This is a genomic window from Devosia sp. (assembly GCF_036563435.1).
GTDB lineage: Bacteria > Pseudomonadota > Alphaproteobacteria > Rhizobiales > Devosiaceae > Devosia.
The window spans coordinates 55,333-112,024 of sequence record NZ_DATCMJ010000019.1 but is presented as its reverse complement, the minus strand read 5'-3'; the positions used below and the strand labels follow the sequence as shown (position 1 = coordinate 112,024).

At 63.9% G+C, this 56,692-nt stretch carries 49 protein-coding genes and 2 pseudogenes (2 of these 51 running past the window's edge); 18 read left to right on the top strand and 33 right to left on the bottom strand.

Annotated features, from left to right (window positions below):
- The 6 genes from VIL88_RS17075 to VIL88_RS17050 form a co-directional block, all read right to left on the bottom strand.
- Positions 1 to 806 carry the 5' portion of a sugar ABC transporter ATP-binding protein gene (locus tag VIL88_RS17075; RefSeq protein ID WP_331990818.1) on the bottom strand. 694 nt of this gene lie to the left of the window's left edge, so only the first 806 of its 1,500 coding nucleotides appear in the window; its start codon is at positions 804 to 806; the stop codon falls past the left edge of the window.
- A 102-nt stretch (positions 807 to 908) separates the two neighbouring features.
- Entirely contained in the window at positions 909 to 1,931 is a 1,023-nt protein-coding gene (locus VIL88_RS17070; protein WP_331990817.1) for a substrate-binding domain-containing protein, read from the bottom strand.
- Positions 1,932 to 2,072: 141 nt separating this feature from the next.
- Positions 2,073 to 4,415, bottom strand: a complete 2,343-nt coding sequence (locus tag VIL88_RS17065; protein WP_331990816.1) for a bifunctional diguanylate cyclase/phosphodiesterase — start codon at positions 4,413 to 4,415, stop codon at positions 2,073 to 2,075.
- 117 nt (positions 4,416 to 4,532) lie between these two features.
- On the bottom strand, positions 4,533 to 5,771 hold the full coding sequence (locus VIL88_RS17060) for an RNA polymerase sigma factor (protein WP_331990815.1): 1,239 nt from the start codon (positions 5,769 to 5,771) through the stop codon (positions 4,533 to 4,535).
- A 2-nt stretch (positions 5,772 to 5,773) separates the two neighbouring features.
- Positions 5,774 to 6,112, bottom strand: a complete 339-nt coding sequence (locus VIL88_RS17055; RefSeq protein ID WP_331990814.1) for a YciI family protein — start codon at positions 6,110 to 6,112, stop codon at positions 5,774 to 5,776.
- A gap of 5 nt (positions 6,113 to 6,117) precedes the next feature.
- Positions 6,118 to 6,480: a YciI family protein gene (locus VIL88_RS17050; protein WP_331990813.1), complete on the bottom strand. Its 363-nt coding sequence runs from the start codon at positions 6,478 to 6,480 to the stop codon at positions 6,118 to 6,120.
- A gap of 138 nt (positions 6,481 to 6,618) precedes the next feature.
- Between VIL88_RS17050 and VIL88_RS17045 the strand changes: the two genes are divergently transcribed.
- Both VIL88_RS17045 and VIL88_RS17040 read left to right on the top strand, forming a co-directional pair.
- On the top strand, positions 6,619 to 6,816 hold the full coding sequence (locus tag VIL88_RS17045; protein ID WP_331990812.1) for a hypothetical protein: 198 nt from the start codon (positions 6,619 to 6,621) through the stop codon (positions 6,814 to 6,816).
- 63 nt (positions 6,817 to 6,879) lie between these two features.
- Positions 6,880 to 8,940, top strand: a complete 2,061-nt coding sequence (locus tag VIL88_RS17040; protein ID WP_331990811.1) for an ATP-dependent helicase — start codon at positions 6,880 to 6,882, stop codon at positions 8,938 to 8,940.
- A 326-nt stretch (positions 8,941 to 9,266) separates the two neighbouring features.
- On the opposite strand, the gene VIL88_RS17035 is transcribed toward VIL88_RS17040, so the two are convergent.
- The 4 genes from VIL88_RS17035 to VIL88_RS17020 all read right to left on the bottom strand — a co-directional run bounded on the left by VIL88_RS17035 (position 9,267) and on the right by VIL88_RS17020 (position 12,766).
- A complete protein-coding gene (locus VIL88_RS17035; protein WP_331990810.1) occupies positions 9,267 to 9,779 on the bottom strand; it encodes a flavin reductase family protein in 513 nt (170 codons plus the stop codon).
- Entirely contained in the window at positions 9,776 to 10,990 is a 1,215-nt protein-coding gene (locus VIL88_RS17030) for a styrene monooxygenase/indole monooxygenase family protein (protein WP_331990809.1), read from the bottom strand. Before VIL88_RS17030 ends, VIL88_RS17035 begins: the two co-directional genes overlap by 4 nt.
- A 111-nt stretch (positions 10,991 to 11,101) precedes the next feature.
- On the bottom strand, positions 11,102 to 12,073 hold the full coding sequence (locus tag VIL88_RS17025) for an AraC family transcriptional regulator (protein ID WP_331990808.1): 972 nt from the start codon (positions 12,071 to 12,073) through the stop codon (positions 11,102 to 11,104).
- Between the two features lie 165 nt (positions 12,074 to 12,238).
- Positions 12,239 to 12,766: a hypothetical protein gene (locus tag VIL88_RS17020; protein ID WP_331990807.1), complete on the bottom strand. Its 528-nt coding sequence runs from the start codon at positions 12,764 to 12,766 to the stop codon at positions 12,239 to 12,241.
- A gap of 379 nt (positions 12,767 to 13,145) precedes the next feature.
- On the opposite strand from VIL88_RS17020, the pseudogene VIL88_RS17015 reads away from it, so the two are divergent.
- Together VIL88_RS17015 and VIL88_RS17010 are read left to right on the top strand one after the other, a co-directional pair.
- Positions 13,146 to 13,699, top strand: a pseudogene (locus tag VIL88_RS17015) (transglycosylase SLT domain-containing protein); the annotation flags it as partial.
- 24 nt (positions 13,700 to 13,723) lie between these two features.
- Positions 13,724 to 14,308: a LuxR C-terminal-related transcriptional regulator gene (locus tag VIL88_RS17010; RefSeq protein WP_414650163.1), complete on the top strand. Its 585-nt coding sequence runs from the start codon at positions 13,724 to 13,726 to the stop codon at positions 14,306 to 14,308.
- Here VIL88_RS17010 and VIL88_RS17005 read toward each other — a convergent pair.
- Together VIL88_RS17005 and VIL88_RS17000 are read right to left on the bottom strand one after the other, a co-directional pair.
- Positions 14,305 to 16,656: a hybrid sensor histidine kinase/response regulator gene (locus VIL88_RS17005; protein WP_331990806.1), complete on the bottom strand. Its 2,352-nt coding sequence runs from the start codon at positions 16,654 to 16,656 to the stop codon at positions 14,305 to 14,307. The genes VIL88_RS17010 and VIL88_RS17005 overlap by 4 nt on opposite strands.
- A complete protein-coding gene (locus VIL88_RS17000) occupies positions 16,653 to 18,185 on the bottom strand; it encodes an ATPase domain-containing protein (RefSeq protein WP_331990805.1) in 1,533 nt (510 codons plus the stop codon). Before VIL88_RS17000 ends, VIL88_RS17005 begins: the two co-directional genes overlap by 4 nt.
- Before the next feature lie 150 nt (positions 18,186 to 18,335).
- On the opposite strand from VIL88_RS17000, the gene polA reads away from it, so the two are divergent.
- A complete protein-coding gene (polA, locus tag VIL88_RS16995; RefSeq protein WP_331990804.1) occupies positions 18,336 to 21,251 on the top strand; it encodes a DNA polymerase I in 2,916 nt (971 codons plus the stop codon).
- Positions 21,252 to 21,612: 361 nt separating this feature from the next.
- Here the strand turns inward: polA and VIL88_RS16990 are convergent.
- Positions 21,613 to 21,898, bottom strand: a pseudogene (locus tag VIL88_RS16990) (GIY-YIG nuclease family protein).
- 172 nt (positions 21,899 to 22,070) lie between these two features.
- Between VIL88_RS16990 and VIL88_RS16985 the strand changes: the two are divergent.
- The gene (locus tag VIL88_RS16985) at positions 22,071 to 22,865 is read left to right on the top strand and encodes an aminoglycoside phosphotransferase family protein (protein ID WP_331990803.1); all 795 of its coding nucleotides are present in this window, start codon (positions 22,071 to 22,073) and stop codon (positions 22,863 to 22,865) included.
- A 139-nt stretch (positions 22,866 to 23,004) separates the two neighbouring features.
- The gene (locus VIL88_RS16980) at positions 23,005 to 24,654 is read left to right on the top strand and encodes a P-loop ATPase, Sll1717 family (protein ID WP_331990802.1); all 1,650 of its coding nucleotides are present in this window, start codon (positions 23,005 to 23,007) and stop codon (positions 24,652 to 24,654) included.
- Between the two features lie 68 nt (positions 24,655 to 24,722).
- On the opposite strand, the gene VIL88_RS16975 is transcribed toward VIL88_RS16980, so the two are convergent.
- Both VIL88_RS16975 and VIL88_RS16970 read right to left on the bottom strand, forming a co-directional pair.
- Positions 24,723 to 25,052, bottom strand: coding sequence for a hypothetical protein (locus VIL88_RS16975; protein ID WP_331990801.1), 330 nt, complete (start codon positions 25,050 to 25,052; stop codon positions 24,723 to 24,725).
- Between the two features lie 71 nt (positions 25,053 to 25,123).
- Complete coding sequence (locus tag VIL88_RS16970) at positions 25,124 to 25,405, bottom strand: hypothetical protein (protein ID WP_331990800.1); 282 nt, start codon at positions 25,403 to 25,405, stop codon at positions 25,124 to 25,126.
- Positions 25,406 to 26,056: 651 nt separating this feature from the next.
- Here VIL88_RS16970 and VIL88_RS16965 point away from each other — a divergent pair.
- Positions 26,057 to 26,878: a DUF1206 domain-containing protein gene (locus tag VIL88_RS16965; protein WP_331990799.1), complete on the top strand. Its 822-nt coding sequence runs from the start codon at positions 26,057 to 26,059 to the stop codon at positions 26,876 to 26,878.
- A gap of 35 nt (positions 26,879 to 26,913) precedes the next feature.
- Here the strand turns inward: VIL88_RS16965 and VIL88_RS16960 are convergent, their stop codons facing one another.
- Entirely contained in the window at positions 26,914 to 27,111 is a 198-nt protein-coding gene (locus tag VIL88_RS16960; protein WP_331990798.1) for a hypothetical protein, read from the bottom strand.
- A gap of 120 nt (positions 27,112 to 27,231) precedes the next feature.
- On the opposite strand from VIL88_RS16960, the gene VIL88_RS16955 reads away from it, so the two are divergent.
- Complete coding sequence (locus VIL88_RS16955; RefSeq protein ID WP_331990797.1) at positions 27,232 to 27,693, top strand: DUF1810 domain-containing protein; 462 nt, start codon at positions 27,232 to 27,234, stop codon at positions 27,691 to 27,693.
- Here VIL88_RS16955 and tsaE read toward each other — a convergent pair.
- From tsaE to VIL88_RS16910, 9 genes are all read right to left on the bottom strand, one after another.
- Positions 27,664 to 28,089, bottom strand: coding sequence for a tRNA (adenosine(37)-N6)-threonylcarbamoyltransferase complex ATPase subunit type 1 TsaE (gene tsaE, locus VIL88_RS16950; RefSeq protein ID WP_331990796.1), 426 nt, complete (start codon positions 28,087 to 28,089; stop codon positions 27,664 to 27,666). The genes VIL88_RS16955 and tsaE overlap by 30 nt on opposite strands.
- Positions 28,089 to 30,548 carry a sensor histidine kinase gene (locus tag VIL88_RS16945; RefSeq protein WP_331990795.1) on the bottom strand — a complete coding sequence of 820 codons (2,460 nt, stop codon included), beginning with the start codon at positions 30,546 to 30,548 and terminating at the stop codon, positions 28,089 to 28,091. Before VIL88_RS16945 ends, tsaE begins: the two co-directional genes overlap by 1 nt.
- Positions 30,549 to 30,946: 398 nt before the next feature.
- Positions 30,947 to 32,347 carry an adenosylhomocysteinase gene (gene ahcY / locus VIL88_RS16940; RefSeq protein ID WP_331990794.1) on the bottom strand — a complete coding sequence of 467 codons (1,401 nt, stop codon included), beginning with the start codon at positions 32,345 to 32,347 and terminating at the stop codon, positions 30,947 to 30,949.
- An 88-nt stretch (positions 32,348 to 32,435) separates the two neighbouring features.
- A complete protein-coding gene (locus tag VIL88_RS16935) occupies positions 32,436 to 32,951 on the bottom strand; it encodes a DUF2937 family protein (RefSeq protein WP_331990793.1) in 516 nt (171 codons plus the stop codon).
- A 57-nt stretch (positions 32,952 to 33,008) separates the two neighbouring features.
- Complete coding sequence (locus VIL88_RS16930; protein WP_331990792.1) at positions 33,009 to 33,320, bottom strand: HPr family phosphocarrier protein; 312 nt, start codon at positions 33,318 to 33,320, stop codon at positions 33,009 to 33,011.
- Positions 33,320 to 33,721, bottom strand: a complete 402-nt coding sequence (locus VIL88_RS16925; protein ID WP_331990791.1) for a PTS sugar transporter subunit IIA — start codon at positions 33,719 to 33,721, stop codon at positions 33,320 to 33,322. Before VIL88_RS16925 ends, VIL88_RS16930 begins: the two co-directional genes overlap by 1 nt.
- Before the next feature lie 145 nt (positions 33,722 to 33,866).
- On the bottom strand, positions 33,867 to 34,346 hold the full coding sequence (locus VIL88_RS16920) for an HPr kinase/phosphatase C-terminal domain-containing protein (RefSeq protein WP_331990790.1): 480 nt from the start codon (positions 34,344 to 34,346) through the stop codon (positions 33,867 to 33,869).
- A gap of 6 nt (positions 34,347 to 34,352) precedes the next feature.
- On the bottom strand, positions 34,353 to 36,158 hold the full coding sequence (locus tag VIL88_RS16915; protein WP_414650162.1) for a stimulus-sensing domain-containing protein: 1,806 nt from the start codon (positions 36,156 to 36,158) through the stop codon (positions 34,353 to 34,355).
- 14 nt (positions 36,159 to 36,172) lie between these two features.
- The gene (locus tag VIL88_RS16910; protein ID WP_331990788.1) at positions 36,173 to 36,889 is read right to left on the bottom strand and encodes a response regulator transcription factor; all 717 of its coding nucleotides are present in this window, start codon (positions 36,887 to 36,889) and stop codon (positions 36,173 to 36,175) included.
- Between the two features lie 236 nt (positions 36,890 to 37,125).
- Here VIL88_RS16910 and pckA point away from each other — a divergent pair, with 236 nt between their 5' ends.
- Positions 37,126 to 38,718: a phosphoenolpyruvate carboxykinase (ATP) gene (pckA, locus tag VIL88_RS16905; protein WP_331990787.1), complete on the top strand. Its 1,593-nt coding sequence runs from the start codon at positions 37,126 to 37,128 to the stop codon at positions 38,716 to 38,718.
- 986 nt (positions 38,719 to 39,704) lie between these two features.
- On the opposite strand, the gene VIL88_RS16900 is transcribed toward pckA, so the two are convergent.
- Together VIL88_RS16900 and VIL88_RS16895 are read right to left on the bottom strand one after the other, a co-directional pair.
- On the bottom strand, positions 39,705 to 40,550 hold the full coding sequence (locus VIL88_RS16900) for a cell wall hydrolase (RefSeq protein WP_331990786.1): 846 nt from the start codon (positions 40,548 to 40,550) through the stop codon (positions 39,705 to 39,707).
- A 403-nt stretch (positions 40,551 to 40,953) separates the two neighbouring features.
- Entirely contained in the window at positions 40,954 to 41,637 is a 684-nt protein-coding gene (locus VIL88_RS16895; protein ID WP_331990785.1) for an HAD family phosphatase, read from the bottom strand.
- Between the two features lie 96 nt (positions 41,638 to 41,733).
- On the opposite strand from VIL88_RS16895, the gene VIL88_RS16890 reads away from it, so the two are divergent.
- From VIL88_RS16890 to VIL88_RS16870, 5 genes are all read left to right on the top strand, one after another.
- Positions 41,734 to 43,143: a protein adenylyltransferase SelO gene (locus VIL88_RS16890; RefSeq protein WP_331990784.1), complete on the top strand. Its 1,410-nt coding sequence runs from the start codon at positions 41,734 to 41,736 to the stop codon at positions 43,141 to 43,143.
- Between the two features lie 10 nt (positions 43,144 to 43,153).
- The gene (locus VIL88_RS16885; protein ID WP_331990783.1) at positions 43,154 to 43,708 is read left to right on the top strand and encodes a gamma carbonic anhydrase family protein; all 555 of its coding nucleotides are present in this window, start codon (positions 43,154 to 43,156) and stop codon (positions 43,706 to 43,708) included.
- Entirely contained in the window at positions 43,705 to 44,484 is a 780-nt protein-coding gene (locus tag VIL88_RS16880; RefSeq protein ID WP_414650159.1) for a DeoR/GlpR family DNA-binding transcription regulator, read from the top strand. The genes VIL88_RS16885 and VIL88_RS16880 overlap by 4 nt, the downstream gene beginning before the upstream one ends.
- Before the next feature lie 106 nt (positions 44,485 to 44,590).
- Positions 44,591 to 47,257, top strand: coding sequence for a bifunctional diguanylate cyclase/phosphodiesterase (locus VIL88_RS16875; protein WP_331990782.1), 2,667 nt, complete (start codon positions 44,591 to 44,593; stop codon positions 47,255 to 47,257).
- 60 nt (positions 47,258 to 47,317) lie between these two features.
- Complete coding sequence (locus VIL88_RS16870) at positions 47,318 to 48,352, top strand: Gfo/Idh/MocA family oxidoreductase (RefSeq protein WP_331990781.1); 1,035 nt, start codon at positions 47,318 to 47,320, stop codon at positions 48,350 to 48,352.
- Positions 48,353 to 48,358: 6 nt separating this feature from the next.
- Here the strand turns inward: VIL88_RS16870 and VIL88_RS16865 are convergent, their stop codons facing one another.
- From VIL88_RS16865 to VIL88_RS16845, 5 genes are read right to left on the bottom strand one after another with little or no spacing between them, the layout of a single operon-like run.
- On the bottom strand, positions 48,359 to 49,192 hold the full coding sequence (locus VIL88_RS16865) for a dipeptide ABC transporter ATP-binding protein (protein ID WP_331990780.1): 834 nt from the start codon (positions 49,190 to 49,192) through the stop codon (positions 48,359 to 48,361).
- Positions 49,189 to 50,031: an ABC transporter ATP-binding protein gene (locus tag VIL88_RS16860; RefSeq protein WP_331990779.1), complete on the bottom strand. Its 843-nt coding sequence runs from the start codon at positions 50,029 to 50,031 to the stop codon at positions 49,189 to 49,191. The genes VIL88_RS16865 and VIL88_RS16860 overlap by 4 nt, the downstream gene beginning before the upstream one ends.
- 4 nt (positions 50,032 to 50,035) lie before the next feature.
- Positions 50,036 to 50,944: an ABC transporter permease subunit gene (locus tag VIL88_RS16855; protein ID WP_331990778.1), complete on the bottom strand. Its 909-nt coding sequence runs from the start codon at positions 50,942 to 50,944 to the stop codon at positions 50,036 to 50,038.
- Positions 50,944 to 51,951: an ABC transporter permease subunit gene (locus VIL88_RS16850; RefSeq protein WP_331990777.1), complete on the bottom strand. Its 1,008-nt coding sequence runs from the start codon at positions 51,949 to 51,951 to the stop codon at positions 50,944 to 50,946. The genes VIL88_RS16855 and VIL88_RS16850 overlap by 1 nt, the downstream gene beginning before the upstream one ends.
- Before the next feature lie 54 nt (positions 51,952 to 52,005).
- Positions 52,006 to 53,601 (bottom strand): ABC transporter substrate-binding protein, encoded by a 1,596-nt coding sequence (locus VIL88_RS16845; RefSeq protein WP_331990776.1) that lies wholly within the window; start codon positions 53,599 to 53,601, stop codon positions 52,006 to 52,008.
- A gap of 221 nt (positions 53,602 to 53,822) precedes the next feature.
- Here VIL88_RS16845 and VIL88_RS16840 point away from each other — a divergent pair, with 221 nt between their 5' ends.
- The 3 genes from VIL88_RS16840 to VIL88_RS16830 are packed head-to-tail and all read left to right on the top strand — an operon-like array spanning position 53,823 to position 55,659.
- Positions 53,823 to 54,218, top strand: a complete 396-nt coding sequence (locus VIL88_RS16840) for a VOC family protein (protein ID WP_331990775.1) — start codon at positions 53,823 to 53,825, stop codon at positions 54,216 to 54,218.
- A complete protein-coding gene (locus VIL88_RS16835) occupies positions 54,188 to 54,694 on the top strand; it encodes a hypothetical protein (protein ID WP_331990774.1) in 507 nt (168 codons plus the stop codon). The genes VIL88_RS16840 and VIL88_RS16835 overlap by 31 nt, the downstream gene beginning before the upstream one ends.
- A gap of 26 nt (positions 54,695 to 54,720) precedes the next feature.
- Complete coding sequence (locus tag VIL88_RS16830) at positions 54,721 to 55,659, top strand: aldo/keto reductase (RefSeq protein WP_331990773.1); 939 nt, start codon at positions 54,721 to 54,723, stop codon at positions 55,657 to 55,659.
- A 136-nt stretch (positions 55,660 to 55,795) separates the two neighbouring features.
- On the opposite strand, the gene VIL88_RS16825 is transcribed toward VIL88_RS16830, so the two are convergent.
- Positions 55,796 to 56,692, bottom strand: the 3' portion of a protein-coding gene (locus VIL88_RS16825; RefSeq protein WP_331990772.1) for a Gfo/Idh/MocA family oxidoreductase. Its footprint extends 42 nt past the window's final position; the window shows 897 of its 939 coding nt (coding positions 43-939); its start codon lies beyond the right edge, outside the window; it ends in the stop codon at positions 55,796 to 55,798.

Here is a 56,692-nt window from a genome sequence, read left to right as displayed (position 1 = left end):
GTGAGGTTGGTCACCTCGAGGCGGCTCTGGCTATTGGACGGCACCACCCGCGCCACGCGCTCGTTGATGGTGACTTCGCCCACCATGGCATGCACCACCGCTTCGCGCGTGGTTCCAGCCGTGCTGAAGCTCGCCACGGTCGCACCGTTGCGCATCACGGTGATCCGGTCGCAAATAGCAAAAATCTCGTCCATGCGATGGGAGATGAAGATGCTGGTGACGCCCTCGGCCTTCAACTCGCGCAGGATCTCGAAGAAGACGTCCACCTGGCGCCGGTCGAGCGCAGCGGTCGACTCGTCGAAGATGATGAGGCGCGGCTTCCGGGACAGGACCTTGAGGATTTCAACGATCTGCCGCTGGTCCGGGCTCAGGCGCGACACTGTGGCGTCGTGGCTGAAACCCTCGCCTGCTACCGCGGCAAAGCGGGCAAGCAAGGCTTCGGTATCGCGCTGCAGCGTCTTGCCGTCGAGAAAGCCACCTGCGCCCTTGCGCTCGTGGCCAAGGAAAATGTTGTCTGCAACCGAGAGCTGCGGGATGAGCGACAGTTCCTGGTAAAAGAGGCCGATGCCCAGGGCCTCGGCTTCGCGCGGGCTTTTAGGGTTAAGGTCCCGCCCCTCCCAGCGCAGCGTGCCACCGTCGCGTGCGATAGTGCCGGCGATAACTTTGGAAAGGGTCGACTTGCCCGAACCATTGGCACCCAACAGGGCATGGATCTCGCCCTTCTCCAGAGTCAGATCGCCCTTGGCCAGGGCCTGAACCGCACCGAACCGCTTGGTGATATTGCTGGCTTCGAGGACGGGGCTCATGGGAGATCCAGGCGGGAAGGGAAATGCAGAACAGGCCGGCGGGCCGGAGAAGCTGCCGGGCGGATGTCCGGGCGCCCCAGGCGCCCGGATGGTGGTCAATGCTTACTGGAAGAAGCGGGTCTTGGCTTCTTCAGGCGAGAGCACCTGGGTCACCGACCAGTGGCCGGGCTTGCCTTCGGCCTGCGCCACTGCTTCGGCAAGGTTCTCGTTGCTGATGAAGGGAATGTCGAGGAACATGGCATTGCCATAGACGCCGCCAAGGATGCCTTCCTTGAACTCGTTGCCCTGCAGGGCCAGCACGGCGACGTTGAGGGCCGAGGCCATCACGCCGGGCGGGTTCACCGAAGCGGCCGAGTTGTAGTTGTTGGCGCTCCAGAGGTCGAGGAAGTCCTTGCGCACTTCGCCAGTGGCGGCAATGTCCGCGGTCTTGCCGGCAGCCTCGATGGCGCGCCAGGCGCCGGCGGCCATGCCGTCCTGCACATAGACGCCATTGATGTCGGGATAGGTGGCGAGCAGGTTCTGCATAGTCTGCTGGCCCTGGGCCTGGTCCCAGTTGGCATTGGCTGCGTTGACGATCTCGATGCCCGAGTGAGCTGCCAGCGCCTCGTTGCAGCCGGTGGCGCGCATTTCGTTGGCCGGATGGCCGGCAACGCCGTTGATGGTCACGACCTTGCCTTCGCCGCCGAGCGTTTCGGCCAGCCAGGCGCAGCCCTTGCGACCGTAGTCGGTCTGGTCGATGCCGACATAGAGCGCGTCGGGCGAGCTGACTTCGGCGTCGGTGGCGATCACGAGGATCCCGGCTTCCTTGGCCTGGGCGAAGATCGGGTCGAAGGCGGTGGGGCTGTTGGGATTGATGATGATGGCGTTGACGCCTTCATTGATCATGTTGCGCACGGCGCCGATCTGGCCCTGCACGTCCACGTCCGAGCTCTGGATCACCAGTTCGATCTCGACGCCCTGCTCGCCCCAGGCTTCGGCAGCGGCCTGCGCCTCTTCGATCATCTGGGTGCGCCATTCCGACCCAACCCAACCATTGCTGAGGCCGATCTTGAAGCTTTCCTGCGACAAGGCAGAGCCGGTCATCAAGGCAAGCGTCGCCGCCGCCAGCACGATAGATTTCTTCATAAATGTCCTCCCATCCGACACTTCATGGCGCCGGCTCGATCCGAGCCAAGGCGGCCCGTGCTCTCGAATGTAACCGGTTACATTGCCTCGTCAAGGGATGAAAATGGTGCCGGCTGCCCCTCGCCCTGCGCTTTCGGTTGATTAGTTCAGCACCTGCCGCTTCGCATCAGAAGCGCTGAAGCTTATCGGTGTCGAATAGCGCAGTTCCACCCTGTTGCCGGTCTGGTCCGGATCGTTGGAGGTGCCGGCCGGAAGCATCGGATGCGTGCCAGTCTCGACATCACGGGCGATGCAGCCAATGCCGACCGCATCGAGGAACTGGAGCGCCGCGTCGTGTGCCTTGGCGGAGAACCGGTCTCTGAGCCGCAAGAACGAAGCGGCATCCACCCTGACCCGCTCAAAGCCAAACCCCTGCAGTGCGGTGAGTGCCGAATGCTCGGCAAGGAAATCGGTCACGATGATCCCCACGCCTAGCCCCTTGAACCGCTGCAGCGTTGCGGCTGCACAAGCATCGGCACTGCCCAGGGCAGAGGCCGGGATGACCAGGTCGAGCCGGCGTGGATCGAGCCCGGCACAGCGGAGGATGCGGGAGAGCTGTTCGTAGCAGGCCGAAGACAGGAGGCGATGGCAAGGGAGCGGCACGGCCAGCCGCAGCTGGTTTGGCCATAGCTGTGCTTCCGCAGCAGCCCGTTCGAACATCCAGGCGACGACGCGGTTCAAGAGGCCATGCTCTTCTGCCAGCGGAAGGAAGTCGCCCGCCTTTAGTCGGCCTTGCACGGGATGCTCCCAGCAGATGCTGGCCCGATAGCCCAGAAGGGTCCCATCGGCACCGCCGGTGAAGGGCTCGAAATCGAGGCCGAACTGTTCGCTGGCAAGCGCCTCGAGCAGTTCTGCCTCGACTTGCCGCTTGCGCTTGATGCGCGCCTCGAGCTCCGCGTCATAAAGCCGGACTGCTCCCCGGCCCGACTTCTTGGCTTCATAGAGCGCTGCGTCTGCATGAGCGTGCAAGGTCTCCGCCGGCACATCACCCTTTGCGGCAATGGCGACGCCGATACTGGTGCCAAAGGCGGGCAAGGCGGGATCGGACTGCGTCAACGCCCCGATGCGCGCCATCACCGCTTCGGCAAGCGCACGAGCCGTGGCGGGTTGCTGCTCCCCGCGCTGGACGATAGCGAACTCGTCCCCGCCCAGCCGGGCCACGAAGTCATTTGGACCTGCGGCATCCTTCAGCACATCGGCGACTTTTCGCAGCACAGCGTCGCCCGCCGCATGGCCGCGCGTGTCATTGATGGTCTTGAAGTTATCAAGATCGAGGCACAGCAGCGCCACGTGTTGGTCCTCCGGAGCCCTCTGCCCGAGCAAATGGGTCAGGCACAGGTCGAACTCCCGGCGATTGGCAAGGCCGGTCAGGGGATCGTGCCGCGCCAAATGGTCGATCATCCGCTCGGAGCGCCGGCGTTCCGTCAGGTCGCGCACAACGTAGACCAGGCTCTGGCGGCCGCGATACTCCAGTTCCCGGCTCAGGACCTCGACATCCACGCAGCTTCCATCGGCCTTGATCAACTCGCCGAAGCGGGTCGCCGCGTCGAAAAAGGCGGCCGGCTGGTGGGGCAGAATCTCGCTGACCTTCCTGCCGCGCAAATCGGCAGCGTTGCCGCCGTGGAGTTGGACCAGGCTGCGATTGGCCTCCACGATCCGGCCGTCCTGGACGAAGATGAGCCCTTCCATGGCAGCATCCGCCAATCCGCGCACGTCGGTGAGGTAACGGTCCATCAGGGCCGCCGCGCCTCCCAGGAGAACGATCGCCGAAGACACCGCGGCGACGATTGCCGCAAGCACCGGATGATCGATCGGAAAAAGGCTCCGCGCCACCACGAGCGGGTCGGGAACAAGCGTCACGGCGCCCATGGACGTGAAGTGCAGCGCGCAAACAGTCGTGGTGACCAGCACCGTTCCCGCAAGGATACGCCGATACCCCGTCAGGAACCGCACCGCCAGCAGGGACAGCGACCCAAAGAGGAAGCTCGAGCCCACTGCGACCGCAACTGGGCCGGGCGCGTAGGTCAGCCGCGCGGCAGCCGACACGGCGAGCATCCCCGTGAAGTGCATGGCCGAGATTCCAAGGCCAAAGAGGCAACCGGCCCCGATCACTCCTGGAAGGCTCGGCCACCGGAAGGCGGCCGTGAACGCCGCCCAGCACATGCCCATGGCAACCAGGATGGAGACGGCCGTGATCCCGGCGTCGTAGCTGATCGGGTAGCCGCCATCATAGGCCAGCATGGCAATGAAATGGGTTGCCCAGATGCTGGTGCCGCCGGTTGCCGCTGCCGCCGCGATCCAGACGCGCCGGTGATCGCGCGCGCAGTCCTGCGCCCGGGTCAGCATGATCACGGTGCTGAAAGCGCCGATCATGCACATGCTGATGGCGCCCGCGACGAAGCGCCAGTCATGTGTCGCGGCCAGGCAGGAAATTACCGAGAACATGGCGCCTCCATCGCGGGAGAAGCTGCCGTCATCCCCTTTCGGAGAGGTTGAACAAATGGTTAACCTTTTACGCACCACCCGCTTTGCTGTTGGTAACGCGACTGAGCGCCAGGCTCCTCAGCCCTCGAGTTCGTGCATCCGCCGCTGCAGGAATCGCCGCTCCGGCTCCTGCCGGCACAGGGCGAACGCCTGCTGGTAGGCGGCCAGCGCGTCCGCCCGCCGGCCGAGCCGACGCAGCATGTCGGCTTTTGCGGCATGGGCGAGATGGTATTCCGTGAGATCCCCCTTCTCCAGCAGCGCCTCGATCAGCGGCAGGGCCGCCTCGGCGCCACGTGCCATGCCGATGGCAACGGCGCGGTTGAGTTGCACCACCGGCGATGGTGCTGCGCGCATCAGCACGTCATAGAGGCCTGCGATCTCCGTCCAGTCCGTTGCTTCGGAACTTGCGGCAGCAGCATGAACTGCGGCAATCGCCGCCTGCAGTGTGTAGGGCCCGATATGACCGCTTGCGAAAGCCCGGCCGACCAGCGCCGTTCCCTCCTGCACCAATTCGGCATTCCAGGTGCTGCGATCCTGATCCGCGAGGAGCACGATCTCGCCCTCGGCACTTGTGCGCGCCGCACGGCGTGATTCGTGTAGCAGCATCAGGCCGAGCAGGCCCATGACTTCGGGTTCGGGCAGCAGATCGAGCAGGAGGCGAGCCAGCCGGATGGCTTCGTCGGAGAGGTCGACCCGCGCCACAAGGTCACCCGCGTTCGCCGAATAGCCCTCGTTGAAGACGAGGTAGATCACGCGCAGCACGGCATCGAGGCGCCGGTCCAGTTCACCGCGCTCGGGCACCTCGTAGAGCAGCCCCGCTTCCCTGATGCGGCTCTTGGCTCGTACGATCCGTTGCGCCATGGCCGGAGTGCGGGTCAGAAAAGCACGTGCCGTTTCCTCGGTGGTCAGCCCGCAAACCTCGCGCAAGGTCAGCGCGACCTGCGCTTCGGGCGCAAGCGCGGGATGGCAGCAGATAAAGATCAGGCGCAGCTGGTCATCCTCGAGCACCAGGTCCTCCCCCGCCGCCGTGTCCTCCGCCTCGTCCTGCTGCAACAGCAGCGCGTTCTGCACCGCCGCGAAGCGCGACCTGCGCCGCAGCTTGTCGAGCGCGCGGAAACGGCCGGCCGACACCAGCCAGGCGCTTGGATTGCCGGGCATGCCCTGCTCCGGCCACTGCCGGGCCGCCGCGAGGAACGCGTCATGCAGGGCCTCTTCGGCCAGGTCGAAGTCACGCAGCAAGCGGATCAGCGTCGCCAGCACTTTGCGCGAGTGCTGACGCCACGCCTGCTCCAGCTCGGCCGGGCCGCATGCACTCATGGCTAGAAGGTCATGACCGGCCGCACTTCGACGGCGCCGAGCCGCGCCATGGGAATGTTGCGGGCGATCTCCATGGCGGCGTCGGCATCGGCCACATCCACCAGGATGAAGCCGGCAACGACCTCCTTGCTTTCCATGAAGGGACCATCAGTGATCGTCGCCTCCCCGCCCCGCACCCGCACCGTCCGCGCCAGCTGGCGGCCCTCCAGCGCCTCGGCATGCACGTAGACGCCGCGCGCCATCAATCCCTGGTCATAGGCATAGGACTCTTCGCCCATGCGTGCCCAATCGTCCGGAGTCATGGCGCCGGCGAGATCGGTATCGACAACAACAAGGCACATATATCTCATAGCGCTACCCTTTCGAGCACGTCGAGCGGCCGGACTTCGATGGAACCCATGGTCGCGAGCGGCATCTTGCCGGCAAGCTGCAAAGCCTCGTTGAGGTCGCGCGCTTCCACGATGCAAAAGCCGCTCAGATGTTCCTTGGTTTCCATGAACGGGCCGTCCGTAGTGCTCAGCTCGCCGGACCACTTCCGCACAGTGATGGCTTCCGAAGGCGCCTTCAAGGGCTCGGCCATGATCCAGTGACCGCTTGCCTTGAGCTCGTCGTCATAGTCGAGCATGGCATTGCCGAAGCCATCCCGCTCGCTTTGGGACAACAGCTCGAACTTGGCCTCGTCGAGATAGATCAGGAATGCGTATCGCATAGGCGGTCTCCAATTGTTTCGACCATAGCCGAACGGAAGCAGCGGGTTTCGACTGCCACGGCAAAAAAGATTCCCAGTCGAAAGCGGCCGCTGCCGAACGACCAATCGCGTCACAACCGAAACCGATTGGAACCTCATATGATCGATATCCATACCGGCGCCATGCTGGGGCAGCTTTGCTCGTTTACCCCAGACGCCTTTTCCGAGTGGAAACGGCCGTCGGAAGCCAGGCTGATCCTCCTTTTCCGCGACCTTTCATCAAAGATACTCTTTGGTGGCATGGGGTCCCGTACCAGCAGGCCGGCCACATCCTTGCCGCTTCACAAAGACATCTGAAACGGGCGCTTGCGAACAAACAGAGAATGCGGTCCCTTGGGAGCCTATCTCAAGGACCGATTCATGCCTGTCGACACCGCTTTTCTTGATGCTCTCAACCCGGAACAGCGCCGGGCCGCCGAGCATGGCGTCGGCAGCGAAGCCGGGCCGCTGCTGGTTATTGCCGGCGCCGGCTCGGGCAAGACCAATACCTTGGCGCATAGGGTGGCAAATCTCATGGTCAACGGCGCGGATCCGCGCCGGATCCTGCTTTTGACCTTTTCGCGCCGGGCCGCTGCCGAAATGAGCCGCCGGGTGGAGCGGATCGCCTCGCGCGTGCTTGGCGTTGGCTCCGGTGCCGTCAGCGATGCCCTAACCTGGGCCGGAACCTTCCATGGCATCGGCGCGCGCCTCCTGCGCGAGCATGCACACGAGATCGGCCTCGATCCCGCCTTCACCATCCACGATCGCGAAGATTCCGCCGATCTCATGAACCTGGTGCGGCACGATCTGGCCTTCAGCGAAAAGGCCACACGCTTTCCCACCAAGGGGACGTGCCTTGCCATCTACTCGCGCGTGGTGAATGCCCAGGGCGACCTCGACGACGTGCTCAAGACGGTGTTTCCCTGGTGCGCCATGTGGGCGGGCGAGCTGCGCCAGCTCTTTGGCGCCTATGTTGCGGCCAAGCAGGCGCAGAACGTGCTCGATTACGACGATCTGCTGCTCTATTGGGCCGGCATGATGAGCGAGCCGGCCATCGCCGCCGAGGTTTCCGGCCGCTTCGACCATGTGCTGGTCGACGAATACCAGGACACCAACAGCCTCCAGGCCGCCGTTCTTCTGGCAATGCGTCCCGACGGTCGGGGGCTGACCGTGGTCGGCGACGACGCCCAGTCGATCTATTCCTTCCGCGCGGCGACCGTGCGCAACATCCTCGACTTTCCCGGGCATTTCAGCCCGGCAGCCGACATTGTGACGCTTGACCGCAACTACCGCTCCACCCAGCCCATCCTGGCTGCGGCCAATGCAGTCATCGAGCAGGCCACCGAGCGCTTCACCAAGAATCTCTGGTCGGAACGGCCGTCGGAAGCCAAGCCGCTCCTGGTCACCGTCAAGGATGAGGCCGACCAGGTCGGCTATGTGGCCGATTGCGTGCTCAGGAACCGGGAGGCGGGAACGCCGCTCAAGCAGCAGGCCGTGCTGTTCCGCACCTCGAGCCATTCGGGTCCGCTCGAGATCGAACTCACCCGCCGCAACATCCCCTTCGTCAAGTTCGGTGGGCTCAAGTTTCTGGACGCTGCCCACATCAAGGACATGCTGGCCATTCTCCGCTGGGCCGAGAACCTGCGCGATCGGGTTGCCGGCTTTCGCGTGCTGCAACTGCTCCCCGGCATTGGCCCCACGACGGCTGGCCGCGTGCTCGACGCGCTCGACAGCAACCCCAACCCGGCCTGGGCGCTCTCAGAGGTTCCTCCGCCACCCAAGGCTGGGCAGAACTGGATCGGGCTTGTGGAGCTTGTCGGCAAGCTCAGCAAGCGGGAGACCGCCTGGCCGCTCGAACTGGCCCAGGCGCGGCACTGGTATGAGCCGCTGATGGAAGGGCAGTACGAAGACGCCGCGACACGTGTTCCCGACATCATCCAGCTCGAGCAGATTGCCTCCGGCTATCCAAGTCGCGAGAAGTTCCTGACCGAACTGACGCTGGATCCGCCCGAGGCCACCAGTGATCAGGCCGGCGTTCCGCTGCGCGACGAAGACTACCTGATCCTCTCCACCATCCATTCCGCCAAGGGCCAGGAATGGAAATCGGTCCATGTGCTCAACGTCGTCGATGGCTGCATTCCGTCCGACCTCGGGACCGGCTCGGCGCACGAGCTCGAGGAGGAGCGCCGCCTGCTTTATGTGGCGATGACCCGCGCCAAGGACGAGTTGCACCTCCTTGTGCCGCAGCGCTTCTATGTCACCCAGCAGACGCGCAATGGCGACCGGCACCTTTACGCGCAGCGCACCCGCTTCATTCCCCGCACGATGAAGCCCCTGTTCGAGGATATTCTGTGGCCACCTGTAGCCCCGATCCGCAGCGACCTCCTGCCTAAGACAGGGATATCGGTGGATCTCGCATCCCGCATGCGCGGCATGTGGTGAAGCGGACCGCCCACCTGGGCATCCCGCGGCAGGCGGTACGTCAGCGCAATTCCCGAACTTGAGGAACGAACCAGGCGGCGAGCTATTGGCATCCCTATGCTGGGTCCGCTGCATTTTAAGGTAAGATGGTCACGTTACCGACCGGAGAAAAAGCGGCTGGAATTCAGCGCCTCAGGCACCCACAACGGCATCCGGTTCACGGCAGTCACCGATGTTCACTGCGCCAAGGCACCGGCATCCCCGGAAAACGTGCATCTGGTCGCCCTGCTCCGTCTGACCGAAATATTCAGCCGCCCCAGCGCCTCCGGCCGGTAAGTTTGAGTCCTTCAGGCACTTGGTTGCAAACCGGCTTCGCTAGCACTGTGCAGCTGCTTGTAGCCGCCGCCGAAAAACAGCAACGGCTGGCCTTCTCCGTGCCGATAGCCGGTGACTTCGCCAACAAAGATCAGATGATCTCCGGCATCCGGCGCCTGGGTAATTCGGCACGAGAACTGTGCGAGCGCGTGCTTGACCACCGGAATGCCCTCGAGGTCCTCGAACTCAACATCGACGCCCGCCCCCTTTCGTGACGAAAAGTGCCGCGAAAGGTGCTCTTGTTCATGCGCCAGGATCGACAATCCATAGTGGCCGGCTTCCAGCAAGGCCTGCTTCATGGTGGCGCGATGGTCGATGCAGACCAAAACCAGCGGTGGCGCCAGGGAGACCGAAGTGAAGGAATTGGCCGTCATGCCATGCACGCGCTCGCCTGAACGTGTCGTGACGATAAGGACGCCGGTGGCGAACATGCTCAGAGCCCGGCGCAACAGCGCCGGGTCGAGCGAAGGAAGCGGGGATGTCATGCCGCCCTCCGCAAGAAGGCATCGGTCAGTGCCGGATCGGTGATGGTGGGGAAATAGGTCCTTGGATCATTGAAGCCGTTGACGAACCAATGGGCAATCCGCGCATCCATTTGGGCAGCACCCAGGATCCGGACCATGTGGTCGGGTGGAGGCAGCAACATGTTGTTGGTCCAGGCCACGACGAACTGCGCATAGTCCCAGTAATGGTCAAATGCCGATTGCATGAACGGGGCGTCAAAGGGGCGATTACCGTGCGCGACAATGGCAGCGTGGTAGGTGGCGGCGCAGTGGCTGGCATTGTTGGCGCCCTGCCCAGTGATGGGATCGTTGAGGCAGACCGTATCGCCCATCCCCAGCGCATGAGCACCCGAGGGCAGCCTCAGCACCGGCTTGCGCACGGTGGGAGCGAACCGGCCGGCGAGGATGCCCCGGTCATCGGTCAGGGTCACGTCCTTGGCTCGCGCATACTCGTCGGGCAGATATTCTCTGAGAATCCGCAGGCTCTCTGCCAGGTGCTCGGCCGGCGTTGTGACTGCCGCCCACCTGTCCATCGGCCCGCCGACCAAACCTTCGAACACCATGATTTCGCAGGGTCCGCTGAGGGTCAGCGCCGGAAAAACGAAGTACTCGCCGACGCCAGGGATCAGGTTGAAATTAACCGCCGAATGCTCGGCACGCGGCGTCATGCCGTGCACATAGGTCAGCGCCAGGGACCGTTGCGGCTTGTCGAAGGGCGAGCGGCTGTCGTCGCGCTCGAACAGCCGCCCGATCTCGCCCTTCCCAGAGGCAACGACGACCAGGTCGCACTCCTTCGAAAGAGCTTCGAGGCCCGCCTTATCAACATCGGCGATGCGCAGGTCGCCGCCAAGTCGCTCGAACTCTTCCATCCAGCGCGGCATCTTGATGCGCTGGTCGACCGACTTTCCCGGCCGATCCAAGCGTGACGACCAGCTGAGTGCCGTATTGCCGCCGGGCACCAGCGAAAACTGGATGCCTTCGACGGGCGGCGCGTCGTGCCAAAAGTCGAGACCCAGCCGGCGTTCGCTCTCGAGCGCCCGATCGAACATGCACTGGCTGGACGTCACCCGGCCATCGCCGATCTGCGCCGCCGTCTGGTTGGAGGTCATGACGACCTCGTACCCATCTCTCCGCAGACCGATGCCCAGCTGCAGCCCGGCCTGGCCGGCGCCCACGATACCTATTTTCCTCATAGCATTTCCCTGCATTGCCTTTGGACCATGCGGGGATAGTGGCCTTGGCCGGTGCCTCCCGGCTATGCAGGCAGTGCTGCAGCTATGCGGCGAATGCGGAAAGTCAGCAGGTCAGCGGCGGCGCAGGGTTTCCGACGGCGCTTCGCCGAAGGTCGCCTTGTATTGCGCGGCAAAGCGCCCGAGCTGGTAGAAGCCCCATTGCGTCGCGATCGTCGTCACCGTCTCGTTGTCGCCCGCATCGAGCAACTGCTGGCGCACCCGCGCCAGGCGGACACTGCGCAGATGCGCCAGCGGCGAGGTGTCGCGGAAGCGGCGGAAGCCGTCGAACAGCGCCCGGGCGCTGACGCCACTGACGGCGATGAGATCGCCCACAGTCAGGGGCTTGTCGGCATTGTCCTCGATATAGGCCTCCACCAGCCGCACATGGCGCGGGGCAATGGAGTTCTGCCGAATGCCCAGGCGCGCCGTATGGCTATGCGGCTGGCAATCGAGCAGGCTCACCAGGAGCAGTGACTCGTGGAGGCTGGTCGCCAGCGCGTTCGGCATGGCCTCGGGCCCTTCGAGGCTGTCCATGAGGAGGCGCAGCATGCCCCACCATTGCGCGCCCCGCCCCGACAGCGGCATGGCGAGGTCGAAGCGGATATGGGGCACCGGCGCGCCGCCCAGCATGTTGGACAGTTGCCGCTCCAGCGCCTCGCGATCGATGCGCAGCATGAGCTTGGCGCAGTCGGCGGTCCACTGCATGACGGTCGGATCTTCCGGCCCAAGGATGGTGCCGCAGGCGAGGCCGCCCTCGGCCTCCTGCCGGCCATGGCGGATGGTGGAAGATCCCGAATAGGGCAGCATCAGCAGGTAGAAGTCGCCCAGTTCGCCAGGGTCGATCTCGACGTCGGCGCCATAGCTCATGGCCCCGACGGAGATGCTGCCCAGACGGGCCATGTTCTGCCAGGCATCAAGGCGCCGGGCGCGGTGGCGCGGCTGGAGCCGGTGATCGCAGAAGACGCGGGCGACCTGCTGGCGCGCCTCGTCCACTTCGGCGGTGGCAAATCGGGCATAGCGAGAAAGGGGTTGCTGCAAGACCATCGAACGTTCTCCCCGACGTCGGTGCTGCTGTTGCCCCTCAATAGCGACGCAGCGCGGGCGCGACCCCACCCAAAGGAGTGGGCCTTCGACGATTGCCTGTCCGCACCCGCACAAAAGCAAAGGGCGACCCTGGTGGGTCGCCCTTCAAAAGCGTGGTGGCGCCGATCAGGGAGCCAGCTGGAAGTCCTTAGGACCATCGAAATTGGGCTTTGGGTCTTCCTTTGGCGCATCCTGGAAGTCCTTGGGGCCGTCGAAGTTCGGCTTGGGGTCTTCCTGCGGGGCGTCCTTGATGTCCTTGGGCCCCTGCAGGCCACCGCCACCATTGCCACCGCCGCCATTGCCGCCATTACCATTGCCGCCAGGGCCATTGTCCGACGACGAGGCAACGATGCTGCCGGCCGGCGGAAGCGTGCCGATGACGCGGACCACGTCGATCTGCCGCTCGATGCCCGGCCAGTTGCAATAGGCCTGGCGCGGATGGAAGTACTCGCAACTCACCGCAACCGACGGCGTATTGCAGCTCACGACCGAACCCGCCTTGGCGTAGGCGCCGCCGTGATGCTCGCAGCGATACTGGAAGCCTTCGAGCGAGCTCACCATAAGGCGTGTGGCAGCCAGGCTCGGAGCGGTGGCCGTCGTATAGCCGATGGCAGCGACGGCAAGGGCGATAGAGAGCGAAAGCGTCTTTTTCATTTTGGATCCTCATCTGCGCACAAGGTGCGCTGTTGTTGCAGAGCCTCGCGGGCTCCAGACATTCCGTTCAGGAACATGAGGAGGAACATTGCAGATCGGCCGGAACCGGCTATGCCGCCACTGCCAAGCCTGTCCGCAGAGTGCAGGAATGTGCGGAAATCGCGCCAACCGGCATGCGTGAGAGCCGCGCGTCGTCGGCTCCTGCCTCCGTTCGGCCATGACTCCGCCGTTTTTGAGCTCTATCGCCGCGCCCAGGAAAATGCGCTAGAGTGCCCCCATGGCTCAGACACACACATCCTTCCGCACCCCAATGGCGCTTGGCGCCGCGGCCATGCTGGCTCTGGCGGTTGCGGGTTGTTCGATGAGCGGGTTGAAGCCGGCGCCGGGCGGTGCCAAGGCGGCGCTCGCCAGTTTCGCGACACCGGCGGCAACGCCCGCTGGGCATGTTCCCGACGCCACCGCCGTGCCGGCAGCACCCAGCGCGCTGGGCTATGCCAGCGGTTCGCTCGACCCGCTGATCGCCCACTATTCGGAACACTACAAGGTGCCCGAGGCGCTGGTGCGACGCGTCATCGTGCGCGAGAGCGGCTATAATCCGGCGGCGCGCAACGGACCCTATTACGGGCTGATGCAGATCAGCCACGCCACGGCTTCCGGGCAGGGTTATCGTGGGTCGCCGTCGGGCCTGCTCGATGCCGAAACCAATCTCCGCTACGCCGTGCGCTACCTTGCCGGTGCCTATGTCACGGCAGGCGGCAATCAGGACCAGGCCATGCGCCTCTACGCCCGCGGCTACTATTATGATGCCAAGCGCGCCGGGCTCCTCGAAGAGGCCGGACTCCGCTAGGCGCTTCCTCCAGGAACCTTCCTGCTGCTGCGGCATTCGGGGTTATTGGTCTGGGGGAGACATCATTGCGCGCGCCGATCCCGATTACCGTTCGACCCCATCGGGAGATCGTGTGGGATCCCATCCGCACCGAGCTGCGCAATGTCGCGGACAAGTCGCCGCTCATGGTCTGGATCACCGAGCCGGACGGCTACTGCATCTACCTCAACCAGAACTGGTATGATTTCACCGGCCAGCAACCAGGCGCCGGCGAGGGCGACGGCTGGTGCCAGGCTGTGCATGTCGACGATCAGCTCCTGGCGCTGAATGCCTTCCGCGATGCGACGGGCGGGCAGTCTACCTACCTTACCGAATATCGGCTCTGCCGGCGCGATAGTCAGTACCGCTGGGTCGTCGCCGTCGGTCATCCCTATTTCAACCAGGACGGAACTCTGGGCGGCTATATCGGCTCCGATGCCACGCCCGATGGCATGGGCCTGGCGCGCCAGGCGGCAGGGTCGGTGCTGACGCCGCGCGAGCGCGAGGTGGTGCAGTGGGTCGCCCAGGGCAAGACCTCGGCGGAGGCCTCAATGATTATCGGCATTTCGCCGCGCACCGTCGAGCAGCATGTGCAGGCCGCCATGGTCAAGCTGGGTGCCACCAACCGGGTGCAGCTGGCGGTCGAAGCCGCCCGGCGCGGAGAAATCCAGATCTAGGCGCTGGCGCCGCCGCGACCCTGCAGGAGCTTGCCGATCTGCGTTGCGAGGTCGGCCTGATGGTAGGGCTTGGCCAGGCGCGGCAGGTCGGTTGTCGTGCCCGAAGGCAGGTCGGCATAGCCCGTCGCCAGGAGCACCGGGAGGTCGGGCCGCAATTCGCGCGCCTTCTCGGCCAGTTCCACACCCGTCATGCCCGGCATGGCATAGTCGGTGATAAGAGCATCGACATGCGCGTCCGACGCCAGGATCTCGAGCGCCTGCTTGCCCGAATAGGCCTCCAGCGCCTTGTGGCCAAGATCCTCGACCATGTCGACGGTGTTCATGTTGATCAGCGCATCGTCGTCGACCACCAGGATGGTGGAGGCCTGCGGCGCAGCAACGGTTTCAACGGCCATTTCCATCACTTCCCTGACCGGGGCTGCCGAGACCGGCAGCCAGAGCTCGGCTGTGGTTCCCTGCCCCAGTTGACTACGGAGCCGCAAGGCGCCGCCCAATTGCACGGCAAGCCCGTGCACCATCGATAGACCAAGACCTGTACCTTTGCCTAATTCCTTGGTGGAAAAAAATGGCTCAATTGCGCTGGCCAACGTTTTGGCGTCCATGCCCGTTCCCGTGTCGCTCACGGCAAGGCGCAGATAGCGGCCGCTGAGCTCGGGATCGTCATTGCGCTCCTCGAGTTCGAGGCTCAGGTGTCCACCATCGGGCATGGCGTCGCGCGCGTTAACGGCGAGGTTGAGGATCGCCAGCTCGAGCTGGTTGGCGTCGACCTTTGCCGGCGGCAGGTCGGGAGCGATGGCAAAGCGCACGGTGATCAGCGGCCCGATGGAGCGCTCGATCAGCCCGCGCATGCCATCGAGCAAGGCGCTGAGATCGGTCGGTTCGGCCTTGAGGTCCTGCCTGCGGGCAAAGGCCAGGAGGCGTGCGGTTAGCGAGGCGCCGCGGTGGGCGCCCTTGAGCGCCCCCTCGATGAAACGCTGGATCTGCGGATCGTCCGGCAGGCGCTTGCGCAGGAGTTCCAGATTGCCCTGGATCGCGGCGAGGAGATTGTTGAAGTCATGCGCCACGCCGCCGGTCAGCTGGCCGATGGTTTCCATCTTCTGGGCCTGGCGCAGCTGTTCTTCGGCGCGGCGGCGATCGGTGATCTCGCGGAAGAAGGCGGCGCCGCCCACGATCTGTCCCTCGCCGCCCCGCAGCGGGGCGTGCTGGCTTTCCAGCACCACCTGCCCGCTGGCATTGGTCGAGAGTTCGATCTCCTCGATCGGCCCGGCCACGCCCGCCAAAGCATCACGGAGCCGAGGCTCGATCGTGTCGCTTTGTTCCTGGCCGATTACTTTGGCGAGCGGACGCCCGAGCACGGCAGGCGCCGGCAGGCCGAAGATGCGCTCCATCACCGGGTTCCAGATGGTCACCCGCAATTCGGTGTCATAGGCCACGATGCCGGCCGGCACGCTGGTCAGCAGCAGGCCCGAAAGCGCCCGTTCGCCGCGCAGCGACTGCTGGGTGCGTTCGCGTTCGGCGGCCACGGCGGCGAGCAGGCGCTCGCGCTCTGCCTCCGCCGCCTTGCGTGCGGTGATGTCGCTGACCACGCCCACCAGCGTCCGCGGCCGTCCACTGCGGTCGGTCAGCACACGCGCCCGCATGTCCACCCAGTGCTCGCTCCGGTCGGGCCAATGGATGCGGAATTCGAGTACAAGGTCGGCACCCGCCATGCCATCGTCGAAGGCGCGCTGCACCCGGCGCTGATCGGGCAGCGACACCGCCTCGACGAGGTCGGCAAAGGTGAACTGGTCTTCCGGTCCGCGGCCGAAACAGGCCTTGAACTGGTCCGAGCCGGTGAGGACCAGTTCGACCACGTCCAGCTCCCAGGAACCCATGCGGCCGGCCAGCAGCGCAGTCTGCAGCCGCTGCTCGGCCTCAACGGTTTTCTCGAGGTAGCGGCGCGACTGGTACTGCCGGCGGCGGCCGCGCAGGGCATTTTCGACAACCCCGATCAGCGCCGTTGGATGAAACGGCCGCTCGAGAACGATCACGTTCCCCAGCGTAGCATGCAGCTGCGCCATCATGGGCAACTGCTCCTGGTTGCGGCCGCTTTCACCCAGAACGATGATGGGAAAGTCCGACCAGGTCGGCTGCCTTTCGATCCACTGCCTGATGGCGGTGAGATCGGCATATTGCACCGCCTCGCCCGCCACCACGGCGAGCCCTGCCCCCTCCTCCATGCCACCGACCAGTTCGGCAATGGAGCCGCAGACCACGGCCTGCCGGCCCGCTCCTTGAAGCAGGGCAGCCGCCACCGCCGCGTCGCGGCCGCGCGGCGCCAGGATCAGGGCGCGCTCGGAGTTGATCAAACCTCGACGTCTCCGCTGGTCGGCCCAAAGCGGGGATCCGGTTCGCTGCCCAGCAGTGGAGCAGGCTCTCCCGTATAGGTGGGTACGCCGCGCAGCACACCCTGGAAGTTTTCGAGCGGCTGGCCGATGGAGATGCCATTGCTTCCGATGCGATACTCGCGGATCGTGTCTTCATGCTGTCCGCTGCGCTTCTTGATCACCGAGATGGCGCGGCGCACCCGTCCGACGGCCTCGAAGTAGCGCAAGAGGATGACGCTGTCGGCCAGGTAGGTGATGTCCACCGGCGACTTCATGTCACCGACGAGGCCATGCTGGGCCACGGTGATGAAGGTCGTGGCGCCCTGTCGGTTGAGGTATTGCAGCAGTTCGTGCATGTGCAGCAGCAGCGATTGCTCTTCCGGCATGGCCGCTTGGTAGCCGTTGAGACTGTCGATCACCACCGTCTTGACGCCGGCATGGGCAACGCGCTCCCGCACCTGATGGGCAAACTCCCCAGGCGACAGTTCGGCGGCATCCACCTGCTCGATGATGAGGTCGCCGCGGTCCTGCAAACCCTCGAGATCAATCCCCATCGCCTTGGCGCGGTTGAACAAGAGGCCCAGCTCTTCATCGAAAATGAACAGCGCCGCCTTTTCACCCCGCTCCACGGCGGCGCGGGCGAAATGAAGGGTCAGGAGCGACTTGCCCGACCCTGACGGGCCAAGCACCAGGGTGCTCGAGCCGCGCTCGATGCCACCACCCACCAGGGCATCCAGTTCGGCTATGTTGCTGGTGAGCGGCGCGCGGTCATAAATGGTGCGATGCTCGTTGGCCACGAGCCGCGGGAAGACGCTGACGCCGCCATGCTTGATGGTGAAGTCGTGGTAACCGCCGCGATAGGCCTGACCGCGATACTTGATCACGCGCAGGCGGCGGCGCTCGGCGCCGTAGGTGGGCGCCAGTTCGTCGAGCCGGATCACGCCATGCGCCACCGAATGGACGGTCTTGTCATTGGCGTCGCTGGTCAGGTCGTCGAGCATCAGGACGGTCGCGCCATTGCGGGCGAAATAGTGCTTGAGCAGCAAGATTTGACGGCGGTAGCGCAGTGAGCTCTGCGCCAGGAGGCGGATCTCGGAAAGGGAATCGAGTACGATGCGGTCGGGCTTGGCCTGTTCCACCGCGGCAAACATCGACTTTGTGGCTTCGCCCAGTTCGAGGTCCGACGAATAGAGCAGGGTCTGCTGCTGCTCGCTGTCGAGCAGGCTTTCGGGGGGCGCCAGCTCAAACACTTCGAACTTGTCGTCAATCTCCCAGCCATGCGAATTGGCGGTAAGGCGCAGCTCGCCCTCGGTTTCCGAAAGGGTGACATAGAGGCCTTTTTCGCCCCGCTGGTGCCCTTCGAGGAGGAAGCTCAGCGCAATGGTGGTCTTACCGGTGCCGGGGCTGCCCTCCAGCAGATAGAGGTGGCCGCGAGCCAATCCGCCCACAAGGATATTGTCCAGTCCGGGAACGCCGATCATGGCTTTGTCTTGCGCGGCGGTCTCGGGCATGCAGCTTACCATCCATCGGTTCGAGGTGGGCCGCTTCAGCCCAGCTTGCGGGAACGGTTATATTTGTGGTCGGGTTCCCCGGTCCAGAGCCCTTTTGACGCGGCGCAATCTCGCTTAAAGTCCCCGCTCGCTTCAGACTGGAATCGCCACATGCATCTGCTGCTCGTCGACGGCTCGGGCTATATCTTCCGCGCCTTCCATGCCCTGCCCCCGCTCAATCGCAAGTCCGATGGCCTCCCCGTCGGCTGCGTGCAGGGCTTTTGCAACATGCTGTGGAAGCTCATGGAAGACCTCAAGGGCGAGGACGAGCCCACCCACATGGCTGTCATCTTCGACGCCAAGGGCAAGACCTTCCGCGACGATTTCTTTCCCGACTACAAGGCACAGCGCCCGGCCGCCCCCGAAGAGCTGGTGCCGCAATTCCCGCTGACGCGCTCCGCCACCCGCGCTTTCAATATCCCCTCCATCGAAATGGAGGGCTGGGAGGCCGACGATATCATCGCCACCTATGCCTGCATGGCGCGCGACCATGGCGGCAAGGTCACCATCGTCTCCTCCGACAAGGACCTGATGCAGCTGGTCGAGCCCTCGGGCTCGATCCGCCTCCTGGACACCATTCCCCGCCCCGGCCAGCCGCCGCTGCGCTGGATCGGCGTCGAGGAAGTGTTCAACAAGTTCGGTGTTTCCCCCGACAAGGTCATCGACGTGCAGGCTTTGTGCGGCGACACGGTCGACAACGTCCCCGGCGTCCCCGGCATCGGCGTCAAGACCGCCGCCGAGCTCATCAATACCTTTGGCGACCTCGAAACCCTCCTCGAGCGCGCCACTGAAATCAAGCAGAATGCCCGCCGCGAAAAGCTCATCGCCAATGCCGAGCTGGCACGCATATCTAAGCGCCTCGTCACCCTCTCGCGCGACGTGCCGGTGGAGCTCGACCTCGGCGCCCTTGCGCGCCAGCCGATCGAGCCGGGCAAGCTCTTTCCGTTCCTGAAAGCCATGGAATTTGCCACCATCACCAAGCGCCTCGCCGGGCTCCTCGGCGCCGATCCCGATGCCTGGGATCCCGATCCCGAATTGGCCGTCAAGCAGACCGGCCCCATTGGCTTCAACAACGAGGCCCGCGCCGAGGCCCGCGCCCAGCGCACCGAGGCCTCCGGCAAGGCCGAGGCGCCGCTGATCCGACACGCCGCCGCCGAGCACCAGCGCGTCAAGGCCATCCCCTTCACCCCCGAAGCCTACGAGATCATCCGCGACCGCGATCACCTCCAGCAGTGGATCGACCGCATCTATTTCACCGGCCATGTGGCGACCGATACCGAAACCACCGGCCTCGACAACCAGACCGCCGACCTTGTCGGCATCAGCTTCTCCGTCACCCCCGGCACCGGGGCCTACCTGCCGCTGGGGCATGCCTCGAGCGAAGGCGACATGTTCGGCACAGGCAAGGCCGTGGGGCAGATGGACATGCGCGAGGCGCTCGACATGCTCCGGCCCCTCTTCGCCGACCGCTCCATCCTCAAGATCTTCCACAATGCCAAGTATGACCTTGGCCTGCTTGCCCGGTACGACATCGCGGTCAATTCCGTCGATGACACGCTGCTCCTGAGCTATTCGCTCGACGGCCCGCAATACAACACCATGGCCGAGCTCGCCGATCATTGGCTGGGCGTCCCCGGCACCCCGATCAAGGACCTGATCGGTACAGGCAAAACCCAGATCACCTTCGCCCAGGTCGAGATCGACAAGGCCGCCCGCTACGCCGCCGAAGACAGCGACATGACGATCCGCCTCTGGCAGGTCCTGAAACCCCGTCTTGCCGCGGAGAACATGACCACGGTCTATGAAACCCTCGAGCGCCCCCTCGCCCCGGTGCTGGCGCGCATGGAAGGGCGCGGCATCTCGGTCGACCGGCAGATCCTTGCCCGCCTGTCGGGCGATTTCGCCCAGCGCGCCGCGGCGCTCGAGGCCGAGGCCTATGAGCTGGCCGGTTCCTCGTTCAATCTCGGCTCGCCCAAGCAGCTGGGCGAGATCCTCTTTGATCGCATGGGGCTCGAAGGCGGCACCAAGACCAAGACCGGTGCCTGGTCCACCGGCGCCGACGTGCTCGAAGACCTCGCCGCCAAGGGCGTGCCGCTGGCGCGCACCATTGTCGACTGGCGCCAGCTCACCAAGCTCCAGGGCACCTATACCGATGCCCTCCCCAACTACATCAATCGCCGCACCGGCCGCGTCCACACCACCTATTCTCAGCATTCGGTGCTGACAGGCCGCCTCTCCTCCAACGACCCGAACCTCCAGAACATCCCGATCCGCACCGCCGACGGCCGCAAGATCCGCACCGCCTTCGTCGCTGCCCCCGGCAAGGTCCTGATCTCGGCCGACTATTCGCAGATCGAGCTGCGCGTCCTCGCCCATATCGCCGATATCCAGGCGCTCAAGGATGCCTTCGAGGAGGGCCTCGATATCCATGCCATGACCGCCTCGGAAATGTTCGGCGTCCCTGTGGAGGGCATGCCGTCCGACGTCCGCCGCCGCGCCAAGGCCATCAATTTCGGCATCATCTACGGCATTTCCGCCTTTGGCCTTGCCAACCAGCTGGCCATTCCGCGCGGCGAGGCGGGCGACTACATCAAGACCTATTTCGAGCGCTTCCCCGGCATCAAGGACTATATGGACAGCCAGCGCCGCCGCGTGAAAGCCGACGGGTTCGTGTCCACCATCTTCGGCCGCAAGATCAACTTCCCCAACGCCAATTCCTCCCATCCGGCCGAGCGGAGCTTTGTCGAACGCGCCTCCATCAACGCCCCCATCCAGGGCTCGGCCGCCGACATCATTCGCCGCGCCATGATCCGCATGGAGGGCGAGCTCCAGAAGGCCAGGGTCGAAGCCGACATGCTCCTCCAGGTGCATGACGAACTGATCTTCGAAGTCCCCGAAGGCACGGAGGACCAAGCCATCCCGGTCATCAAGCGCGTGATGGAAAACGCGGCCGAACCCGCGGTCCGGCTGTCGGTGCCGATCCAGGTCGACGCCCACGCCGCGCATAACTGGGACGAGGCGCACTAACTTCGCCGGTGGTCTGCGCAGCAGATGAAAGGCTCCAGTGGAGCCCTTCAAACCAAGAAGGCCATGAGAGCTATGCTCGAATGGCTAAGGCTGCCTTCGGCGGTGAAATCGCTCCAGTGGAGCGATTTCAGGCTTCCAGGCCCGGAGAGCTACGCTCGCAGGGCCCAGCCGTGCCACACGCACCGAGAGGCACCTCCCCCACCCCCCGCCCGTCACCCTCGGGCCCGACCCGAGGGCTCTTCACTTACGGAGCTTCAGCCAAGTACAGTCCCCTTGGGTCAAGCCCGAGGGTGACGGTCGGTGCGAGCCACCATTCCGCCACCAACTCAGATCGTCACCCTCGGTCAAGCCCGAGGGCTCTTCACTTGACGATCTCGTCCCAAAGGTCACGCCACTCCGGATTGTGCTCCTCGATGAGCGAGTCTTTCCACGCTCGATACCAGCGCTTCAGCGTCTTCTCCCGCTGGATCGCAACGACGATGCTGTCATGCACCTCATAATGCACCAGCCGCTTAATATTGTTCTTGCGCGTATACCCTCGGCCAGCCCTTCGCGGTGCTCATACACGCGACGCACCAGGTCATTGGTCACCCCGATATAGGTGCGGCCCGGCGCATGTCGGCAAGGATGTAGGTATACGCAGCCATGCCCAATGATTGGAAGTGAAGCCCCCTCGGGTCAAGCCCGAGGGTGACAATCAGGAGTGTTGCATCCCTGTGCCCCCAAGCACCGCATCGTTCCATAGGCACAACATCAACCCACCCACAGACCGTCACCCTCGGGCTTGACCCGAGGGCTCTGCACTGCCTCACTCTCCCCATGACCAACCCCACCGAAATCTCCCTCACCGGCGGCGGCCGCACGGCGGTGTCGCGCATCGGCGACGTGGTTCACCGCCAGACCGGCCCCTGGGCGCCTGCCGTCCACAGGCTCCTCCGCCATCTCGAACAGGAAGGTTTCACCGCCGCCCCGCGCGTCGTCGGCAGCGGTTTCGACCGCCAAGGCCGCGAAACCCTTTCCTTCCTCCCCGGCACCTCGCCCCATCCCGGCCCCTGGCCGGAAGAAGCGATGTTCACCCTCGGCCAGATGCTGCGGCGCTTCCACGACATCAGCCGCCGCTTCACGCCACCTGAAGACGCCCAATGGCGCCCCTGGTTCGGCCGGACCCTCGGCACCGGACCACGCCTGGTCGGCCATTGCGACCTCGGCGACTGGAACATCATCGCCCAGGGCGGCCAACCCACCGGCTTCATCGACTGGGAACAGGCCGGCCCGGTCGATCCGCTGGTCGAACTCGCCCAGCTCTGCTGGCTCAACGCCCACCTTTTCGACGATGACCTCGCCGAGCGTCTCAACCTGCCCCCACTCGCCACCCGCGCCCGCTACCTCCGCGCCATCACCGACGGCTACGCCCTCGCCCCCCGCGACCGCCCCCGCCTCGTCCCCACCATGATCGAACTGGCCATCGCCGACGCCGCCAACGAAGCAGCGGAAGCGGGGATTACGATGGAGAGCACAGGGCCGAGCGAGGCACTGTGGGCCATGGCGTGGCGGGCAAGGAGTGCAGCTTGGATGGGAAGGAATAGGGAGGTGTTGGAAGGGGCGCTTACCTAGCGATCTCGCAACGCTTCCGGCCCTTTCTATAGTTCCGCCGATCCACTCTCTCGCACAACTACAAGTTGGCGGTGGATGGAGGCGTCCGATGCTTGATTTACAGTTTGCTTTTGATGGAAGCTGACTTCGAGGGCTTTCGATGAAATCTGATAAGATTGTAATTGCGGCAGGGGCCAACATCGGCGCCAACTCCGCTGAGAATGACGACAGTTTCCTTTTCGACGCTTTCGTGTCGAATCCTGTGCTGGCTTCAGTTCAAGGTCACCCCCAACAAAAAAACTTTGTGTTGGGTCGAACAGGATCAGGCAAGACTGCAATATTACGGATTATCGAGAGAGGGGAAGAACGTCCACAACGCATCAACGTCTACGACATGGCGATGACATACGTCGCCAACTCAGACATATTTGCCTTCCTTGATAGCGTGGATGCACCGCTTAATCTTTTCTTTCAGTACATGTGGAAGCATGTTCTACTTTTAAATTTTATTCAGGTCTATTTCCAAGTGAATGACTTGAACTCGTCACGATCCTTGTTCGAGAAGCTGAACGACAGATATAAGAAAGACCCTCGAAGGACAAAGGCGCTAGAATATTTGTCTCTCTGGCGAGACAAATTTTGGATCACGGCTGACGAGTCTGTGAAGGAGATCAGTGAGAAGCTGGAGGAAAAGGTTCATGCGGACCTCGGGATCGAGGTCGAAAAATTCTCCGCGAGAGCGGGTTACGCCAGCACCTTAAGCAAGGACAAGAAGACTCAGCTAGACCGACGCATAAAGCAGATCATTAGCCCTCAACAGCTAGCAGATATATCTGCGGTGATCTCAATGCTTGGAGAGTTCGTACAAACTCAGAAATATCAGAAGCACGCCTCCATCTTCATCGATCAGATCGACGAAAATTGGGTCGATGAGGCGGTTCGCTTCAAACTAATTCGCGGTCTAATCGAAGCGGTCCGTGTGTTCCGGTCGATTGGAAATTGCAGCATCTCCGTAGCGCTGCGTATCGACGTCTATCAACGCGTAATCCAGGAAACGTCCGATAGCGGGTTTCAGGCTGACAAGTACGAAGACTACTTCGCCAGAATAAAGTGGAATGAGAAGCAGCTTTTCGAAATAGCAAACAAGCGTATTGGACTCCTATTTCGGCGACAGTACACCAACGCAAATGTCCACTTTTCCGATATATTCAGTCATAATGTTGGGCAGGTAGACCCGTTTCAGTACATCGTGCGCCGAACCCTGAACCGTCCTCGGGACGTTATCGCATTCGTAAATTATTGCCTGGAACAGGCGGTAGATAGTCGGCAGGTTACTGCGCAGAATATTCGAGATGCCGAGGGTTTTTACTCGAGCAAGCAACGTGACGCGCTTATTGCCGAGTGGAAGGCGGCGCTTCCTAGCCTCGACGTATGTTTGCGTCTTCTCTCGCGGCGGCGACATGTCTTCGAGGCAAAGGAACTGGTGGAGGGCAGTCAGTGGCAAGACTTCGTTATAGGTGCCAGCGCAATCGCCAATGCACCACTTGATCCTATCGTAAGGCTGTCCATCAATACTTTGCAGCCGAATGCAGGTAGCAGCCAAGATGAATTATTACGAACAGCGGTGAGCGAGCTTTATCGTGTCGGGGCAGTAGGGCTCAAAACGCCTTCAGTCGAAAGGTACCTCTGGTCCCACCTGGACACTCCGATCATGTCCCCTGATGTGATCGACGGAACAAGCAGGCTGCACATACATCCCATGTTGCACAGAGCGCTCTTGGTTGATGCACGTGAACCCACTAGCCGTTGAGGCGAGAGTCACCATCTCTACACTGCAACATCAGCTATGCGCTAAGGTGATCGTTTTAACGAGTCCCCTCACTCATCCCCCAGCTTCACCCACCGCCACGTCCGCGTCATCCGGACCGGTCCCGGCCGTCGCACCGGGAGGTGCCCGACATCGGCCGGTATCGCCGAGGTCAGCTTCACATAGATATAGTCCGTCTTGCCGCAGCCCGAGCAGACAAAGGGCGGCTCGAGGGCGTCGCGATTGGGGTCGAGGATGGTGACGAGATCGGTGGCGAGGTAGCGCACGAGCTTGCGGCAAAGGTTGCAGCGGCAGACCACCAGCTGGTTGGCCGCTGCCGCGTGGCGCAACAGATATTCCTTGCCCGGATAGGGGCGTTCGCCGCGATAGGGTGAGGGCATCGACTCAAGTCTCCGCCCGCAAGTCTAGCTTCGGAACAAACCAGGAACAACTATTGGTTGTTCCCAGCGGGTTAGCGCATCGCCTCAGCCGCCAGGTGCAGCCGTTCGGCGCTGAGATGGGTCCAGCGGGTGACGGCCTGGTGCTGCGCCGCTTCGCGCCGCACATAGGCCTCGATCCGCTCCTGGCCGATTTCGTCGAGCAGGTGCCGGCAGGGCTTCCACATGGCCCAGTCGGGATTGACCATGCGGATGTGGAGCCGGTCCTGGACGATGTCGAAGTGGACATTGGCCGAGCGGGCCAGGTCGAGGAATTCGGCGACGTCGCGGTCGCTCAGAATGGGATCGGTGGTCATGGCGCTGCCTCGCATTTGATGTAAATGCAATGCATCAGTCGCCCCGGCGCTCCCGGGACCTCCATTCATGGTTAACCGAGGGTAAACGGCTGCAGCCTACGCTGCCGTCTGATGCTTCGATATGCCCAACGTGGCGCCACGAACGCGGTCTGTCCCCTCCCCCTTGAGGGGAGGCCAGGGTGGGGGTTCCGGCCCATCCAGAGGCCAAAAGCATGGGCGAGCGCAGAACCGCAACCCTTCCCCCCAAGGGGAAGGGGGAAGAGTGCCACCGAAGAAACTTATCCCCGCCCGCGCCACCTGCCGCATAATGGCCTCGTCACCACCGCACGGAACGGAGTCGAGACGGACGGCTGCGGTGGGATGCCGAACGGACGGGGATACCGGATCCCGGACCGCGTGCAGTTATCGGCCGTCGTCCCCGCGAGCGTTGGGGGCGGCGCGAGTCCGGTAGCGTGCGTAAAATCGGCACTCCGAGGCGGCAATCGTCTCACCTACTAATCACCCAGAGACGCTTGCCGCCTCGGAGCCGTTTCCACCCCGCACCGCCTCTCCGGGCGGCGCCTGCGCATGCTTGCTCGATCCCGCCGCGCAAGCCGGAACGGAAGAGCACGCCCGCCATTTCATTTTGACCAACAGAGGCGAGCGTCACCCATGCAAAATCACTTCGAAACCCTGGCCCGGCTCGGCTATGCCGCCCGTGGCCTTGTCTATATCCTCCTAGGCGGCCTCGCCCTCACCTCCGCCCTCTGGGGCGGCAGCGATGCGCAGGGGTCGTCCGATGCCCTGTCGAGCATTCTCGACCTGCCCTTTGGCCGTATCCTCATGGGCATCGTTGCGGTCGGGCTCTTTGGCTATGTGCTCTGGCGTCTGGCGCAGGGGCTACTTAACGCCGACAATGTCGAGGACGACGCCAAGGGCTTTATCGGCCGCGTCGGCTCCCTGGTCAGCGGCGGCGCCAATATCTTCCTCGCGCTCACCGCGGCGCGCATGGCGCTGACTGGTGGCGGCAGCGGCGGCGGTGGCAATGGCGAGGAAAGTGCCTCGGCCTGGCTGCTGCAGCAGCCCTTCGGCATGTGGCTTCTCGGCCTCGTCGCCATCGGCGTCATCATTGCCGGCCTCGTGCAGATCTGGAAGGGCGTGACGCGCGAATACCGCAAGCGCATCCACCTGCCGCCCGCGCACGAAAACTGGCTCGATGCCGTCTGCCGCTTCGGCCTGGCCGCGCGCGGTGCGCTTCTGGCCATTATCGGCGGTTTCCTCCTTTATGCCGCCTTCACCGTTTCGCCCGAACAGGCAGGCGGCATCAGCCAGGCGCTCGACTATGTCCATGCCCTGCCCTTTGGCCGCTGGCTCTATGGCATTGCCGCGCTGGGTCTCGTTGCCTTTGGCGCCTATAGCGTGGTGCAGGCGCTTTATCGCCGCGTCGACGCCCCCAGCCTCAGCGACGTCAAGCACGCGGTGCCGGGCGTCTAAAGAACTATCGCCGCCCTCATGGGGCGGGGACAGGATCACACCGGCGGCGACTGCACCGTGCTGTCGGGAAAGGGCGTCTGTTCGGGCGGGAAGCTGGGCGCTTCGCCTGGATCGTCGCCACCGGGCAGCGGCACGTCCTCGTTGTCGGGCTCGGCATGGCCGGGGCCGATAGGCGGCACCGGGCCCGGTTCGGTGTCATCGGGCAGTGTGGGAATGGTGGGGGGCATCTGCATGGCAATCTCCTTCAGGAAAGCAATCGCCCACCGCCCGGCGTGGTTCCGGAGGGCGGATCACAATGGGGAAACCCCCTGAGGGTCCAGCCGTTGCTCCTCCCGTCGAGCAAGGAGTTCACCATGGTTCAGCACAGCGCCGGCCAAGCCTTTGTCGAAAAGTTCCTCGATGCGCAGAACCAGGTCTATCCGCAGGCGCTGGGCGAACTGCGCGCCGGGCAGAAGCGGAGCCACTGGATGTGGTTCATCTTTCCCCAGCTCGCCGGCCTCGGCCGCAGCGAAACGGCGCGCCACTTCGCCGTCGCGGACCTTACGGAGGCCAAGGCCTATCTCGCGCACCCGATCCTTCGTGCGCGCCTCCATGAATGCACCCGAGCCGTGCTGCTCCATGCGCCCGGCGGCCCTGCACCGCGGACGCTGGGGCAGATCCTCGGCTCCCCCGACGACCGCAAGTTCCATTCGTCCATGACACTGTTTCACGCCGCCGATCCGGAAGACCCGGTATTTCGGGAGGCGCTAAGGGCCTTCTTCGATAGCCGCGAGGATCAGGCCACCCTAACGCTGCTGGCGGCGAACGGTGACTAGCCGCCCCGCCCCACCGGGCGGAATGGACAGCGACACAACATGCGTCGCCGCCGCCACGATCTCGGGAGATCGCTCGGCCCATTCGACCAGGACGATAGCGGCGGCATTGTCGAGGAGCCCGAGTTCATCGACCTCCCGCGGATCGCCCAGCCGGTAGAGATCGGCATGCAGCACCGGTCCCCTGGCCATTTCATAAGGCTGCACCAGCGCAAAGGTCGGCGACGGCACGTCGAGCGCGGGATCACCGGTGAGCGTCCGGATAATGGCGCGGGCCAGCGCCGTTTTCCCCGCCCCCAGATCACCCTCTAGAATGACGAGATCACCCGGTTGCAGCGTATTGGCGAGTTCTGCCCCCAGTTGCGCCGTGGCCGCGTCGTCGGGGAGCATCTGCTCCATTATTCGGCGACACCGGCCATGGCGCTGTCGCGCGGCAGGTTGACCACGATGCGCGAGCCGCGCGGTTCCCGCTTTTCAGCAAGGATGGTGCCGCCATGGAGGTTGACGAAGGTCTTGACGATGGCGAGACCCAACCCGGCGCCGCGCTGCCGTCCCGAAGGCGTGTCAATACGCGTCTGAATGGCCGCCCGCATCTCGTCGGTCACGCCCGGGCCCTCGTCCTCGATCACGAACAGCATCCGCTCGGCGCGATGGCTGACCGAGAGGCGAATCTCCCCGCCCGGCGGCGAGAAGCGCGCGGCATTGCTGAGGAGGTTATAGAGCACCTGCACGATGCGCGTCCCATCGGCGATGAATGGCGGCATGTCGGGCTCGATGTCGACCACGAGGTTGATCGGCTTCTCCCCCGATATCTCGGGGAAGGTCGCCGAAAGACCGGCCTTGGCCTTGTCGATCAAGGTCGGCACGTCGAGCAGTTCGGGCCGCAATTCGGCGATCCCGGCATCGACGGAGGCCAGGTCGAGAATATTGTCAATCAGCACGCCCAGCGTCACCGAGGAGGCGCGGATATAGTCGATATAGGCCTTCTGCCGCTCGTTGAGCGTGCCGCCTTCGCTCCCAGCGAGAAGATCGGCAAAGCCGATAATATTGGTCAGGGGCGAGCGCAGTTCATAGGACACGTTCTCGACAAAGGCGTCCTTGAGCAGGTCGGCCGCCACGAGCGCGTCGTTTCGTTCCTTGAGCACCTTGGAATAGCTGGCGCTTTCGGTGACGTCGAGAAATGTCATCATGGTCTGCCCATCGGGCAGGCGCGTGATGGCATAGTCGAGCAGCCGCCCGTCCGAGCGGTTGAGGCGCCCGGTCTGGTCGGAGCGAGTGGGATTGAGATCGATGATGCCGCGCTTGAGATCGCGCCAGATGCTGGCACCATCTTCGGGAATGGCGCGGCCCGAAGCCTCGGCGATCTGGTCGATATGGGGATTGCGGCCCAGTTCGTTGGTCGGCAGCTTCCAGAGGGCGGAAAGGCGCGGATTGCTCAGCGTCAGCCGTCCATTGGTGCCGAACACGGCCACCGCTTCGCTCAGGGCATTGATGGTTTCGCGCTGGACGTTGCTGAAGGCCTTGTTGGTCGATTCGAGCTTGAGCCGTTCGGTGATGTCCTCGAACACATAGATGACGCCGCCCTGCGGGCCAGCGGGGGCCGAGATCACCTTGATGGTGCGGCCATCGGGCAGGTGCCACGGCTCGTTCTCATGCGGCGTCTTGCGGGAATAGGACTCAAGGTGCTTGCTGCGCCAGGTCTGGTAGTCGACCTCGTTGGGCAACATGCCCTCGGTGCGCAGCTTGTCGAGAATGGCGCGCTCATCGAGCCCAGGCACAAGGAAGCTGCGGCTCAGTCCCCACAGACTGGCATAGGCATCGTTGAACTGGACCAGTTCACGCTTGGCGTTGAAGATGGCGATCGGGGTGGTGAGGGCGCTGATGATGCCGCTCACATGGGCAAGCCCCACATTGGCGGCCGGTGCCGCCTCGTCTTCGAGCTGGCGCAGGTAACCGGCACGGCCCTCGCTGACGGGGAATTCCACCAGTTCGAAAGCGCCCTGGCCCGGCCAGGTGACCGAGACGGTGCCCGGCTTGTCCCCGGCAGCGCATTGCTGCAGGTGCTGCTTGAGTTGCGGCGTGTCGAGCAATTCGGCTGGTGCCGTTTCGCTGCAGGTTTTGCCCAGGCGCCTGGCAAGGTCCAGATAGGCGCCATTGGCAAAGACCAGGCGGTTGCTCTTGTCGCGGGCAAAGGCCGGCTGGGGCAGCGCTGCCAGAACGGCGCGGACACTGGCCTGGTCACCCGAGGCTGCCGCGGCAACCAGGGCAGGCTCGGCGCCGGCCTGGAGGAAAGCCGGGCGCAGGCGCATGGCGGCACCACTGCCGAGCACCCAGCCCTCGGCGCGGATCACCCGCCCCTCCAACGTCGTGAGGCTAACGGCAAAGGCGTGGCCATCGACCCGCAACCCCTCAAGGAGGCGCCCAAGCTTGTCGGCATCGCCCGGTACCAGCCAGGACGAGAATCTGAGGATGCTGTCCGGCTGCCGGCCCAGCGGCAAGACGGCGGCTGTTTGACCCAGCAGGCGCGGTGCACCGCCGGTGCTTTCGGTCCACAGCACGGTCAGTTCGCGCGAGCCGGAGAGCAGGGCTTCGTATTCGTCGACCATGGCGCGCAAACCGGCGATCTGTTCGCTCGCCCGGTACCGCGCCGCCTTGCCATCGGCCAACATCGTTCGCACGACCGTCACGGCCAGGACGGCAAAGGCACCGGCTCCAACAGCGATAGCTATGGGTGCTGCACCGGCTATGCTGGCCGGATTGATGCCCTGTGCGAGGGCGGGGACCGCCATCATCAGGGTCAGGGGCGCGGCGCCGATCGCCGCGAATCCCAATTGCTTCCGGAGGTGATCCGGCGCCATAGCTGCCTCAAGGTCAATCAAAAATGGTGTCGGCCGGCCCATCGGCCGATACGCGGTACAAAGAAGCGGCCAACGCGGACTCCCCAAGGATTCCGGCCCTCTCCAACCCGGCTGCGCGTCCCCTGCTAGCCGAATCACCCCGACCATACCGGCACGGTGAATCACCTAAAAGAGTCTTAATGAATGTGCATTATGGGCAAAGCCGCCTTATCGGGGATTGACCAAGAACGAAGCAGAAACTTCGAACCGGCGCTTCGCGCAAAATCGCTCCGGTGGAGCGATTTTAGGTTCGAAGGCCATGAGGCCTATGGCCGAGTGGCTAACCGGCGGAGCACCCACCCCCAAAATCAAACGCCCGCAGCCAAAGCCACGGGCGTCCTGCTCGATCCAATCCGCTGCTAGTAGCGGTATTCACCGCTCTTGAACGGACCTTCCGGCGAGACGCCGATATAATCCGCCTGATCCTTGGTGAGCTTGGTCAGCTTGGCTCCGAGCTTGGCCAGATGCAGTTCGGCGACCTTTTCGTCGAGATGCTTGGGCAGGACATGCACCTTCTTTTCGAGCTTGTCGCCATTGGTCCAGAGCTCGATCTGCGCCAGCGTCTGGTTGCTGAAGGAGGCCGACATCACGAAGCTCGGATGCCCGGTGGCATTGCCCAGGTTCACCAGACGCCCCTCGGAGAGGAGGATCAGGCGCTTGCCATCGGGCTTTTCGACCAGGTCGACCTGCGGCTTCACATTGGTCCACTTAAAGTTGCGGAGCGCCGCAACCTGGATCTCGTTGTCGAAGTGGCCGATATTGCAAACAATGGCCATATCCTTGAGGTTGCGCATATCGTCGAGCGTCAGCACATCCTTGTTGCCGGTTGCGGTCACGACAATATCGGCCCGCGGGGCAGCGTCGGCGAGCGTCACCACTTCGAAGCCTTCCATCGCTGCTTGGAGGGCGCAGATCGGGTCAACTTCAGTCACCAGCACGCGGGCGCCGGCGCCGCGCAGCGATTCAGCCGACCCCTTGCCCACGTCACCATAGCCGCAAACGACGGCCACCTTGCCTGCCAGCATCACGTCGGTGCCGCGGCGGATCGCATCGACCAGCGATTCACGCGTCCCATACTTGTTGTCGAACTTGGACTTGGTGACCGAGTCGTTGACGTTGATGGCCGGGAACGGGAGCTCGCCCTTGGCGTGAAGCTGGTAGAGGCGCATCACGCCCGTGGTGGTTTCTTCGGAAACGCCGCGGATGGCATCGCGGATCTTGCTGAAGAAGCCCGGGGACTTGGCGAGGCGGCGCCGGATGGTGGCAAAGAAGATTTCCTCTTCCTCGTTGCCGGGATTTTCGAGAACCGAAATATCGTTTTCCGCCTTGGCGCCAGTCAGGATGTACATGGTGGCGTCGCCGCCGTCGTCGAGGATCATGTTGGGCGTGGCGCCCGGCCAGTCCATCATGCGGTCGGTGAAGTCCCAATATTCTTCCAGCGTTTCGCCCTTGTGCGCGAAAACCGGGATGCCGGCGGCGGCGATCGCCGCGGCGGCATGATCCTGGGTCGAGAAGATATTGCACGAGACCCAGCGCACCTCGGCGCCCAGCGCCACCAGCGTCTCGATCAGCACGGCGGTCTGGATGGTCATGTGCAGCGAACCGGCGATGCGGGCGCCCTTGAGCGGCTGCGACGCGGCAAATTCGGCGCGAATGGCCATCAGACCCGGCATCTCGATCTCGGCAATGTCGAGTTCCTTGCGGCCAAAGGCGGCGAGGGAAATGTCCTTGATCGCATAGTCGGTCGCTGTGGCGGTCATGTCTGGCTCCGGCAGGAAATGGCAGCTCCTGCTATACGCAAGGCAGGGTCGCCGATCAACATGATATAAAGAAATGTTTATATCTGCGTCAGCGATAGGCTGCATAGCGGCGCCGGCGCCAGCGCTGGACGGGCAGCGCGCAGAAGCGCCAGAGACTCGACAGGATCAGGTACCCAAGGATGAAGCCGCCACCGGCATAAAGGATACCTTCCATCGTCACCGGCACGGCGGGCCGATAATTGGCCAGCGTCCTTTGGCCGATGTCACTGTCGAGATAGGCCGGCAGTGCCTGGAACCGCCCCACCGCATCGGCACCTTCCACCTCTGCCAGCATGGCGCTGAGCTGCTCGTAGCGCTGGAAAGTGGCCGTCATCGAGGTCCCGCGGCCAGCCAGGAAGTCATCGTTGGAGGCGTTATAACGCTCGAGCGCCGCTGCCCGATCGAGCCCGCCGGCAAGCGCGGCGCGGTCGAAGTCCTCGGTGATGACGCGGAGCTCGTCCACCGCTCCGCCGAGGCGCTGCGTATATTGCTGGGCATATTCGGGAAACTGGCTGAGCACGAGTGCCAGCCCCAATCCCGCAACCGACGCTATCGCTCGCCGCATGAACCCCTCCGCCTGCGCTCACACAATGGGCGGCACGCTCCGGCGTTCCGATCGCGTTCAGCCGGCGACGCCGTCACTGTCTTCGTCGAAGCCGTTGTTGACCAGCTCCACGATCGCCTCCAGCGCCTCGCGGGCCTGCTTGCCGCTGGCCTGGACCAGGATGGTAGAGCCCGGTCCGGCGCCCAGCATCATCAGCCCCATGATGGAATTGCCGCTGACCGAAGTGCCGTCCTTGATAACGCTGATGCTGGCATCATAGCATTCGGCGGTCCGCACGAAACGCGCCGAGGCGCGGGCATGGAGGCCCTTGCGGTTGACGATCGTCAACTGCTGGGCAACGGCCCTGCCGCCTCCCGCCGCCCCGTCCATTAGCCGGCACCGAGGATGGAATTGGCCACGGTGATGTATTTGCGCCCCGCTTCCTGGGCAAGGTTGACCGCATCCTTGATCACCATGTCGCCGCGCACCCGGCCGAGCTTGACCAGCATGGGCAGGTTGACCCCGGCGATCACTTCCACGTCGCGGTTCTGCATCACGGAAATGGCGAGGTTGGAGGGCGTGCCGCCGAACATATCGGTCAGGATGATGACGCCGGCGCCGTCATCGGCGCGGTCCACCGCGGCCAGGATGTCGTTGCGCCGATTTTCCATATTGTCGTCAGGACCGATGGCGATGGTTTCGCAGAAGTCCTGCGGCCCCACGACATGCTCGAGTGCCGACTTGAATTCATTGGCAAGCGCACCATGCGTCACCAAAACCAGACCTATCATGCCACGTCCTCAGCCTGCCGGTCCACGCCGGCAACACAGCGAATCCTGCCCCCTGTTCGTTGAAAGACTGATAAGGCCCCAACGAACGCGAACCCGGCCCCAAAAGGACGAGCAGCCGGCATTTTCGGCGCTGACGGCATGCGATTCAAGCTGTTTTTTCTGCCGATGCCGTCGCGTTGCGCCCAAGGGCGGCAATGGCCTCGATCACAAGCAGCAGTTGATGGCCAACGCTGACCACGCCTCCCGAGGGCACCGGCGCGCGCGGCAGGGTCACGCCCTCGATTTCCGCTACCATCTGGTCTTCCTCGAGCATGCGCACCAGGTCGGGCACAAGGTCGATCACCAGATGAAGCGGCACCTCGCGGCGGAAGGGCCGCTGCACTATGCCGCGCCCGCGCAGCTCGATCAGACCCGCCAGTTGATCGGGCGCCACCATGGTCAACCCAGCGCCGGTGGGGACAAGATCGACACGATCGTCGGCGACGAGAAACGCTGCCAGTCCCCGCCCCTCCCAGCGATCAAGGAGGCTCAACGCCAGCACGGACTTGCCGGCGCCCGAGGGACCCCGCAGCAAGACGCCGGTCTCGCCCAGCAGCAGTCCCGTTCCATGCACGTTCCTGGTCATGAGCCCCTATCTCCTGATCCGCGGCAGGACGATGGTGAAGATCGCGCCGGAGCGGTCCTGCCGGTTTTGGGCGCGGATCGTACCCTTGTGCGCTTCCACGATCTGCTTGCTGATCGAAAGGCCCAGCCCTGAATGGTCGCCAAAGCTCTCGCCCTCGGGCCGGTCGGTATAGAAGCGCTGGAAGATCTTGCCGAAGTCCCCCGTGATGCCCGGCCCCTCGTCGGTGACGGTCACCACGATCTGTTCGGCATCAGTCGAAATCGCTACGCGCACCACGCCGCCCGGCGGCGAAAAGGAGACGGCATTGTCAATCAGGTTGGCAAAGACCTGCGCCAGCCGCGACTCGTGCCCGTTGATCACCGCCGCACCCTTGCCGGCGCGCTTGCCCATCTCCACGGACACGCCGCGGCCTTGCGCCATGTCCTTCTGGATGCCCACCATGGCCTCGGCGAGCTTTTCGACGTCCACCCGTTCCGAACCCTCGCGCGCCAGTTCGGCATCGAGCCGGCTGGCGCTGGATATATCGGTGATCAGGCGATCAAGGCGTTTGACGTCGTGCTGGATGATGTCGTTGAGCCGCGCCCGGTCCTCCGCACGCTTGGCCAGCGGCAGGGTTTCTACCGCGCTGCGGAGGGAGGTCAGCGGGTTCTTGAGCTCATGAGCCACGTCGGCCGCGAAGCGCTCGATGGCCTCAATGCGATTATAGAGCGCGTCCGTCATCCGCCGCAAAGCGCCGCTCAGGTGCCCGATCTCGTCGGGGCGATCGGTGAAGTCGGGGATTTCGGCGCGGGCATTGCCTGCGGTCTGCACCCGCTCGGCCGCCTCCGACAGGCGCCGCATCGGCCCGGCAATGGTGCCGGCCATCAGGAGCGACAGCGCGATCTGCACCGCCGCTGCGATCATGGCGATGCGGAGGATGCTCCAGCGCTCCTGCGCCACCACGGCGTCGATATCGCCAGGGGCGGTGGAAAGGAGGATGGCGCCCACCACGGCGCGCATGCGCTGCACGGGGACTGCAACCGAAACCACCAGCTGATTATGGTCGTCGACCCGCACGAAATCGGCCGGCGCGCCCTGGAGGGCCGAGGACACTTCTGGATAGCGCCCGCCCTGCTCGACGCCGAAATCCTGATAGCGCGGGAAGTTGTCGCCCGGCACCCAGGAGAGGACGGCATTCCACCAGTCCCAGAGGAAAAAGCTCTGCTGCTCGGTCTCGATCACCGTGCGCGGCGCGTCGCCGCGGGCGTAGATATTGTCGCTGTCGAGGATCATCAGCCCGCCCTGGTCGTAGATGCGGGCCCGGGTGCGGGTGGGGATGATGAGGTTGCGCAAAAGCGGCGCCACCCGCTCCGGATTGATGGGGAATTCCAGACTCGGGTCGAAATAGGAGAAAGACGACACCGTGCCGTCCCCCTGCAGCTGCAGCAGGCGATCGGGATTGACCGAAATGACGTCGCTGTCCACGGTCGCCGAGGCGGCAATGGCGGCGGCGATGATCTCGCCCTGCACCCGCAGCGACTGCACGCGCGCGTCGATCAGCCCGGCGCGCCACTGGTTGAGGTAGAGGATGCCGATGACCAGCACCAGCAACCCCGCCAGGTTCAGCACGATGATGCGCTGGGTGAGGCTCGAGAAGATGGTGAAGTTCAGGAAGCGCCCGATGCCGCTGGACAGCTTGTAGAAGGGCGCCAGCAATGTCCGCCAGCTTCTGGCGGACCTCCGCTTTTCCCGCTCCGGCGCAGGCTCGTCGGCTCCCGGCGCGCGCCATTGCTGCGACGCGTCGGTGCGGCCCTGCTGCTCCGGATCGAGGATCGCCACTTGCGGAACTATTGCTCCTTGAAGCGGTAGCCGACGCCGTAAAGCGTTTCGATCATCTCGAAATCGTCGTCGGTCTGCTTGAACTTCTTGCGCAGGCGCTTGATGTGACTGTCGATGGTGCGATCGTCCACATAGACCTGGTCGTCATAGGCCGCGTCCATCAGCGCATTGCGCGACTTGACTACGCCGGGGCGCAGTGCCAGCGCCTGGAGGATCAAAAATTCGGTAACCGTCAGCGTCACGCGCTGTCCCTTCCAGGTGCAGGTGTGGCGTTCCTCGTCCATCACCAGCGAGCCGCGCTCGATCAGAGCCTTGCCCGGTTGCGGCTCGCCAGTCGCGCCGGCAGGCGCCGAGGGGTCGCGCGGGGCCGAGCGGCGAAGGATGGCCTTCACCCGCTCCACCAGCAGACGCTGCGAGAACGGCTTGGTGATGAAGTCGTCGGCGCCCATCTTGAGCCCGAAGAGTTCGTCGATTTCCTCGTCCTTGGAGGTCAGGAATATCACCGGCACGTCCGACTTCTGGCGCAGGCGGCGCAGCAGTTCCATGCCGTCCATGCGCGGCATCTTGATGTCGAGAATGGCCAGGTCCGCCTTGTCGGTGGTCAGCCCCTCAAGACCGGACGCCCCGTCGGTATAGGTGGCGACTTGGTAGCCTTCGGCTTCCAGCGTCAGCGAGACGGAGGTCAGGATGTTGCGGTCGTCATCGACCAGGGCGATTTTGGGCATTGGCTGCCTTTCTTGTTCGGACGCTTGCAAACATGTGGCTTTGTCGTTGTACGCTTGCATTGGACAATTACGCACTAAATAAGGCGCGGCCAAGGGCGCCGCGGCCGACAAACGCCCCGTGGCCCTGATGCAACTTCCGTCGTAAGACGCATTTCGGGCTGTCTGAGCTAAACCATCAGCGCCTAGGTTCGATCCAACATGGCGGCACCTTTGCCGCAATCTTTGGAGCGACCCACATGACCCAGTTCGATCATGAGACCCTGCGCAGCCGGATTGCGGCGCTGGCCGGAACGGTTTCGGTGAACGATCGCGCTCCGGTGCTGGTCACCCGTTCGCTGCAGGGCGATGAAAGCGAGTTGACCGTTGACGGCGCTGTCACCGTGCGCACCGGCGCCTTCACCGGCCGCTCGCCCAAGGACAAGTTCATCGTCCGCGACGCTTTGACCGCAACCAGCGTCTGGTGGGACAATTGCGCCGCCATGAGCCCGGCGCAGTTCGACACGCTGCTCGAGGACGCGGTCGCTTCCTTTGGCGGCGCCGCCCTGTTCCGGCAGGATCTGCTGACCGGGGCCGATCCGCGCTTCCAGTATGGCGTCACGGTCCTGACCCCCAGTGCCTGGCATGCGCTCTTTATCCGCAATCTCCTGATCCGCCCCGGCGAGACGGTGGAAACGGCGAGCAACCCCACCCCGGTCACGATCGTCCACGCGCCCCATTTCCGCGCCAGCCCCGAGCGCCATGGCAGCCGCACCGACACGGTGATCGCGCTCGACATGAGCCGCAATGTGGTGGTCATCGCCGGCACGCTCTATGCCGGGGAAATCAAGAAATCCGTATTCTCTCTGTTCAACTTCCACGCGCCGCGCCAGGGTGTCCTGCCCATGCACTGCTCGGCCAATCTGGGCAAGGACGGGGAAGCCGCCCTGTTCTTCGGCCTTTCGGGCACCGGCAAGACCACGCTCAGCAATGACCCGGCCCGACCGCTGATCGGCGACGACGAACACGGCTGGAGCGGCGATGGCGTCTTCAACCTCGAGGGCGGCTGCTACGCCAAGACCATCAAGCTGAGCCCCGAGGCGGAGCCCGAAATCTTCGCCGCCACCAGGCGCTTCGGCACCGTGCTGGAAAACGTCGTCCTGGACGACAGGCATGTTCCTGATTTCGACGACGTGTCGCTGACCGAAAACACCCGCGCCGCCTATCCGCTCGATGTGCTGCCGGCTATCGCCAAGGGCAGCGTCGGCGCTACGCCCAAGACCGTGGTCTTCCTTACCGCCGATGCCTTCGGCGTCCTGCCGCCCATCGCCCGCCTCACGCCCGAGCAGGCGGTCTACCACTTCCTGTCCGGCTATACCGCCAAGGTCGCCGGCACCGAACGCGGCGTGACCGAGCCGCAGGCGACATTCTCGGCCTGCTTCGGCGCGCCCTTCATGTCGCTCCACCCAACGGTCTATGGCGACATGCTGGCCGAAAAGCTCCGCGACAGCGGCGCCACCACCTGGCTGCTTAATACCGGCTGGACCGGCGGCGGCTATGGCACCGGCAAGCGCATCGACATCGCCTCGACCCGCCGCCTGCTCTCGGCAGCGCTCGACGGCGAACTCGACCGAGCCGAAACGCGCATCGACGAGCTTTTCGGCTTCGCGGTTCCCCTGGCCGTATCCGGGGTCGAGCCGCGCCTCCTGACGCCACGCGCCACCTGGGCCGACCCGGCCGCATACGACCGCCAGGCCCTCCACCTCGCCAACCTCTTCCGCGCCAACTTCGATAAATTCGGCACTCCCGCCCACCCCACCGCCGGCCCCCTCCTGCTGCAAGCGGCGGAGTAGGTACCGCCACCACACGTCACCCTCGGGCTCGTCCCGAGGGCTCTTCACCCACCAGACGTCACCCTCAGGCTCGACCGGGCGGCTCCCCACCCACCGCGGCGTCACCCTCGGGCTCTACCCAGGGCTCTTCACTTCTCTTGATTCCGCTCAAGTACAGTCCCCTCGGGTAAGCCCGAGGGTGACGGCCAGTGGGTTGGTCCCGCGATCCATCGAACACGGGTGACGCCGGGTGGAGGGAGCCGTCGTCCAGCGACCTGCCCCGGGCACACCCCCGCACCCGCAGTCGACCTTCCCTCCCCCCTTGAGGGGAGGGATCGAGGGTGGGGGTTTTGCAATCTCCCATACCTCGTGCCACCAGCCGGATCCCCCCTCACGTCACCCTCGGCCTAACCCGAGAGCCCTTCACCCACAAGGCGTCACCCTCGGGCTCGACCCGATGGCTCCCACACACCACATGTCACCCTCGGGCCTGACCCGAGGGCTCTTCACTTCCCTTTGCTCCCCCAAGTACAGTCCCCTCGGGTCAAGCCCGAGGGTGACGCCCAGTGGGATGGTCCGCAATCAAGCGACCGAGGGTGACGCCGGTGAAACAGGCCGTCGTCCAGCGACCGCCCCCCACACCCACCTCCCCCGCAGTCGACCCTTTCCACCGCACAAACTTATCCCCACCCCCTCCACGCCGGCGCATACTGCCCCCATCGACCCGGAATGCGAGCGGTGCTGCAGCGACCAGCAGCCGGGGAGACGCCGAACGAGGGGGCAAGATCGTGGCCCTTTGCTCGCGCCGAGACATGGGCCGCTGACCCCGCGAGCGTTGGGGCGGCGCGAGTCCCGTGATCCGACGTAAAATCGGTGACCCCGGGGCGGCTTCCGTCTCACTACAAACAAACTCAGAGGCGGTTGCAGCCTCGGGGTCCGCTCGTCACGAGACAACCGCGTTTCAGGCGGCGCCTTGGCACGTCACGACTAAGGGGATGAGGGGCGCCTCAGTTGGGCGAATAGAAGATATGCGAGCCGATCGAGGCGACGGCATTATAGGTATTGGACCAAGACGGGCTCACCGCCTTGGTGTGATAGTAAAGGGTGGAACCGGGAACGGCGCCCACCTGTTCGCCGGTGGCGAATTCGGCATAAACCGTCTGGGCCAGATCGGCCGAACGGGCCCAGGCGCGGCGCTCACCCGGCGTATCGCTGCGGCCGTCGCAGGCAAAGGTGAACTGGCAGCGATAGCGGCCCTTTTCGGCATTCTGGTAGATCACGCCGCACAAGGTGGACGGGAACTTGCCGGAACGGGCGCGGTTGACGATGACATTGGCCACGGCCAGCTGGCCCGCTTCGCTTTCGCCGCGCGCCTCGTGGTAGATGGCCTGTGCCAGACAGTCGCGTTCGGCATTGGCGTGCTGGACGCGCTTTTCCAGCGGCTCAAAGCTCGTTTCCACATAGGCCGCCAGCATGGACGGGTTGAGAGCGGGTTCGGGCTTACTGGAGCCGCCGGCAAGGCTGGCAATGGCGGAAACGGCGCTGTTACCTTCGGCCGAGTTGCGGGCAATATAGCCCATCAAAACGTCAGCGGTAAGTTCGGTCGGGCGCTCGTAGCTCAGCACGTCGAAGGCGCGCAGCTGGTTCTGGCGCTCCACATAGTTGGCCAGGAGCGTCGCAGTCAGCTTCTGCTGGCCGGGGGCGACGCCGACCATGGTCGGGCCGATGGGCGGCTGGGCGCGCAGCTGAACAAGATCGGCGGGAACCGGAAGCGGGGTCACGTCGGCGACGCGCAGCGTTTCGGCATGAACGGGAACAAGAGTGATGAACAGAACGAGTGCAACGGCACTCAATGCGAACGCATGCGAAACCGCGCGCACAGCAATATTCCGCCAGCTCTTCCCCAATGCCCCGTCCTTGCCCCTGAGCCCGTCCAGCCATATCCGGCGGGCCTTCATTGGACCTGTCGTTGCAGGTCCCTCGTCATTCCCGGCGGCACATTATCCAAGCTGTGCAGCGGAGGGAAGACGAAATTTACGACTGTTTAACCATAGCGGTTAGCGAGTTAAGACAGGGTTAATCGAGCAAGGAGAGAAAGAAAACCCAATATTTTCCTGCACTTGCCGCGTGGTGAAGTGCCGGTTCATGGGTTCCGTAAAAGTTTACGGATAACGCGATCGTCACCCGCTGCCAATTAAGCGGGAGCAGCCGGACGCGCGCGGCGCCCGGACAAGCGTCAGACTGGAGACGGAGGATCTAGCGCCGCGGGAAGGCGGCGTGGCGCACGTGGTCGAGGCTTTCCATCACGGCAATGCCGAGGGCGCGGATTTCCTCGCTCGGATGGACAAGGTCGGGCACCATCACCGTCTGCATGCCCGCGGCATGCGCGGCGCGCACGCCGGCATGGCTATCCTCGAGCGCAAGACACCGGGTCGGCTCGATGCCCAGGCGCCTCGCCGCGGTGAGATAGGGCTCGGGATGCGGCTTGGGATGAACCACGTCGTCACGGGTGACGATGGTGTCGAAGAGGTCGAAGAGACCGGCCGCCGTCAGGTGGTGCTGGGCATGAGGGTTGCGGGACGAGGTGGCGACGGCGGTGGGAATCCCCCGCTCGCGCAGTTCGGTCACCAGTTCCCGCGCACCGGCCTTGACCGGAACGCCGCCATGGCTGCGTTCGCGCATGATGAAGCGGCAGCGCTCGTCGAACAGCGTATAGGGAAAGCTCACCCCATAGGCCTCGATCAGCAGCTGGCTCGTGCGCTCATGACTGCCGCCCACCATGGACATATGCACCTCGTCGGTCATCTCGAAGCCGAGCTCGGTGCAGACTTCAAAGACGATGGTGCGGAACACGCTCTCGGTATCGAGCAGCGTGCCGTCCATGTCGAAGATTGCGGCTTCGAAAGGGGCGATGTGCAGGATGTCGCTGGAGCTTGTCATCTGGCTCGATATAGGGCGATTTGTCCACAGGCGCTAGGCGTGTGTTACCCTTGCAGGCCTGCAGCAACAGCATGGCCGAGTAGGCGTTATGAGAGCATGAGCAGTTTCAAGCCCGCACAGCAGCACCTCGCCCTCGGCGCCGAGTTCTTTGACCCGGTCCGGCCCGCCGACTTCCCCCAGACCATCCTGCGCCATCGCGATCAGCGCTGGGCGCGGCGCATGGGACTCGACGATCTTTCCGACGAGCAGTGGATCAGCCATTTCGGGCGTTTCACGCCCCTGTCCGGCTCGCTGCCCGAGCCGCTGGCGCTGCGCTACCACGGGCATCAGTTCCGCAGCTACAATCCCGACCTGGGTGACGGCCGCGGCTTCCTTTTCGCCCAGGGCTATGACCTTGAGGATGGTCGTCTGCTCGATTTCGGCACCAAGGGATCGGGGCGCACCCCCTGGTCGCGCGGTGGCGACGGCCGGCTCACGCTCAAGGGCGGGGTCCGCGAGGTGCTGGCTACCGAAATGCTCGAGGCGCTCGGCGTCTATACGTCCAAGAGTTTTTCGCTCATCGAAACCGGCGAGGAACTCGATCGCGGCGACGAGCCGTCGCCGACGCGTTCGTCGGTGCTGGTGCGGCTCAGCCACAGCCACCTTCGCATCGGCACCTTCCAGCGCCTCGCCTATCTCGAGGACCACGAGAGCCTCAGGCACCTGGTCGAATATGCCATTGCCACCTACTACCCCGAACTGGCTTCGGCACCGGACGGGCCGGCCGCCCTGCTTGAAGCCATTGTAGGAAAGGTCGCGCAGCTTGGGGCGCAATGGACCGCGGCGGGCTTTGTTCATGGCGTGCTCAATACCGACAACATCAACATCACCGGGGAAAGCTTCGACTACGGCCCCTGGCGCTTCCTCCCTACCTACGACCCCGCCTTCACCGCCGCCTATTTCGACCAGACGGGGCTTTATAGCTTCGGCAACCAGCCCGATACCCTGGCCTGGAACCTGACGCGTCTCGCCGAATGCTTTCTGCCGCTGACCAGCGTCGAAGCCCTGGAGCCGGCGCTCAACACCGTCTGGCCAGCCTTCCGGGCCGAACTGCCCCGCCAGATCCTCCGCCGCCTGGGTCTTGAACCGCAGGACACTGAAACCGACGGCGGCTTCGTGACGGCGCTGTTCGGTTTCCTTGCCGAGAGCCAGGCGCCCTATGAACAGTTCTTCTTCGACTGGCGCGGAGGCGTGCAGAGCGCCGGCCGCGCCGCGGCCAGTCCATCGGCCGGCCTTTATGCCCGCGAGAGCTTCCGCCCGGTGGCCGACGGGCTCGAGCGTTACGCTCCGGCCGGGGACCTTAACCTATCGCACCCCTATTTCAGCCGCTCCAAGCCGCGCACCATGCTGATCGAAGAGGTGGAAGCCATCTGGGCGCCGATTGCGGAGCGCGACGACTGGACGGGGTTCCACGACACACTGGCGGAAATCGCGCAGATGCGGCAAGCCTATGGTGTCACACCCTGAGGACACGGCCATGCCCATCTACGCCCTGGACGGCACCGCTCCATCCATTGACCCTGACGTCGGCTGGATTGCACCCACCGCCGTGCTGGTGGGCGATGTGGTGGTGGGTGCCGAAGCCGGCCTCTGGTTCGGCGTGGTGGCGCGGGGCGATATCGAGCGCATCAGCATCGGCGCCCGCACCAATGTGCAGGAAAACTGCATCCTCCACACCGATACCGGTTATCCGCTAGTGATCGGCAACAACGTCACCATCGGCCACGGCGCCATCGTTCATGGCTGCACCATCGGCGACAACACGCTGATCGGCATGGGCGCGACCATTCTCAACGGAGCTCAGATCGGGAAGAACTGCCTGATCGGCGCCAATGCTCTCGTTACCGAGAACAAGGTCATTCCCAACAACTCCATGGTGCTAGGCGCACCCGGCAAGGTGGTACGGAGCATCGACGAGCAAGGCGTCGCTTCCCTCGCCGCCTCCGCCGAGCGCTATGTGCGCAATGCCCGGCGCTTTGCCAGGGGCATGACGCCGGCCACGGCCAGTCCGGCGGATTTCGACCCGGCATGATCGAGGGGGCCGAACGCCATCGTGCCATCATTGAACTGGCGCGCCAGCACAACCGCCTCACCGTCGATGCGCTGGCGACCCATTTCGGCGTCTCGGTGCAAACCATCCGCAAGGATCTCAACATCCTTTGCGAGCAGCGCCTGCTGACCCGCATCCATGGCGGCGCCACCCTGCCCTCCGGCGTGGAAAACCTCGAATACGAAGCGCGCCGCCGTATCGCCGCCTCCGCCAAGGAAGCGATCGGCAAGGCCGCAGCTGCGCTCATCCCCAACGACGCCTCGCTCTTTATCAATATCGGCACCACGACCGAAGCGGTCAGCCAGGCGCTGCTGGACCATGACGGGCTCCTGGTGGTCACCAATAACATCAACGTCGCCAACCGCATGCGCATCTATCCGCGCTTCGAAGTGGTCATTGCCGGCGGCATCGTCCGCCCCTCCGACGGAGGCATCGTCGGCGAGGCGGCAGCCGATTTCTTTTCCCGCTTCAAGGTCGACTACGCGGTGATCGGTGCCTCGGCGCTGGACGAAGAGGGAGCGCTGCTCGACTACGACTATCGCGAGGTCAAGGTCGCGCAGTCCATCATCGCCAATGCCCGCCACGTGATCCTTGTTGCCGACAGCGGCAAGTTCGCCCGTTCGGCACCGGTGCGCATTGCCCGGATCGACCAGATCGGCACCTTCGTGACCGAACGCTGCCCGTCCGACACGTTTCGTGACCTCTGCGTTAAGGCCGGCGTCGCCCTAATCGAGATCGAAAAGCCGCCAGAAGATTAATCGAGCACTAACCACTTATCCACGTCCCGCTCCGGATAAGGCATACATAAACCCTGCTGAAGCAGTATGGGCTGCCGGGCATAGGGGCGTCGGCACTGGCGGATACTTGAGTAGCAAGACAAGACATCGCAAAGACGGAAAACACAGCTGGCTGCGCCCGGTCCTGCTGCCGGCGTTGCTGGCGCTTTGCGTTCTGGTCGTGGGCGGCGTTTTCCTGGACCGGCAGAACTCCGTCCTCAACCACCAGCGCGCCCGCGCGGCGGTGATGGATCAGGTCTCGCTGATCCGCGCCAAGCTCGAGGGCCACATCAACGGCAATATCCAGCTGGTTCGCGGCCTCGTCTCCACGATTGCCACCGAACCAGGCATGGATCAGGCCCGGTTTTCCGCCCTTGCCACCAATGTCTTCGAGGAGCAAAGCCAACTCCTGACAATCGCTGCGGCACCGGACCTCGTCGTCAGCATGATCCATCCTCTAGCAGGCAACGAACGGGTGCTGGGGCTCGATTACCGCACCAATGCGGCCCAGCGCGGTTCGGTGATGCGCGCGCGCGACAGCGGCAGGCTGGTACTGGCCGGGCCCTTCGATCTTGTGCAGGGTGGCCGCGGCTTCGTCGGCCGTTTTCCGGTCTATACCGACGGCGCCGCCGGTCGGGAATTCTGGGGTGTTGTTTCGGCGGTGATCGACGTCAACCGCCTTTATGCCGATAGCGGGCTGCTCACGGCAGAAACCGGCATCGAGTTCTCGATTTCTGTTCAGGATACCAAGGGGCTCCCCTCCACCCGATTCTTCGGGCCCGAGCTCAACAAGCAGGATCCGGTCAGGGCATCCATTATCCTACCTTCGGGTAGCTGGGAGATTGCGGCGGTTCCCAAGGGTGGCTGGGAAGCGGCCCAAGGCAATGTCTGGCTCCTACGCGCCGCCATGTTGCTTGCGGGCGGGCTCATTCTCCTGCCGATCGTCATTACCGGCCGCCTGATGGTCGAGCGCCAGGCGCATCTACGCGATAGTGGTCAGCGCGAAAAGGAACTCGCTCGCCTCTCCCGCCGCCTTGCCTTGGCTCTGGACGTCTCAAAGGTGGGCGTCTGGGAAATGGATCTGGCGACCGGCGCGGAAACTTGGGATGATCGCACCAACGAACTTTATGGCCTGCCCGCAGACGGCGGCGAACGGAGCCATGATCACTGGAAGGCCGTCGTCCACCCCGATGACCAGGAGCGCGCCGAGGCCGCCTTCCGCAGCATGATTGCGACCGGCCATTACATTTCGGAGTACCGGGTGCTGCTCTCCGACGGCGCAATCCGGCATGTCCGCTCCATGGCAGCGCTCTTCAACGAACCCGGCGCCCCCGACCGCGTGATCGGGGTCAACTGGGACGTCACCGCCGACGTGGTGCTCAATGAAGAGTTGCGCCAGGCAACCCTTCTGACCGAGGCGCGCAACCGTGAACTGGAAGCGGCGCGCATCCGGATCGAGCATAATGCCCTCCACGATAGCCTCACCGGCCTCCCCAACCGGCGCTATCTTGACGAGATGCTGCGGCGGGAGTCGGCAACCGGCTTCCGCGGCACCGGTAGCATGGCCATGCTGCATGTCGATCTCGATCGCTTCAAGCAGATCAATGACACGTTGGGCCATGCGGCGGGCGACGCCATGCTGATTCATGCCAGCGCCGTGCTACAGGACACCTGCAGCGCAGAAGACTTCATCGCCCGCATCGGTGGCGACGAGTTCGTGGTGCTGACCTCGGCCGAACAGGGTGATGCCTATCTGGCCGAACTGGCCGAACGCATCGTCGTTCAGATGCGCCAGCCCGTGACCTATGAGGGGCATGAATGCCGCTTCGGCGTCAGCATCGGCATTGCCGCGGCCCATGGCGAGGCGCTCGATATCCAGCGCCTCCTGATCAACGCAGACATCGCTCTTTACCGTGCCAAGGGCCAGGGGCGAAACCGCTACGAATTCTTCTCCGAGGCGCTCCAGGCGGAAGTCGTCAAAACCAAGCGCGTGGCCGACGAGATCCTCAACGGCCTCGAGCGTGATGAATTCGTCGCCTGGTACCAGCCGCAGTTCGACGCCAGGACGCTGGAGGTTGTCGGCGTCGAGGCCCTGGCCCGCTGGAACCACCCGCAGGAGGGGATCAAGACCCCCGACACCTTCCTGCCGATTGCCGAAGAACTCAACGTCGTGGCAGCGCTCGACCGCCTCGTCCTCTCCCAGGCGCTGGCGGCCCTCGCCCGTTGGGATACCATGGGGCTCGCCGTACCGCGCGCCTCGGTCAATGTCTCGCACCGCCGCCTCCATGACGAGGGGCTGATCGAGGGACTGATGGAGCTCGACATCGAACGCGGCCGCATCGCCTTCGAACTGGTGGAATCCATCTATCTCGACGAAAGCAATGCCCTCGTCGCCTGGAACATCGACCGCATCAAGGAGCTAGGCATCGATGTCGAAATCGACGATTTCGGCACCGGCTATGCCTCCATCGTGTCGCTGCAAAAGCTGAGGCCCAAGCGACTCAAGATCGACCGGCAACTGGTCGACCCGATCCTGCGCGACCCGGCACAGCGCCAGCTCCTGGCTTCCATCGTCGATATCGGCAAGTCCATGGGCATCGAAGTGGTCGCCGAAGGCGTCGAGACCATGGAACACGCCGCAATTCTGCGCGAACTGGGCTGCGACATTCTTCAGGGCTATGCCCTGTCGCGGCCACTGAGCGCGGCCGATCTCGAGACCTTCCTTGCCAACCGGGCCTGGTTCAAGGCGTCCTGAGGCGCCTTCTCAAATCTCCTCTGCCATGGCTTTATGCCCGCCCAGCGGAGGACCTCTATAATGGCAGACAAAAACACTCGCTTCGGGATTGGTGTCGTGGGCGCCGGGATGGGGGCCAAGCCCCATGCGCTGGCGCTCCAGTCGCTCAGCGACACGATCGAAGTGGTGGGCGTCTTCCGGCGCGATAGTGAGCAGCGCCGGCAGTTCTGCCAGACCTACGGCTTCAGCGAAGCCGAAAGCCTCGAGGCTCTGCTCGCCGACCCGCGCATAGATGCCCTGCTTGTGCTGACGCCACCCAATGCGCGCGAGAGTATCGTGCGCGACGCCGCCGCTGCGGGCAAGCACGTGCTGCTGGAAAAGCCGGTCGAGCGCACGCTCGCCGCCGCCGAACGCATCGTCGACATAGCCGATGGTGCCGGCATCACATTGGGCGTCATCTTCCAGCATCGCTTCCGCCAGGCCTCGCGCTACCTCGCCGAGGCCGTCGAGGAAGAGCGATTCGGACGGATTGATGCGGTAACCCTCTTCGTTCCCTGGTGGCGGCCGCAGAGCTACTACGATCAACCCGGGCGCGGCACGCTGGCGCAGGATGGCGGCGGCGTGCTGATCACCCAGGCGATCCACTCGCTCGATCTGATGCTCAGCCTCTGCGGCGAGGTATCGGCCGTGACGGCCATGGCCAAAACCACGCGGCTCCACCGCATGGAAACAGAGGACTTCGTTTCCGCAGGGCTCGAATTTGCCAGCGGCGCCGTCGGTGCCGTAACTGCGACCACAGCCAGCTTCCCGGGCGGTCCGGAAAGCCTCACCATCAACTTCAGCACCGCCACGGCCACGCTGACGGCGGGCAACCTCACCATCCAGACCATGGCGGGAGAGACCATTGCCATCGGCGAAGCCAGCCAGGGCGGTAGCGGCGCAGACCCGATGGCCTTCCCCTTCGACTGGCATGCAGCACAGATCGCAGACTTCGTGCAGGCGGTGCGCCAAGGCCGCGCCCCGCTCAGCACCGGGCACACGGCGCTTCGCGTTCACCGGCTGATCGATGCCATGGTACGGTCGGCGGGGGAAGGACGGCGCGTCGTCCTTCCCTAGACGCTGTCAGGCCGCTGCCGCGGCCTTCTTGGCGAGGCGGGCACGTATGCTTTCGACGCTCGAATTGGGCGTCGCGGCAAAGAGCGTGCGGGTGTATTCGTGCTGGGGATGGCTGAACACCGCATCGCGGGTGCCGTGCTCCACCACATCGCCGAAATACATGACCATGACTTCGTCGGCGATATAGCGCACCACGCTCAGATCGTGGCTGATGAAGACATAGGTCAGCTGGAACTCGTCCTGCAGGTCCTTGAGCAGGTTGAGGATCTGCGCTTGAACCGAAAGGTCGAGCGCCGACACCGGCTCGTCGAGCACCAGGAAGCTTGGATTGAGCATCAGTGCACGGGCAATGGCGATCCGCTGCCGCTGGCCGCCCGAGAACATGTGCGGGTAGCGGTTATAGTGCTCGGGACCCAGGCCCACCTTGACCAGCATCTGCATGGCCTTTTCCCGCCGCTCGGCAGCCGACATATCGGTGTTGAGCAAAAGCGGTTCGGCCAGCACGTCGCCGATCTTCTGGCGCGGGTTGAGCGAGCCATAGGGGTTCTGGAAGACGATCTGCACCTTCTGGCGCATTGCCTTGGTGACGCCCTGGCTCTTGTCCACCTTCTCGCCGTCGATCAGGATTTCGCCCGAGGTCTGCTGGTCAATCAGCGTGATCATGCGCGCCAGGGTCGACTTGCCGCAGCCGCTTTCGCCCACCACGGCCAGGGTCTTGCCCTTTTCGAGCTTGAAGTTCACGCCCTTCACCGCATGCACCACCTTGGCGGGGCGGAAGAGGCCACCGCCGCTGACATAGTCGCGCTTGAGATTGCGCACTTCGAGGACTGGCGTGCTCATCGGGCAATCTCGTCGGCAAAGTTGAAGTCGGACACGGTCGGCAGGCGATCGCCCACGGCATTTTCCGGCAAGGCCGACAGGAGGGCGCGCGTATAGTTGGACTTGGGGTTCTCGAAGAGGGTCAGCACGTCCGCTTCCTCCATCTTGTGACCCTTGTACTGCACGATCACGCGGTCGGCGGTCTCGGCTACGACACCCATGTCATGGGTGATCATGATGAGACCCATCCCCGTTTCGGCCTGCAGCCGCACCAGAAGGTCAAGGATCTGCTTCTGGATGGTCACGTCAAGGGCCGTGGTCGGCTCGTCGGCAATCAGCAGCTTGGGGCTGCACGCCAGGGCAATGGCGATCATCACGCGCTGGCACTGCCCGCCCGACATCTGGTGCGGAAAGGCACCAAGACGCTCGGCACCATCCCTGATGCCCACGAGCCGCAGCAGTTCGACCGCACGGTCGCGGGCCGCCTTGCCGCGCAGGCCCATGTGGCGGTTGAGCACTTCCTCGATCTGGAAGCCGATGGTGAAGCAGGGATTGAGGCTCGCCACCGGTTCCTGGAAGATCATGGCGATCTCCTTGCCGATGATGCGCCGCTTTTCCTGCGCACTCATGGTCAGGAGGTTCTTGCCCTCGAACTCCATCTTGTCGGCCGTCACCGTCGCTGTCTTGGGCAGGAGGCCCATCACGGCGAGCATGGCCACGGACTTGCCCGACCCGCTTTCGCCCACGATGGCGAGAACTTCCCGGGCGTCGACCGAAACATCGATGCCGTCTACGGCCTTGAACAGGCCGACTGAGGTATCGAAGGAGACGGTGAGGTTTCTGATTTCAAGCAGGGCCATGAACTCAGCTCCTCTTGAGCTTGGGGTCGAGCGCGTCGCGCAGGCCGTCGCCGATCAGGTTGATGGCAAGCACTGTGACCAGGATCGCCAGACCCGGGAAGGTCACGATCCAGGGGGCGCTGCTGATGAATTCGCGGCCCTTGGCCAGCATGGTGCCCCATTCCGGCGTGGGCGGCTGCGCACCCATGCCGAGGAAGCCCAGGGCTGCAGCGTCGAGGATGGCGTTGGAGAAGGACAGCGTCGCCTGCACGATCAGCGGACCGAGGCAGTTCGGCAAGACCGTCACCAGCATCAGGCGCAGGTGGCCGGCACCGGCCATCTTCGCCGAGGTCACGTATTCGCGGTTGGTCTCGGCCATCACCGACGCACGCACCAAGCGGGCAAAGTGGGGCTGCAGCACCAGGGCGATGGCCAGCATGGCATTGACGAGACCGGGCCCGAGGATCGCCACCAGCACCAGGGCCAGCAGCAGGGACGGGAAGGCCAGGATGATGTCCATGACGCGCATGATCACGACATCCACCCAGCCGCGGAAGTAACCGGCGAGCAGCCCAAGGATGATGCCGACGACCGCTGCAATGGACACCACGACAAGGCCGATGGTCAGCGAATAGCGTGCGCCATGGATCAGGCGCGAAAGGATGTCGCGGCCAACTTCATCGGTGCCGAGGAAATAGGCGGGGTTGCCGCCATTCATCCAGGAGGGCGGCAGCTTGTCGAAGCCGCGGAACTGCTGTTCCGGCGCGTACGGGGCGATCCAGGGCGCCAGAACCGCCAGCACGATGAAGATGGCAACCACCGCGAGACCGATGACGGCTCCGCGGTTCATCGAGAAGTAGTGCCAGAATTCGGCCAGCGCCGCCCGGCGCGCGCCTTCTGCCTTGGGGATCGTCTGGTTGGTGGTGTCCGTCATCATCGCACCCGTATGCGCGGGTTGATGACCGCGTAAAGAACGTCGACGATCAGGTTGACCGCCATGATTATGAGCGCGATCAGCAGCAGTCCGCTCTGGACCACGGGATAGTCGCGCTTGAGAATGGATTCGATCATCCACTTGCCGATGCCCGGCCAGGAAAAGATCGTCTCGGTCAGGATGGCGCCGGCCATCAGCGCGCCGATCTGCAGGCCAATCGTCGTGATCACCGGGATCAGGGCATTGCGAAGGGCATGCACGTTGATGACGCGCTTGGGCGTCAGCCCCTTGGCCCGGGCCGTGCGCACATAGTCTTCACCCAGCACCTCGAGCATGGCCGAGCGGGTCTGGCGGGCAATCACCGCCAGCGGAATGGTCGCGAGCACGACGGTGGGCAGGATCAGATGGCGCAGCGCCGACACAAAGGCCGGCCAGTTGCCATAAAGCAGGCTGTCGATGGTCATGAAGCCAGTGATCGGGCGCAGGAAGAAGCTCAGCGCAATGCGGCCCGAAACCGGAGTCCAGCCAAGATAGCTGGAAAAGAACATGATCAGCAGCAGGCCCCACCAGAAGATGGGCATGGAATAACCAGTGAGGGCCACACCCATGGTGGCCTGGTCCAGCCAGGAGCCGCGCTTGACGGCAGCGAGGACGCCGGCCGGAACGCCAACGGCAGTGGCGAGGATGATCGCAAAAAGCGCCAGTTCAACCGTTGCCGGGAACAGGACGAGAAATTCATTGAGCACAGGACGCTTGGTCCCCAGCGACACGCCGAAGTCGCCGGTCAGCACCGAACCCAGGTAATTGAGATATTGTTGCCAGATCGGCAGGTTGTAGCCGAACGCTTCCTTGAGGACTTCGTAGCGCTCAGGCGTCACGCCGTGTTCGCCAGCCATGGCAAGAATAGGGTCGCCCGGCAGCAGCCGGACAAAGGCAAAGGCGCAGATCGAGATACCGATGACGGTCGGCACGATCAGCAGCAACTTGCGGAGAATGAAGGAAATCATTGGCTGCTTCTTGAGGGGAGACGCCGGACTGGAGCCCGGCGCCTCCTAGACTAATTATTCGGTGACGTCGACGTTGTCGAAGACGTGGTCGCCGAGGGGGCTCTGAACGAAGCCGGTGACGCGCTTGTTCATCGGCACGAAGACCTTGGAGTGAGCAAGGGTCAGGGCCGGCTCTTCCGCCTTGAAGATTTCCTGGGCCTTTTCATAAAGCGCAGTGCGTTCTTCCGGATCGCTGGTGACCTTGGCCTTCTGGATCAGGTCTTCGAACTCTTCATTGCACCAGGACGAGTAATTGGAAACGCCGATGGCCGAGCAGGAGAAGAGGGTGGCAAAGAAGTTGTCCGGATCACCATTGTCGCCGGTCCAGCCGATCTGGAACGGACCCTTGCGGTCTTCCGCCTTGCCGCGCTCGCGGTACTCGGTCCATTCGTAGGTCACGATGTTGGCCGTGACGCCGATGGCAGCCCAGTCGGCCTGGATCATTTCGGCGACGCGCTGGGCGTTCGGGTTGTAGGGACGCGAAACCGGCATGGCCCAGAGGTCGGTAGTCAGCTCGGTGACACCGGCTTCGGCCAGCAGGGCCTTGGCGCCTTCGACGTCATAGGTATCGTCTTCGATGGCGTCGTTATAGGACCACATGGTGGGCGGGATCAGGTTCTTGGCGACCTGGCCGGCACCCTGGTAGACGGCATCGACGATGGCCTGCTTGTCGATGGCCATCGAGAGCGCCTTGCGCACCTTGACGTTGTCGAACGGCGGCTCGGTCACGTTATAGGACATGTAGCCGATGTTGAGGCCTTCCTGCTCGAGAACGGTGATGTTCTCGTTGGCCTGGAGCATCTCGACGTCGGCTGGCGCCGGGTACGGGATGATGTCGCATTCGCCGGCGATCAGCTTCTGCGCACGCACCGACTGGTCGGGCGTGATGGCAAAGATCAGGTCGTCGATCTTGGGACGCTCACCCCAGTATTCATCGTTGGCGGCATAGCGGATGACGGAGTCGAGCTGGTAGTCCACGAACTTGAATGGGCCGGTGCCGATCGGCTGGGTCGACAGCAACTCGGGCGTGCCGGCAGCGGCGAGCTGGTCGGCATATTCCTTGGAGACGATCGAACCGAACGGCATTGCGAGGTTCGCGATCATCGGCGCGTTGGGCTCGCTCAGGACGAACTTGACCGTCAGGTCGTCCACCTTGACGATTTCCTTGACGTAGCGCGGCATGTCCATGCCCTGGTAGTAGTCCCAGGTCAGGTTGGCCAGATAAGCGAAGTACGGATTGTCTTCCTTGTACTGGCGCTCGAAGGAGAAGATCACGTCGTCGGCGTTGAAGTCACGCGTGGGCGTGAAATAGGGCTGGGTGTGGAACTTGACGCCCGAACGCAGCTTGAAGGTGATCTCGAGGCCGTCCTCGGACACTTCCCAGCTTTCGGCGAGGCCGGGTTCGACGTCGGTGCTGCCCGGAACGAAGGCGGCAAGGCCATCATACATGGTGTGGGCGGAGGCGTCGAAGTCGTTGCCGCCGGTGGTCGGACCTGGATCGAAGTGAGCGGGCGAAGCTTCCGAGCAGAATACCAGTTGCTTGGCCTGGGCAGCGCCGGCCGCCAGGGCCATCATGGCGGTTGCCGCCAGAAGCGTTTTCATCAACTTCATGTTTGTTGTCTCCCGAATTTCTTATGCGCACCCGGTTGCCGACCGGGGCTTGGGCGCCAACAAAGCCTAGAATCTAGGGGAGTGCAATGGGTGAGTTTGACCATTTGGTCAATCTGATGACAGCTGAAACGTCCTTCCACAGGATTGGACGGTTTCCAAACGATCCGTTCGCTCGTAACCGGCTGCTTGACCAGTGACCTGCAGTGGTGGTCCATGTTCGCATGACCCAATCGATTGCCACCGTATCCCTCGTCGTTGCCGACTATGACGAGGCCATAAGCTTCTACTGCGATAAACTCGGCTTCAACCTGGTCACCGATACTGAACTCGGCGGCGGCAAGCGCTGGGTGCTGGTCGCACCGGCGGGACAAGCTGGCGCGCAACTTCTGCTTGCCCAGGCGGATGGTGTCGAACAGAGTGCCCGCGTCGGCAACCAGGGCGGCGGTCGGGTCATGTTCTTTCTCCAGACCAGCAACTTCGCCCGTGACCATGCTGCCATGATCAGCCGCGGCGTGACCTTCCTCGAAGCGCCGCGGCACGAACCTTATGGCTCCGTCGCCGTGTTCGAAGACCTTTACGGAAACAAATGGGACCTCATCGAACCCGCGAAGGGATAATCCTGGCGCTGGCCATCGCCGCCTCACCTGTCGCCGCGCAGCAGGCGGGCTGGCAATATTCGCCACTGCCCGGGGAAGGGGATCGCGCCACGCTTGGCTGTGACCGGGATGCGACGCCCCAAAGCTATACCTGCCTCGCCGTGCGCTGCGAAGACGACTTCTCTGTGGGCATCCACGTCCATACCAGCCGCCCCGACAAGCTCGGCGCCTGGCAGATGACCCTCGATCGGGAAAACGCCAGCTTCACGGCGGAAGCATCCGAAGCGCCCTATGGGGGTCGCTTCGTGGAACGCGCCGAGTGGCTGCTCGAGCGGATCCGGCAGGGTACCTTTATCTACCTCCGGCACGAAAACGATCAATATGGCAGCTTTGCCTATATAGGCCTGGATGGATCGCTCTATGCCATCAACCAGGCGCTGGCCTTTTGCGCACCCCGCGTGCCACAGGCTGAACCGATCGCAGAGCCCGGCGTTTAGCTCGGACACAGCCATGGAGAAGCATTATGGACCGTCGTCCCCTCGGACGCAGTGAACTCGTCATTGAACCCTTGGTGCTGGGCGGCAACGTCTTCGGCTGGACGGTGGACGAAAAGCAGGGCTTCGACATTCTCGATGCCTATGTAGACGCCGGCTTCACCGCCATCGATACCGCGGAAGGCTATCCCAACTGGGTACCCGGCAACCCGCCGGGCATGAGCGAGACCATCATCGGCAAGTGGCTCAAGGCGCGCGGCAACCGCGACAAGGTGCATATCTTTACCAAGGTCAACTCGGCCAACAAGCGGGGCGGCCTCAAGGCAGAAGCGGTCAGCAAGGGCATCGAGGCTTCGCTGCAGCGGCTGCAGACCGATTATGTCGATCTTTACTTCAGCCACTGGCCCGATCCGGAGGCGGAGCACGAGGAAACGCTGGGTGCCTATGACCCCCTGGTCCGATCGGGACGCGTGCGCGTCATTGGCGCGTCCAACTATACTGCCGAGATGGTCAAGGCGGCCAACGAAACTGCGGTGATCAAGTCGCTACCCCGCTATGAAGTGCTGCAGCCGCGCTTCAACCTCTATGACCGCGCCGAGTTCGAAGCCTTGCACGAGGTCGTCACCAGCGAGGAAATCGGCACGGTCGTCTATTACAGCCTGGCCTCGGGCTTCCTCACGGGCAAGTACCGCTCAAAAGCCGACTTCGGCAAATCGCCGCGCGGCGGCGGCATCGAACGGTATCTCGACAGCAAGGGCGAGCGCATCCTTGCCGCGCTTGATCAGGTCGCCAAAGCCAATGATGCAACGCCCGCCGAAGTTTCGCTAGCCTGGCTCGTAGCACAGCCGGGTGTCAGTGCGCCGATCGCCTCAGCCACCTCGGTCGAGCAGGTTCAGAGCCTGGCCAAGGGCGTACGGCTCAAGCTCAGCGACGAAGATCTCCGTCTCCTGACGGACGCCGGAAAGTAGGGCGCCTTGCCCCTGCCTTTCTGATCACCAGCCTTCACCCTCGGGCTCGACCCGAGAGTTTTTACATGGGCGAACAGCTGGCGAAACACGATTCCCTCATGTCGCGGGCGGCATCAAACCGAGAGAATGCGCCGGGCTACCACTCGAACTCCGGCCCGTTTTCCCGCGCGCCCATCAGGAAGACGTCGCTCATTAATCGCAGCGGAGCGGCGTCAACGTCGCTTTCGTGCCGATCAAGAAGATCGGCAAAGTGCTCATACATGGCTGCGTATTCGCCGTCGCCATGCTCGAGCACCATCTGGTCATTGACGAGGAGCCGGCGGCCGCCGCTTTCGAGCTTGAGACGGTCGCCCGTTCCAGTCTCGATCGTGAAGGTCCAGATCTCGCCGCTCTCTTCGAGCCAGTTAAAACCAGCGGACAGCTTGGGCTGGTGCAACTGGCCTGACTTGAAAGCAATCTCCACATCGACCGGCGTCTGCCGGTTGGCGGGGAAGACAAGCCTGGCGCTTTCCACGAAGGCCGGGAAAGGCATGATCTTGGTGAAGATCGAAAAGGCGTTGATGCCCGGGTCACAAACGCCGAAGCCGCCTGGCTCCCAAACCCAATCCTGTCCCGGATGCCACTTGCGCACGCTTTCGCGCCAGTCGATGCGCAGCGACTTGACCCCCTGTTCGGCGAGGATCGCCTTGGTGCGATCCACAGCCGGATTCCACTGCGAGTGCCAGGTCTGGTAGAGGACGCGATCAAGCCGCTTCGCATAGTCGATCAGGTCGTCGAGTTCGGAGATCGTGGTGGTAGGCGGCTTTTCCATCATCACGTCCTTGCCCGCTTCAAGCGCCTCTCGGACATATTGGTGGCGGATACCGGGTGGCGTGCAGATGGAGACGACCTCGATGTCCGGCATGGCCGCATAAAGTTCGCTGGGGGTCTTGAAGACGGGCAGCCCGTTATGGGCGAGGCCTCGGGTCGACACCGTCGCCGCCACCTCGAACTCGCTGGATGCGTCGATCACCGGCAAGTGCTGGTCCTGCGC

Excerpts from the sequence above, each read along its gene's own strand:
- VIL88_RS17070 (WP_331990817.1), bottom strand. The coding sequence starts at position 1,931 with ATGAAGAAATCTATCGTGCTGGCGGCGGCGACGCTTGCCTTGATGACC.
- VIL88_RS17065 (WP_331990816.1), bottom strand. The coding sequence starts at position 4,415 with ATGTTCTCGGTAATTTCCTGCCTGGCCGCGACACATGACTGGCGCTTC.
- VIL88_RS17060 (WP_331990815.1), bottom strand. The coding sequence starts at position 5,771 with ATGAGTGCATGCGGCCCGGCCGAGCTGGAGCAGGCGTGGCGTCAGCAC.
- VIL88_RS17055 (WP_331990814.1), bottom strand. The coding sequence starts at position 6,112 with ATGTGCCTTGTTGTTGTCGATACCGATCTCGCCGGCGCCATGACTCCG.
- VIL88_RS17050 (WP_331990813.1), bottom strand. The coding sequence starts at position 6,480 with ATGCGATACGCATTCCTGATCTATCTCGACGAGGCCAAGTTCGAGCTG.
- VIL88_RS17045 (WP_331990812.1), top strand. The coding sequence starts at position 6,619 with ATGATCGATATCCATACCGGCGCCATGCTGGGGCAGCTTTGCTCGTTT.
- VIL88_RS17040 (WP_331990811.1), top strand. The coding sequence starts at position 6,880 with ATGCCTGTCGACACCGCTTTTCTTGATGCTCTCAACCCGGAACAGCGC.
- VIL88_RS17035 (WP_331990810.1), bottom strand. The coding sequence starts at position 9,779 with ATGACATCCCCGCTTCCTTCGCTCGACCCGGCGCTGTTGCGCCGGGCT.
- VIL88_RS17030 (WP_331990809.1), bottom strand. The coding sequence starts at position 10,990 with ATGAGGAAAATAGGTATCGTGGGCGCCGGCCAGGCCGGGCTGCAGCTG.
- VIL88_RS17025 (WP_331990808.1), bottom strand. The coding sequence starts at position 12,073 with ATGGTCTTGCAGCAACCCCTTTCTCGCTATGCCCGATTTGCCACCGCC.
- VIL88_RS17020 (WP_331990807.1), bottom strand. The coding sequence starts at position 12,766 with ATGAAAAAGACGCTTTCGCTCTCTATCGCCCTTGCCGTCGCTGCCATC.
- VIL88_RS17000 (WP_331990805.1), bottom strand. The coding sequence starts at position 18,185 with ATGCCCGAGACCGCCGCGCAAGACAAAGCCATGATCGGCGTTCCCGGA.
- polA (WP_331990804.1), top strand. The coding sequence starts at position 18,336 with ATGCATCTGCTGCTCGTCGACGGCTCGGGCTATATCTTCCGCGCCTTC.
- VIL88_RS16985 (WP_331990803.1), top strand. The coding sequence starts at position 22,071 with ATGACCAACCCCACCGAAATCTCCCTCACCGGCGGCGGCCGCACGGCG.
- VIL88_RS16980 (WP_331990802.1), top strand. The coding sequence starts at position 23,005 with ATGAAATCTGATAAGATTGTAATTGCGGCAGGGGCCAACATCGGCGCC.
- VIL88_RS16975 (WP_331990801.1), bottom strand. The coding sequence starts at position 25,052 with ATGCCCTCACCCTATCGCGGCGAACGCCCCTATCCGGGCAAGGAATAT.
- VIL88_RS16970 (WP_331990800.1), bottom strand. The coding sequence starts at position 25,405 with ATGACCACCGATCCCATTCTGAGCGACCGCGACGTCGCCGAATTCCTC.
- VIL88_RS16965 (WP_331990799.1), top strand. The coding sequence starts at position 26,057 with ATGCAAAATCACTTCGAAACCCTGGCCCGGCTCGGCTATGCCGCCCGT.
- VIL88_RS16960 (WP_331990798.1), bottom strand. The coding sequence starts at position 27,111 with ATGCAGATGCCCCCCACCATTCCCACACTGCCCGATGACACCGAACCG.
- VIL88_RS16955 (WP_331990797.1), top strand. The coding sequence starts at position 27,232 with ATGGTTCAGCACAGCGCCGGCCAAGCCTTTGTCGAAAAGTTCCTCGAT.
- tsaE (WP_331990796.1), bottom strand. The coding sequence starts at position 28,089 with ATGGAGCAGATGCTCCCCGACGACGCGGCCACGGCGCAACTGGGGGCA.
- VIL88_RS16945 (WP_331990795.1), bottom strand. The coding sequence starts at position 30,548 with ATGGCGCCGGATCACCTCCGGAAGCAATTGGGATTCGCGGCGATCGGC.
- ahcY (WP_331990794.1), bottom strand. The coding sequence starts at position 32,347 with ATGACCGCCACAGCGACCGACTATGCGATCAAGGACATTTCCCTCGCC.
- VIL88_RS16935 (WP_331990793.1), bottom strand. The coding sequence starts at position 32,951 with ATGCGGCGAGCGATAGCGTCGGTTGCGGGATTGGGGCTGGCACTCGTG.
- VIL88_RS16930 (WP_331990792.1), bottom strand. The coding sequence starts at position 33,320 with ATGGACGGGGCGGCGGGAGGCGGCAGGGCCGTTGCCCAGCAGTTGACG.
- VIL88_RS16925 (WP_331990791.1), bottom strand. The coding sequence starts at position 33,721 with ATGATAGGTCTGGTTTTGGTGACGCATGGTGCGCTTGCCAATGAATTC.
- VIL88_RS16920 (WP_331990790.1), bottom strand. The coding sequence starts at position 34,346 with ATGACCAGGAACGTGCATGGAACGGGACTGCTGCTGGGCGAGACCGGC.
- VIL88_RS16910 (WP_331990788.1), bottom strand. The coding sequence starts at position 36,889 with ATGCCCAAAATCGCCCTGGTCGATGACGACCGCAACATCCTGACCTCC.
- pckA (WP_331990787.1), top strand. The coding sequence starts at position 37,126 with ATGACCCAGTTCGATCATGAGACCCTGCGCAGCCGGATTGCGGCGCTG.
- VIL88_RS16895 (WP_331990785.1), bottom strand. The coding sequence starts at position 41,637 with ATGACAAGCTCCAGCGACATCCTGCACATCGCCCCTTTCGAAGCCGCA.
- VIL88_RS16890 (WP_331990784.1), top strand. The coding sequence starts at position 41,734 with ATGAGCAGTTTCAAGCCCGCACAGCAGCACCTCGCCCTCGGCGCCGAG.
- VIL88_RS16885 (WP_331990783.1), top strand. The coding sequence starts at position 43,154 with ATGCCCATCTACGCCCTGGACGGCACCGCTCCATCCATTGACCCTGAC.
- VIL88_RS16880 (WP_414650159.1), top strand. The coding sequence starts at position 43,705 with ATGATCGAGGGGGCCGAACGCCATCGTGCCATCATTGAACTGGCGCGC.
- VIL88_RS16870 (WP_331990781.1), top strand. The coding sequence starts at position 47,318 with ATGGCAGACAAAAACACTCGCTTCGGGATTGGTGTCGTGGGCGCCGGG.
- VIL88_RS16865 (WP_331990780.1), bottom strand. The coding sequence starts at position 49,192 with ATGAGCACGCCAGTCCTCGAAGTGCGCAATCTCAAGCGCGACTATGTC.
- VIL88_RS16860 (WP_331990779.1), bottom strand. The coding sequence starts at position 50,031 with ATGGCCCTGCTTGAAATCAGAAACCTCACCGTCTCCTTCGATACCTCA.
- VIL88_RS16855 (WP_331990778.1), bottom strand. The coding sequence starts at position 50,944 with ATGACGGACACCACCAACCAGACGATCCCCAAGGCAGAAGGCGCGCGC.
- VIL88_RS16850 (WP_331990777.1), bottom strand. The coding sequence starts at position 51,951 with ATGATTTCCTTCATTCTCCGCAAGTTGCTGCTGATCGTGCCGACCGTC.
- VIL88_RS16845 (WP_331990776.1), bottom strand. The coding sequence starts at position 53,601 with ATGAAGTTGATGAAAACGCTTCTGGCGGCAACCGCCATGATGGCCCTG.
- VIL88_RS16840 (WP_331990775.1), top strand. The coding sequence starts at position 53,823 with ATGACCCAATCGATTGCCACCGTATCCCTCGTCGTTGCCGACTATGAC.
- VIL88_RS16835 (WP_331990774.1), top strand. The coding sequence starts at position 54,188 with ATGGGACCTCATCGAACCCGCGAAGGGATAATCCTGGCGCTGGCCATC.
- VIL88_RS16830 (WP_331990773.1), top strand. The coding sequence starts at position 54,721 with ATGGACCGTCGTCCCCTCGGACGCAGTGAACTCGTCATTGAACCCTTG.